The sequence below is a fragment of the Leisingera sp. ANG1 genome (assembly GCF_000203975.2).
Lineage (GTDB): Bacteria > Pseudomonadota > Alphaproteobacteria > Rhodobacterales > Rhodobacteraceae > Leisingera.
Genome location: NZ_AFCF02000009.1, coordinates 299,730 through 354,659 on the forward strand (window position 1 = coordinate 299,730; position 54,930 = coordinate 354,659).

A 54,930-nucleotide genomic window follows, 5' to 3' on the forward strand; every position below is an offset into this window, starting at 1 on the left:
GGTCATAGCCCGGCAGGGACAGCCAGCCGGTCGGCCCGTCGGCATCCGCCAGCGGCGCGCGCAGATCATCCGCCAGCGCTGCGCCCAAAGCCTTCTCATACCCCGGCGAAACAGTCAGCTCATCCAGAACCTGGCCGCCTTCGGCGGTGTCGCGCTCCACCAGCTTGGCCAGCGCCGTCACCTCAGCCCGCAGCGCGCCCAGCTCTCCCTCTGCCTCAGAGCGCTGCGAGCGTGCCTCGGCCTCGCGGGCCTGAGTTTCGGTGCGCGCCTCGTCCGCCGCTTCCAGCGCCTCCTCTGCCATCTCAGAGGCTTCACGCGCCTCTTCCTCAGCCGAGACAGCCGCCTCATACTTCTCCACCGCCAGCTTCAGCGCCTCCTGCGCCTCGCCTTGGGCAGCGCGGGCCTTCTCTGCCTCGCCCTCGGAACGGCCCAAGGCGCGCTGGCAGTCCTCGACCGCACGCCGCGCTGACTGGTGCCGCGCCGCCAGACGGGCCACATCCTCTGTCACCTGCGTCAGATGGTCCTCGCGCGCCTGCAGAATCGAGCCTGCATCGCGCGCCAGCTCCGCGGCCTCGGCCAGCTTGCCGTCATGGCCGTCGCCAGCCTTGGACAGCTCCCGCTGCTCCCATTCCAGCCGCTCGATGGTTTCGCCAGCGTCCTTGTTCAGGCCCGCCTCACGCTCGATGTCGTTGCCCAGCTGCACGATCCGGCTGCTGAGCCGTTCGATGGTCTGGCGCGCCTGCGCCTCCTGATCGCCCAGCGAGTCGCGCTGCACCACCAGCCGCTGCAGGATAGCGGCCGCAATAGCCTCTTCCTCGCGCAGGGGGGGCAGTTTTTCCTCAAACGTGCCGCGCTGAGCGGCAGCGGCACGCACCAGCGCCTCCGCCTTGGCAGCCTGCTCGACGCGCACCCTCAGCTCATCCTCTGAGGCCAGCCGCAACTCATCCGCCTCGCGCCAGCGGCGGTAGAGCAGCATGCCCTCGGCCAGCCGCAGCTTCTCGCCGATCTCGCGATAGCGCTGCGCCTGCCGCGCCTGTTTGGCCAGCTGCGCCAGCTGTGCCGCCAACTGCTCGATCACGTCATCGACGCGCAGCAGGTTGGCCTCGGTGTTCTTCAGCTTCAGCTCGGCCTCGTGGCGCCGCTGATAGAGACCAGAGATCCCGGCTGCCTCTTCCAGAATGCGGCGGCGCGCCTTGGGCTTCGCGTTGATCAGCTCGGCAATCTGTCCCTGCCGCACCAGCGCCGGCGAATGCGCGCCGGTAGACGCATCGGCAAACAGCATCTGCACATCGCGCGCCCGCACGTCCTTGCCGTTGGATTTATAGGCGCTGCCCACATCGCGGGTGATGCGGCGCACGATCTCCAGACCGTCGGCATCATTGAACCCCGACGGCGCCAGCCGCTCCGAGTTGTCGATGTTCAGGCTCACCTCGGCAAAGTTGCGCGCAGGCCGCGACGAGGTGCCGGCAAAGATCACGTCCTCCATGCCGCCGCCGCGCATCGCCTTGGCGCGGGTTTCCCCCATCACCCAGCGCAATGCCTCCAGAAGATTGGATTTGCCGCAACCGTTTGGACCCACAACCCCTGTCAGCCCATCGGCAATGACCAGTTCGGTAGGATCGACAAAGCTTTTGAAGCCGTTCAGCCTGAGCTTGGAAAACCGCAAAGCTGCCCCTTCGTGATTCCGTATCGAGAAAGTTCAGCGGTTCCTACCCGCTGAGTCAACGCTCCGCACCCCCAAATCGGGGCGAATTCTGCTCAAAACACACCATATCTTGTGGATAACCCGCAGGATCCGGCGGTGTTTTGCCAAGCAGCAGCCTGTCAGGCCTCAAAGGGACCGCAACAACCGCCCCAGCCGGGCAATGCCTTCCTCGATGGCTGTATGGTTGGAATTGGAGAAGCTCAACCGGATCGTGTTCTGGCCGCTGCCATCGGCAAAAAACGCCTGGCCGGGGACAAAGGCCACCCGTTCCGTCTCCAGCGAACGCGCCAGCAGGTCTGCGCCGCTCATGCCATCCGGCAGGGTCACCCAGATGAACATCCCGCCCTCAGGCCGGGTCCACTCCACGCCCTCCGGCATATGTGCCGCCATGGCCGCCAGCATCACGTCGCGGCGGCGCTGATAAACCGCGCGCAGCTGCTCAACATGTTCGCCGAAACAGGCCTCTGCAACGCCATGCACCGCCATCTGGTTGATCGATGAGGTATGCAGATCCGCCGCCTGTTTCAGCAGCACCATCTGCGCGATCACCGGCTTGGCCGCCACCGCCCAGCCGATCCGCACGCCCGGTGCCAGCGTCTTGCTGAAGGTGCCGCAGTAAATCGTCCGGCAGTCCTCGATCGAGCCCTTCTGTTCAATCTCCAGCGCCAGCACCGGCGGCACCGGCTCCCCGTCATAGCGCAGCGACTGATAGGCCGCGTCTTCGATGATGGCACAGTCCAGCGTGCCCGCGATGTCCAACAGCCGCAGCCGCCCGGCGTGGTCCAGTGTCTCGCCGGTCGGATTGGCAAAGTCCGGCGACAGATAGGCGAATTTCACCGCGCTGCCGGCCTCCGCCGCGCCTTCGGCATAGCTTTCCGCGGTGCGGTTTCCATTCAGCGACAGCCGGTCATAGCGCGGCTCATAAGCGTTGAAGGCCGCCAGCGCCCCCAGGTAGGTCGGCCAGCCGACCAGAGCAGTGTCACCCGGCGACAGGAACAGCTTGCCCAGGTAATCCAGCGCCTGCTGCGAGCCGGAGGTGATCAGCACGTTCTCAGCCTCGCAGACAATCCCGATCTTCGCCATCTCCGCCACGATCCACTGGCGCAGCGGCAGGTAGCCTTCGCTCACGGAATACTGCAGCGCCTGCACCTGCCGCTCCGGCGTCAGCGCGGTCTTGAAGGCTTCGGCGAACTCATCCGCCGGGAACAACGCCGGATCGGGGATACCGCCGGCAAAGGAGATGATGTCCGGCTGGTCCAGCAGTTTCAGCAATTCACGGATTTCGGACGCCTTCATCCGGCTGTTGCGGGTGGCAAAGATCTGGTCCAGCTGCATGGCTCTCTCCTCGCTGAGCTTCCATGATCACGGTAGGAGGCTCCAAAATAAAGTCAATAATGCTGACCTATTGTTACAGCCTTCGTGATGCGTTGCTCTTGCAGCCACCCGCCCCGCGTGGTCATATAAATTGACCAATCCGCCAGAGCGACCAGATGCCCTTCCAGAAAGTCCAGCCCGAGAAACTCTCCGCCTCCGTCGTCAAGCAGATCGAGCAGCTGATCCTGCGCGGCATCCTGTCGCCCGGTGAACGGCTGCCTGCCGAACGGGAACTGGCCGAACGGCTCGGCGTTTCCCGCCCCTCCTTGCGCGATGCCATCGGTGAGTTGCAAGACCGCGGCCTGCTGGCGTCCAAGGCCGGCTCCGGCGTGTTTGTGGCCGATGTTCTGGGTTCCGCCTTCTCCCCTGCCCTGATCCAGCTTTTCGCCACCCATGATGAGGCGGTGTTCGACTACCTCTCCTTCCGCCGCGACATGGAAGGGCTCGCTGCCGAGCGCGCAGCCCGGTTCGGGTCGGACTACGACCTGCAGGTGATCCAGGCGATCTTCGACAAGATGGAAGCAGCCGGCAATCCCGCCGTGTCCGAGGAAGCGGCCAAGCTCGACGCCCAGTTCCACTCCGCCATCATGGACGCCAGCCACAACGTGATCATGCTGCACATGATGCGCTCAATGTTCGATCTGCTGCGTGAGGGCGTGTTCTACAACCGCCGCATCATGTTCCAGCAGCACACCACCTATGAGGCGCTTCTGGAGCAGCACCGCGCCATCAACGCCGCTTTGCAGGCCCGCGACCCGCAAGCCGCCCGCACCGCGGTCGAGGCGCATCTGGATTATGTCAAACAGGCCCTCACCGACCACCAACGGGCTGAGCGCAACGCCGAGGTGGCAAAGCAGCGGCTGGAGCATGAGACGGGGAAGGGGTAACCGTCAGCGTTGCAGTTGCCGGATAGCATCTTCTATGGACTGAATACGGGCCGCTGAGTTCGGATGCGATGACATCCACTCCGGTGGCTCGGCCATTTCGGACTGCACGGTTTCAAAGAAGGTTATCAGCCCTTCGGGCGCATACCCCGCACGCGCGGCCAGCTGAACGCCGAATTCATCCGCCAAAGCCTCCTGCTCCCGGCCGTACTGCAGCGACAGCAGTACATTGCCTTCAAGCAGAATGTCCTCAAGCAAGGGCCCGGTGTCCCCGGCCACAAATGCTACAACCGCATACAGGCCGAGTGAGCGGTAAACCTGGCGAAGTCCGTGCTGCTCTACCACATGACCGATTTCGTGCCCGAGGACCCCGGCCAGAACGTCCTCGCCAGGAAAACGGTCCATGAACGCGTCGGACACCATAACGGTGCCGCCAGGCAAGGCGACAGCATTGGGTCCCATTCCAGGCATCTCGCGGAACAGCAATTGAAAACTGACACCATTCGGGGTGTCCTGCAGATGTTCCAGAAGCGTCTGGAATACCCTTCTGGCGCGTTCCTTTTCATCTGCACCAAGTTCGGAGGGCTCCATCAGAGCAAAATCCACAGCTTCAATGGTGCCCCGGTCCATCTGCTGCAGCACGACAGGAGGGGTCATCGCCGCAGCTGCCGACGCCAGCACGTCCAGGCCGTATTTCCAGACCAGGAATGCGGACAGGACCGCCAGGGCCGTAAATGCGGCAAGACGCGGCCGGAATTGCTCAAGCGCATGCAACCAATCGCCGCCGGCGCCGCCGCTCAGCGTCAGGACGGCATCGTGGTCATCCGTTTCAAACATCGTGCCATCCGGCAGCGTCAGCCGGCGCGGCTGGCGCCCCAGCGGCGGATCCAGCGAGACGTCCGCCCAGGCGGAACTGCCAAGCGTCTCCCCATCACGGGTGACGATATCCACCTGCCTCACGGCCGTGCCTTGAGGCTCAAGGTGCAACAGCAAGTCTGCCTGCATCAAGCGGGACGAAAGGCGCGCATAGGCGCGCCCTTCGATCTTTACCGGCAAAGGATAGTTTGCTCCCATTTAGACCGGGAGCCCCACGTCAATGCCTTCGAAATCGGTATAGGCATCGCCCACAGCAGAGGTCCGGCGGCCCTGCACGTCAACAAAGCTGTCCAGAGACGATCCCAGCACCACCCCGGTATGGGCGGTCAGATACCGGACCATGCGGACCTGAGCCCACGGCAAAAGCAAACCCAGGCTGCAGACCACGGCAACCATGTTGGTCACAGCGAGCCACATAAGGGTGCCTGCGGAGATATCGGACCTGAACTGATGTCCCCCTTCCAACGCGGTGTTGTTGTACACGGCGTTCCGGGTCATCGCGTGATACAGCAGGACAGCCGGCAGGAACGCGAGGAAAAAGATCCCGTAGAAGCCGGCCATGAAGAGCAGCACCGCGGTTGGGTCCGGATTCGGCGATGCAAAGGAGTCCTGGAAGGAAGTCATGACCGTTGTGCCCAGCGGTGCAAAAACCGCGGCCCCGACGATCACCACCCATGCCAGAGCGGCAAAGAAGGCTTTGTAGAATGGCCCCAAAGGCGCCTCGAAATGAAACGCTGCGGTGCCCAGGCTGTGGTTGTCAATGCTGAAGCGTTTGACTGCCCGGTCCAGCAGCGGGAAGGTCAGATAGGCGGTGAGCGCAGTAAGGATGGGATAGATCAAGTAGACGAGAAAGGCCTTTCCGTACCCCGCCGAGAAACCGAAGCGGACGTTGGAAAAGCTTGTCATCCGCGCATTGAACATCATCGCCCGGATGATCAGCCAGGGAAAGACGAAAACCAATGCCAGCAGCAGAACCGGAGCCAGCATGGGTACCATCGTCAGAATAATGTTGTAGATCACAAAGGCCCCGAAAACGATCAGCCGCCCGACAAGAATCTGGCCTCCGGTTGCGTGATAGTCGAAGTTGCGGCCTTCGACATAAGTGTTGTTGTAGAAATACTTGTGACGGCGGACTTTAGCCCAAGCCGAATAGATGCCCAGCGTCAGGATGCTGAGCAAAAGATTTACAATCCAGATCCCAAACCATTCTTTCGCATTGCCGCGAAACTCAAATCCGCTGATGTTTGCGCTCATTTGCCAATGTCTCCAATAATGCCGCAGGCCGCTTTTCCGTAATCCGGCCATGCCCAAAAAACATGCGGGTTGCCTACCTGCATAGGAAGAACATTTCCAGACTGGACAACTTTAAATGCAGTCCTGTTGCCCAAAGGCGCGCCTCATGCCGGGAAAGGTTGCACTTGCAAGTCAAAACGCCAGCGTTGCCTGCCGCCAGTAAAAAACCCGGCCACTCGGACCGGGTTCTTTTAACTTGTCTGTATCAGCCAGCGCTTAGTGCAGCTTGGCGTCCACATCCGCGATGGCGGCGTCGATCAGCTTGTTGGCCTCGGCGGCGGTCATCTGCTTGGAGATCACCTGATCCGCAGCGGCAACAGCGATGGAGATCGCCTGGTCGCGCACTTCTTTCACAGCCGAAGCCTCTGCCGAAGCGATCTGCTCCTCGGCAGCCGCCAGACGGCGGGCGATGGAGGTTTGCAGATCGGCCTTGGCCTGTTCAGCTGCACGGGCAGCTTCGTCACGGGCGGCAGCCACGATCTGATCGGCCTGGGCCTGAACTTCCTGCTGCTTGCGCTCATAAGACGCCAGAACGGTCTGGGCCTCTTCACGCAGGGCGCGGGCTTCGTCCAGTTCCTTCTGGATGCCTTCGGCGCGGTTGTCGAGCTGGCCAGCCAGCAGCGACGGCACCTTGGCAAACAGCAGGATGCCGATGAACAGGATGAACGCCAGCGCAACAACCAGGTTGGTGTTGGACAGGTCCATGCCGCCGCCGGCCGCAAACGCGGGCGAAGCCGCGCCAAGGGTCAGGGCAAGAGCGAGAATATTGCGCATGTCCTTATCCTTTCGTCCGCTCGGCAACTGCCGCGGCAACTGCGTCTTTGTCTGCCGAACCGCCCAGAGCAGAAACCAGCGCTTCTGCAGTATCGGTGGCCACGGCCTTCACGCTTTCCAGCGCGCCAGCCTTGATTTCGGCGATAGCCTTCTCGGATTCGGCAGCCTTGGCAGCGATCTGTTCGTCTGCTTTGGCGATGGCCTCATCCAGCCCGGCCTGAATTTCTGTGCGGGTCTCGGCAGCGATGCGCTGCGCTTCCGCACGGGCATCCGCCAGAGCTTTGTTATATGCGTTTTCGGCCTCGACAGCCTTGGCTTTCAGGTCTTCAGCCGCGGCGAGGTCGTTGGTGATGGTCCCCTGACGCTCGGCCAGCACCGCAGCAATGCGGGGCAGCGCGACGCGCGACAGGATGAGGTAGATCACGACCAGGGCGACCACGAGCCAGAAGATCTGGTTCCCGAAGGTCGAGAAGTCCAGCTGCGGCATTGCGGAACCGCCGCCGTGTGCTGCCTCTTGCGTATTTGATGCCATGTCGTCCTCCCAGGAACTTGCCGTTACACCGGGCAGCGCAGGATCTGCACTGCCCGGCCGTAAGGAAATAGGTTCCTAAGGTCTTAGACGGCGAACATCAGCAGCAGAGCGACCAGGAACGAGAAGATGCCCAGTGCTTCTGCAAACGCGATGCCGATGAACAGGGTTGCGGTCTGGCCGGCAGCTGCCGACGGGTTACGCAGAGCGCCTGCCAGGAAGTTGCCAGCCACGTGGCCCACACCGATTGCGGCTGCGCCGGAACCGATTGCTGCCAGGCCTGCGCCGACGAACTGACCGAGTTGTGCGATATCGCCTTCCATGATTTCTCTCCTTACGATGGAATGTGGTGATTTCTAGGGTGGGCGGGACCGCTCAGGGCGCCGCCCGGTAAGCTTTCAGATCCTGGCCTTAGTGGCTCGGGTGCAGTGCGTCCTTCAGGTACACGCAGGTCAGGATGGTGAACACGTAGGCCTGAATGAAGGCCACCAGAACTTCGAGTGCGTAAACCGCGGTGATGGCAAAGATCGGCAGGAAGCTGAACATGCCCAGTGCCGCGGCGAAGCCTGCGAACACTTTCAGAACCGCGTGGCCGGCCATCACGTTACCGGCAAGACGGATGGAGTGGCTGACCGGGCGCACGAAGTAGGAAATCAGTTCGATGATGGCCAGGACCGGGCGGAGCGCCAGCGGCGCGCTCGACACCCAGAATAGGCCCAGGAAGCCGACACCGTTCTTGACGAAGCCAACCACGGTCACGGTCACGAACACCAGCGCCGCCAGAACCGCGGTCACCGCGATATGCGAGGTGGTGGTGAAGGAGCCGGGGATCAGGCCCAGGAAGTTGGCCATCACGATGAACATGAACAGGGTCATGATGTAGGGGAAGAACTTGACGCCGTCCTTGCCGGCCACGTCCTCAACCATTTTGTAGATGAAGCCATAGGCCAGTTCCGCAACCGACTGGGCGCGGCCCGGCACGATGGCGCGGCGCGAGGAGCCCAGAACCAGCAGCGCGAACACGGCGGCAACAGCCAGCGCCATCCACAGGGTCACGTTGGTCGGGGTGTACCAGGAGATGTGATCGCCGAACAGCGCGCTCACCTGGAACTGATCCATCGGATGGATCGCCAGCTTTGCTTCCGCCGGAGCGAAAATCAGACCCGACACAACTACCAGTGCCAGAGCTGCGAAAAAGAAAATTTTGCCCATCGGTCCGCTTCTCCTGTCGCCGGTCGCCGATCCCGTCGGATCAATCCCGGTCTTGCGCATTTTTGTCGGCCTCTTCGGCCAGTTTCTCTTTCTGGATTTCCTGCGCGGTGCGAAGCATCGTCTTCACCCCAGCCGCCAGGCCCAGCATTATGAACAGCACCATGAAGATGGGCAGGGTTCCAAACAGATGGTCCAGCCCGTATCCGATGCCAAAGCCGATCCCGAGACCGGCCACCAATTCGATCACCATCCGCCAGGCCTGATTGGCCAGGGAATAATGCTCATCCGCGCGCGGCTTGGGCTCCTGGGCCTTACGCGCCGCCGCCAATTTCTCCTCCAGCTGCGCCATGCGCTGCTTTTGGTCGTCATCGGTCACGGGCGCCATCCTCACGCGAATTTCTAGTGAGGGTGCTAAGGCCACAGGGCCTAGGAGTCAATTACAAGGATTGAAGATTCAAAATATGCATACCCCATTGTTTATGCGCAATATTTCGCCAACCCCTATGCGCCGCGCCGCTCTGCCGCAGCCGCCGTTAGCGCCAAACTGCGCCGGAATCCATATTCAACCAAAAGGTTGATTTTAGCCGGCGGGCGGTTTCGGCAGCCGCCAGCGCACAATCCGCCCATCGATCAGCAGCAGCCCTGCCAAGATTGCTGCCATGCCCCACAGGTGCTCTGCCAGCAGCGTCTCGCCCAGAATGTAAGTCCCCAGAAACAGCGCCGACACCGGCGCAATCAGCGTCGGCATGGTGATATTGGTCGGCCCCACCTTGGGCAGCACCCAGTAGAACGCGATGAAGGCCGCCGAGGTCAGCACAAAGCCGATCACCAGCAGCGACGCCCAGGTTTCCATACGCGTGATCACCGGCAGCCCCTCGCTCCACAACGCCAGCGGCGCAATTGCCGCGGTCGACCCGGTCAGCGCGATCGCCACCAGCACCACCGGCTCCATATCCCTGAAGCTGCGCGCGAAATTGACGGAGAAGGCATAACACAGCGGCGCGCACAGGGTGATCAGCACCGCCCAGGCTTCCGAGGACTGGCCGCCCTCCAGGATCGGCAGCGAGAGCAGCACGATCCCGAGGAACCCGCAGATCACTCCCAGCGATTTCAGCATCGTGGCCCGCTCGCCGCCGGGCCAGAAATGCGACACCACCACCGCCAGCGCAGGTGTGGTCGCATTGACGATCCCCGCCACGCCGCTGGCGATATGCTGCTGGCCCAGCGCGTAGAATGCAAAGGGCCCGGCATAGCTGAGCACGCCGAACCCGAACAGCGCCAGCCAGCGCCCGGCGCCAGCGGGCACCTTTTTGCGCGCTGCCAGAACATAGATCCAGCAGCCCAGCGCTCCAAAGCCCACACGGCCCATAGAGACCGACAGCGGCCCCAGCTCGCGCAACAGGATGGCGTTGAACATGAAGGACATGCCCCAGCCGATGCCCAGAATGAAGATCACCGCCCAATAGCGCAACGCCATGCCAACTGCTCCCTCGAAATGCCTTGCACCGATCCATCGCAGTTTTTGCAGGATTGTCGACCCGCTTCTTGCCCTTTAGGAGTATCAGGCATGAGCGACACCCTCGACACCGTCTTTGCAGCCTTGGCCGACCCGACCCGCAGGGCGATCCTGACCATGCTGCTGGAGGACGACATGGCCGTGACCGACGTGGCAGAGCCGTTCGAGATGTCACTGGCGGCCATTTCCAAGCACCTGACCATCCTCACCCGCGCCGGCCTCATCGCGCAGGAAAAGCGCGGCCGGGTCAAATGGTGCAAGCTGCAGCCCGACGCCATGCGCGCCGCCTCTGTCTGGATGCAGGGCTTCGGCCAGTTCGAGCCGGTGAACCTGGATGCCTTCGAGCGCTTCCTGGAGGCAGAGCACCTGTCAGAGGACAGCCAGACCGGCAGTTAGGGCCACTGGCCCCTAGCGGACGACAAACACCGAAATTTCGGAATGCAGCACCAGATGGCTGGCGTGGGACGAGAACACATAGTCCAGGATGCCGGGCATATGTGTTGCGATCACGATCAGGTCCACCTCCAGCTCCTTGGCGGTCCGGGCCAGGATAGAGTCCATCTCCGACCCCACATCCACGGAATGCACTGGCAGCGCCTCAACCCTTGCGCCACTGCTTTCGGCCATCTTGCTGGCCAGTGCAGCCAATTCATCCCCGGACGGCCCCAGGGTGTGTGCGCCTTCAATCTGCTCGCCCGTCACATGGACCAGCGTCACGCGTGAGCCATGATTGGCGGCAAAATCCGCGGCCACGTTCAAGGCCTTCTTGACCGCCGGGGGCATGTGCAGGTCGACGGGCACCATGATATGTCTGAACATCTTTCCCTCCTTCTCCTGACGTGTCCCTCGGGACCAGTATACAGGAAAACAGGGGGCTTGCGTTGACCTGCCGCAAGCGCGCCCAGCAGGAAGTGCTCAGGCGGGCAGCGTTCAGGCGCGCACCGGCTTGGCGTCGCCTTCCAGCAGCATCACCAGTGCGGCCACCGACATCACCACCCCGATCAGCACCATGCCCGGCGGCGCGCCGCGGCCCAGCGCAATCTCCCACAGGATCACCCAGCTGGGGGTCAGATAGGTGTATGCCATCACTTTGGCCGAGGGCAGTCGCAGGGTTGCGTATTGCAGCAGCACAAAGGTGGCCGCGCTGGCAAAGAGTGCCAGATAGAACAACCCGATCCAGACAATGCCCGGCAGCTGCATCCAATCGGTCGCCAGAATGTCCTGCCAGCCGAACGCCGCCAGCAGCCCGCCGCCCGCCAGCAGCATGCCGAAGGTGAAGACCACCGCAGGCTCCCCGCGGTTCAGCTTGCGCACCATCGGCGTGTAGATCGCGTGCAGCACGCAGCCCCAGAAATAGATGATCTCGCCCTGTCCGATCTGAAATGCCGCCAGCGCTCCTAGGTCGCCGCGCACGATCACCCAGACCGCGCCCGCGGCCCCGATCGACAGCGCCAGCGCCATCCAGCGGGTGGTGACCTGCCGCAACAGCAGCCAGCCGAACCCCGCGCTCATCACCGGCACCAGCGTGAACACCGCCGCCGCGCTGACCGGCGCCGCGGTCTGCAGCCCGTAGAACATCAGCACGAAGTAGCCGCCGAACAGCCCGCCCAGAACCGCAAACCGCCACGGCGCCTGAAAATGCACCCGCCGCATTCCGGTGGTCGCCATGGCGGCAACGCCAATGACCACCGCAGCAATGCCGAACCGCGCCGCGTTCAGCGCCGCCGGCGCAATCTCATTCGCCACCATCACGCCCAGCGAGAACGACCCCGCCACCAGCGCCGAGAACAGCAGCATCGCCAGATGCCCGCGCAGCGCCTCGCTCACAGCTGCCATTCCTTGGCCTGTTCCTTGAGGAACTTCAAAAACGCCTGCACCTTGGTGGTGCGGTGCAGGTCCACATGGGTCACCAGCCAAAGGGTGCCCTCCCATTCTTCCTGCGGCGCCATCATTTCCACCAGGTTCGGGTTCTGCCGGGCCTCCCAGGCTGCCATGAACCCAATGCCCGCGCCGCTGTGCACCGCGTTCTGCATGGTGAACCCGTTGGAGCAGCGGAACGAGATCGCGTCAGCCGGCGCATGGGTCCGCAGCCAGCGCGAAAACGGCGCGCGGCTGTTTTCATCGTCATTGCCGATGAAGCGGTGATTGGCCATGTCCTCGACACCCTGCAGCACGCCGTATTTTTCGGCATAGGCCTTGGAGGCATAAAGCCCGACCTGCTGCTTGATGAAGGGCTGCACCACATTGTCCGGCTGATCCGGGGCGTTGCCCGCCCGCACCGCCACATGCGCCTCGCCGTATTCCAGCCGGAACAGGCGGTCGCCGGTCAGATAGCGGATGATCAGCCCCGGGTGCATGTCCTGGAATTCCTTCAGCGCCGGCACCAGCATAGGTGCAAAAGACGCCAGCGACGTCACCACCAGCTCACCGGAGACATCATCACCCTGCCCCTTCAGCCGACCGACCAGCTGGCTGAACTGGTCATCGGTTGCCTGCGCCACTCGCAAAAGGTCCTGCCCAGCCTCCGTCGGCGTGTAACCGCGGGCGTGGCGCTGGAACAGCTTCACCCCCAGCCGTGCCTCGATGGCGTCGATATGGCGGATCACCGTGGCATGGTGCACGCCCAGCACTTCGGCGGCACCGCTGACCGTGCCCATCCGGGCGACCTGATAGGCGGTGCGCACCTCATCCCAATTGTCCATGGCTGCCTCCTTGCCAATCCGCGCGACATGCGCACACGCGCACACTCGATGTTACTTTTGCGGCGTTGCGTTCGCAAATGCAATAACCCAAATCTCCGTCAGCAACAAGCACAGGAACCCAAAATGACCCGCACCGTTCTGCACCTCGACTCCTCCGCCCGCACCGAAGGCTCGGTGACCCGGGACCTCTCCGCACAGATCGTCAGCCGCCTGGACGCGGACACTGTGATCCGCCGCGACCTCGCCGCGCCGCTGCCGCTGCTGGACGGCGCCTGGATCGGCGCCAACTTCACCCCGGCCGACCAGCGCAGCGAGGCAGACAAGCAGCTGCTCGCCCTCTCCGATGCGCTGGTCGCGGAACTGAAACAGGCCGACACCATCGTGATCGGCGCGCCGATCTACAATTTCTCGGTGCCCTCCACGCTCAAGGCCTGGATTGACCTGGTGGCCCGCGTCGGCGTCACCTTCCGCTACGAGGAAACCGGCCCCATCGGCCTGCTGGAAGGCAAGCGCGCCATTATTGCCGTGGCCTCCGGCGGCACCCAGGCCGGATCCGACATTGACTTTGCCACCACCTACCTGCGCCATGTGCTGGGTTTCATCGGCATCACCGAGGTTGAGATCGTGGCCGCCGACGCCATGTCCATCGACGCCGAGGGCGCCCTGGCCAAAGCGAAAAACCAAATCGAAGCGCTGGCGGCCTGATCCCCGCACTGCCCCGCGCTCCTGCCGCCAGCCACCCCCGGCTGGCGGCCTTTTTGCGTTTGGCAGCGCGGCGGGGCCTGTGCCACTCTGCCCGCATCCGCATTTCAAACCACAGGCATTCCCATGAAGAAGATCGGCATTCTCGGCGGCGTCGGCTGGGCCTCCACCCTCGATTACTACCGCGCCATCTGCGAGGGCGCCGGGCGGTTCTTTGCGGACCGCGGCGCGGGCTCGCCGCTACCGGTGCCGCCGATCACCATCGAATCCGTAGTGCAGGCCCAGACCCGCGCCTTGCGCGGCCGCCCGGGGGATGAGGCCAGCTGGGCCGCTTTTGATGCCGTCTTCCGCGAGGCGATGCTGACGCTGGAACGCGCCGGCTGCGACTTTGCCCTCATCGCCTCCAACACCCCGCACGCCCGCCTGCACGCGATCCGCGAGGGCGTGGTGATGCCGATCCTCAGCATCTTCGACGCCACCGCAGAAGCCACCGCCGCAACCGGCGCCACACGCGCGCTTGTGCTGGGCACCGCCGTCACCATGCAGGCCCGCAACTATGCCAGCGTGCTTGCCGCACACGGAGTCGGTGCGAACGATACCCTTCCAGAGGCTGAAATCGCCGAGATGCAGGCAATGATCGACGAGGATTTCTACGGCGGCGCTTCCGCCACCGCACAGGACCGCCTGCTGCGGTTTTGCAGCAAACACGCGCAGCCCGGCACCGCCATCCTGCTGGCCTGCACCGAACTGCCGCTGGCCTTCCCCGATCATATCGACGACGTCAGCTTCGAGGCAGGCGGCTTCCTGTTCGTGAACCCCTCCGCCGCCCATGTTACCGCCGCGCTGGATCTGGCGCTGGCGGACGAAAAGGCCGGTTAGACCCAGCGCACCTCAACGCCGATGCGCTCAAAGAACGCCATCACATCATCGCGCTTCATCGCCACCGTGCGGTCGTTGACCAGCGGGTGCATATAGATCACGTCAGCTTCCTGCGCCTGTGCATCCATATAGAAGGTGACGCCTTTCTCCGCGCCGGTGATCATTGCCAGCGGGCTGACCGCGCCGGGACGGATGCCGAGGTTCTCCAGCAGCCGGTCGGCTGAGCCGAAGGACAGGTTTCCGATGCCCAGCTCAGCGCCCAGCGCCTTCAGGTCGATCTCGCGGTCCTGCTGCAGCGTCACCAGATAATTCCGCTTCTTCTTGTCCCGCAGGTACAGGTTCTTCAGCCGCAGCGCGTTTTCGCCCGGCACCATGAACTGCTCCTCGACGCCCTTGGCGTCCTCCACCGTGCGCAGCGGCACATGGGTATGCAGCTGATAAGCAATACCCCAGTCGTCCAGCTGCTTCAGCAGCGCATCCGAGGAGATGGGCAGGCTATCCTGATAGGCCGATGACGCATCCATGATCTTACTCCGCAAGCCGTTCCGGTTTGCAGCGCAGATCACAAAAAACGGCCACGGGACGCAAGAGGTGTTCCGCCCCCTGCGCCCCGTTTTGCGCCATCTCTGTGAAGGGCGGGCGCGACCGCCCGCCGCCTGGCCAGATCACGCCTCGGCGAAATCCGCCCGCCGCGCCTCTTCGTAGTGGTCGAAATCGGTGCTGAACCAGCCGGTGCCGCGGGTGGCGCTGGCCAGGGTACTGCACAGATCATCCTGCGCCGACATCGGCAGCAGCGTCTCAAACACGTCCCAGCCCGCGACGCCGTCTTCGGCCTCGAAGCCCAGGATCTGGCCTTTCATGCCGCTCACCACCGGCACCAGCCCGCCGGTGAACACCGACGGCACATGGATATGCACCCGCATGATCGGCTGCAGCAGCACCGCGCCGGCCTCCGCCAGCGCCTCCTTCACCGCGTTCTTGCCCGCGGTGCGGAACGCATAGTCGGAGCTGTCGACCGAATGGTGCTTGCCATCTTTCAGCGTCACGCAGACATCCACCACCGGATGGCCATTGAGGCCCAGCGCCAGCGCCTCGCGCGCGCCCGCCTCGACCGAGGGGATGTAGTTCTTGGGCACCGCGCCGCCCTTCACCGTTTCCTCGAACACAAACCCGCTGCCGCGCGGCAAGGGCTTCACCTCGATCACCACATCGGCGAACTGGCCCGCACCGCCCGACTGCTTGCGGTGCCGGTGATGCACCTGCACGGATTTCTTGATGGTTTCGCGCAGGGCCGGCGGCACCGCCCCTTCTTCCACCTCGACGCCGAACTCGTCCTTCAGCGCCTGCTTGATCCGGCGCATGTGCAGCGGCCCCTGCAGGTTCAAGAGCACATGGCCGCTGGCCTCGTCCTGGCCCAGCACCAGCGCCGGGTCGATTTCCGCCAGCCGTTCCAGCGCGGTGGACAGGCGCGCATCGTCGCGCTCATTCACCGGGGTGATCACCCGCCGGAAGGTCGAGGGCCGCGGCTGCGCCCACTCCGGCAGCGGCGATGCTCCGTCCGGCCCATAGGCAAAGCCCAGGTTCAGATGGTCAGACTTCACCGCCTGCCCCATGTCGCCCGGCGTCAGGCTGGTATTGGCTGCCGATCCCATGCCGGTCAGCGATCCCAACGCCGCACCGCCAACCGGCACGCCGTTGCCGACACTGCCGTCCAGCGCCCGCACCATCACCGTCTTGCCCAGATGCTTGACCAGATCCGCCATACAGCCGACCGCCACCACTTTGCCATCCTGCGACAGCCGCTCCAGCGCCACACCCACATCCGGGGCCTCATGGCGCAGCGACTTCATCAGCCGCATGATCCCGTTCTTGTGCTCTGCCGATCCCATCAGCGCCGGGATCAGGTCGTTGTGCTGCAGCACCTTGGTGGCCACCTCATAGGCCTCCTCCGCCATCACCTGCTGATCCTCGATCAGCTCCTCCAGCAGCGTGTCGTCAAAATCCGCCAGCGCCTCCAAAAGCTCAGTGCGCGCCTCCTGCTCACGCGCGTACATCGCCACCGGCAGCTCGATCAGCGCCGAGGGCTTGCCCTCCTGATACTGCCATGCGCGTTCGGAAATCAGATCCACAGCACCCACAACCTGACCATCCTCGCGGATCGGCACCTGCCGCAGGATGATGTTGTGGCTGCAATAGGCCTGAAGCGCGGCAACGATTTCCGCCACCCGGTCCGCTGCCTGGTCCATACGATTGACAAAAATAAAGGCGGGAACTCCCGCCTCCTCCAGCTTGCGCAAGTAAGGCGCGCTGAGGACCGCAGCGCCGGCATCCGCCGGAACGCAAAGGACAGCAGCATCGCTGGCGGCCAAGGCCGGCCCCGCCTGCGCCAGGTTATCGGCGCCGCCTGCGATGTCGATCGCGGCCCAGTCCTCCCCCATAAATGAAAAAGGCTGCAAAGCGGCGACGCCTGCAACCTCCTGCCTCTTGCCCGCGGCACTGTCCAGATTGGCCAGCGCCGTAGCCAGCGTTGATTTGCCGGACTGCGACGGTCCCAGAATAGTGAAAACGCGCATGTTCTCAGATCCTCCCTTAGCTGATGCGAATGCCCGCCTAGGACCGCAGCCGCCAACGGCGTGCAGCTTGCCTGTGCCAAAGATCTGCCTCGGTGCTCTTCTGAGCGCCCCCTGCCGGTGAGTGGGCAACAAGGGGCCGTTCTCGATGTTGGCCAAGCGTCCGCCCCTGAGTCAAGCGCGCAGAGGGCGTAGCGGCGGCACCCCGCGCACAGTTTTGACGCATCCGCCGCCGATTTCCCCTCTCCACCGGCTTTCCCTTGGGTAAGCTATTCCCATGAAAATCACCCGCAACACGCCCGAACAGCTGATCCTGTCCGATACACCCTGGCTGATCGGCATCATGCTTGTCTTTTTCATCCTGGTCTTTGCCGGCGCCGGCCTCGGCATGCTCAGCCAGGGCGGCGACCTGATCCTGCCAGGCCTCGTCTTTGCCCTGGTGGGCGGCGGCATGGGCGCGCTGGCCTTCTGCCTGTTCGTGCGCCGGGTGCAGGTGATCCTCGACCGCCCCGGCGGCAGCGTGGTGATCCGGCGCCAGTCGGTGTTCGGCTACAGCAAGGTGGAGCACCATCTCGCCGACCTCTCCCACGCCGAGGTGGAAAGCACCACCAGCCGCCGCGAGGGCCGCACCCGCACGCTCCACCGCCCGGTTCTGGTGCTCGACGGCGGCATGAGCGCCGGCCGCCACCCGGTGGTCGAGGCCTACACCAACGGCCGCGGCGCCCAGCACCTGGCGGAGGCGATCAATGCCTGGCTGCCGGCCAGCGAACAAATGCAGGAACACTCTCAGTAACTGACAAGCATCTTCGCCATCCCGTTCCAGGCACGTTTTTTAGTTGAAACCGTCGCTATTGTCAGAGCTACTAACTCCTGCTCGCACAATTTCAGAATTCTCCTGAGCCATTTCCCCTCTGCCAAGCAAGGCATAACTACAGATGCAGATCACCCGTGAAACGCCGGATCAATTGATATTAGAGTATCAAGACTGGCTGGCGCCGGTTGCGCTGAGCATCATCGCACTGGTCCCGGCCTTTTATTCTCTTAGGTGGACTTGGCACGGAGACATCTCAATTGCTGCGGTTCTGGCAGCTATAGCAGTTGTTTTGCTCGGACTGGCCGCATTGAGCCTGGATCGAAGCCAACTGATTTTCGACCGGCAAAGTGATCAAATGACCCATCGCAGAAAGACAGCCCTCCAATTCGATGAACTGAAGGTCCCACTAGCTGCGGTAGAAACCTACACGCTCGACATTGCGGCATCAGAAACGGGCAAGCCGGAATACCAGCCCTCACTGCTGATCAAATCGGATGAAGGCTACTTCTTCCGCCCGCTGATCTCGCGCCCTGGCACTTCCTCTGCACATATTGAAACAGCAAACCGCGTCAACGACTGGCTGGAAGCCGCAAAGGTTGACTCCGGCCCCTAATCCGCGTATCGCCTGCCCAAACATCCGGGAGATCTGAGTCTTCCGGTCCCTGCCCGTGCCAGGGATCGCCCCCCACCAGCGTGTTACGCCCGTGGGGGCAAACTCGTTTGGTTTGCCCCCACGACTGACACCAGGACCGGCGGGCATTTGCGCATGGTTCGCTTGTCCCCTACATACGGGGGCGCCACACGTTGAAACCGGCATTAGGAGGCCGCAGGCATGTTTGAAAATCTATCCGAACGCCTATCCGGCGTCTTTGACCGGCTGACCAAACAGGGTGCCCTGAACGAAGAAGACGTCAAATCCGCCCTGCGCGAGGTTCGCGTGGCCCTGCTGGAGGCCGACGTCTCGCTGCCGGTTGCCCGCGATTTCGTCAAAAAGGTTCAGGAACAGGCCACCGGCCAGGCGGTCACCAAATCCGTGACCCCGGGCCAGCAGGTCGTCAAGATCGTCCACGACGCGCTGGTCGACGTGCTGCGCGGCGACGAAGACCCCGGCAAGCTCAAGGTCGACAACCCGCCCGCCCCCGTTCTGATGGTCGGCCTGCAGGGCTCCGGTAAGACCACCACCACCGGCAAGCTGGCGAAACGGCTGAAGGAGAAAGAGGGCAAGAAGGTCCTGATGGCCTCGCTCGACGTCTACCGCCCGGCGGCGATGGACCAGTTGGCTGTCCTCGGCACCCAGATCGGCGTCGACACCCTGCCCATCGTGCCCGGCCAGAAACCCGTCGACATCGCCAAACGCGCCAAGCAGCAGGCGACCCTGGGCGGCTATGACGTCTACATGCTGGACACCGCCGGCCGCCTGCACATCGACGAGACCCTGATGCAGGAGGTTGAGGACGTCCGCAACGTGGTCTCCCCGCGCGAGACCCTGCTGGTGGTCGACGGCCTGACCGGCCAGGTCGCCGTCGAGGTGGCCGAGGAATTCGACGCCAAGATCGGCATCTCCGGCGTGGTCCTCACCCGGATGGACGGCGACGGCCGCGGCGGTGCGGCGCTGTCGATGCGCGCTGTCACCGGCAAACCGATCCGCTTTGTCGGCCTGGGCGAGAAGATGGACGCGCTGGAGACCTTCGAGGCGGACCGGATCGCCGGCCGCATCCTGGGCATGGGCGACATCGTGGCGCTGGTCGAAAAGGCCCAGGAAACCATCGAGGCCGAACAGGCCGAGAAGATGATGAAGCGCATGATGAAGGGTCAGTTCAACATGAACGACCTGAAGATGCAGCTTGAACAGATGCTCCAGATGGGCGGCATGGAGGGCATGATGCAGATGATGCCCGGCATGGGAAAAATGGCCAAGCAGGTGCAGGACGCGGGCATGGACGACAAGGTGCTGAAGCGCCAGATCGCCATGATCCAGTCGATGACCAAGAAGGAACGCGCCAACCCCGCCCTGCTGCAGGCCTCCCGTAAGAAGCGCATCGCGGCCGGTTCCGGCATGGAAGTCTCCGACCTCAACAAGCTTCTGAAGATGCACCGGCAGATGGCCGATGTGATGAAGAAGATGGGCAAGATGGGCAAAGGCAAGATGCTGAAACAGGCCATGAAGGGCATGTTCGGCAAAGGCGGCATGCCGGATATGGGCGGCATGGACCCCAGCCAGATGGACCCCAAGGCGCTGGAAGCGGCAGCCAAGGCAATGGGCGGCAAAGGCGGCCTGCCCGGCGGCCTCCCCGGTCTTGGCGGCGGCATGGGCCTGCCCGCCGGCCTCAGCGGTTTTGGCAAGAAGAAGTAAGTTGACCACTGCGCCCACCATATCCACTGCGCGCCTGAAGCTGCGCCACCACGTGATGTCGGACTTTGCGCCGCTTCACGATGTGCTGGGCAGTGACCGCGCACGCTATATGGGCGGGCCGTTTTCACTGAAAGACAGCTGGCAGACTGTTGCCGCTGAAGTGGGCAGCTGGTCCCTGCTGGGACATGGCAGCTGGGCCATCGAGCGCGCTGACGACGGCGCACTGGTTGGCCAGGTCGGTATCAATAAACCGGCCCACTACCCCGAGGCGGAGATCGGCTGGACGCTGTGCAGCGGGTTCGAAGGCAATGGCTACATCACCGAAGCCGCCGCTGCCGCCCTTTTGTGGGCCTGGTCCGAAATGGGCGCCAGCAGCCTCGTCAGCTATATCACACCCGGCAACAGCAGGTCGGTCTCTGTCGCCGAAAGGCTCGGCGGCAAACCTGACCTTGCCGCGCCGCTGCCGCTGGGTGAGACCTCGGAAGATACCATCGTTTACCGCCATTTTGCGCCGGATTGCGACGGCGGGATGGAGGCCTACGCATGACCTCCCATCTGTCCCGCACTGCGCAGCCCGGCGCGGCCCGCAACCGTTTAACGGAAAATTACGCAGTCTCATCGATACTCCTTCACCGGATGGGTGAAAAAGACGCCGGGCGGCCTGCCGCCCGGGCAATGGGGTACGATATGAAAGACGCGCAACGGCGGTATCCACGGCTGGTTTCCAAGCGGCTGATGCTGATTTCTCCGGCGGATCCGGAGTTTGACGCCCAGGCTGCCTTCCTGGCGCCGGACGCGCCGCGGTTCATCAATGTCGCGGATGACGCCGATTCTCTGTGGTGGTCGATCGCCACCATCATCGGCCATTGGCACCTGCACGGCTACGGCCTGTTTGCCGTGGTGGAGCGCAGCACCGGCGACACCGTGGGCCTGGTCGGCCCCTGGTTCCCCAAGGGCTGGCCGGAACCGGAACTGTCCTGGCACCTGATGGAGACCGGCGAGGGCAAGGGCTATGCCAGCGAAGCCGTGCAATGCGTGCTGGACTGGCTGTTCAACGCGGCCGGCTGGGACACCATCGTCTCCTACGTGCCGGAAGAAAACACCGCCTCCATCGCCCTGGCCCGCCGCGCCGGCGCCCAGCCGGAACGGCTGGTCTCCTTCCCGCTGCAGCCGGCGCCCGGCCTGCGCTGCTGGCGCCACTCGCCCGCCGCCCGCCGCTCCGGCCCTGAAGCCGCCCGGGGGCTTTTGCACTGATGCGCCTGCGCGGGATCATATCCTGGCGCCGCCGCGCCCTTCCGCTGGAAGGAGCGCGCTGATGCCGTTTGACATCCCGGTGATCGAAACCCGCCGCCTGGTGCTGCGCGGCCCCGAAGCGCAGGATTACCCCGACTTCAAGGCCACCTTCAGCTCCTACCGCTCCCGTTTCATGGGCGGGCCGCTGAACACTTACGAGGCCTGGATGCTCTATGCCGCCGAGATCGGCCACTGGCAGGTGCGCGGCTTCGGCATGTGGATGATCCACGACAAGGCCAGCGGCGAGACTTACGGCATGGCCGGCGGCTGGCAGCCCGCAGGCTGGCCGGAGCGCGAGATCGCCTGGATCATCTGGCCTGATGCCGCAGGCAAGGGCTACGCGCTGGAGGCTACCCATGCCGCCCGGCGGCATTTCTATTCGGAACTGGGCTGGGAGACTGCGGTCAGCTATATCGACCCCAAGAATCTCGACTCGATCCGGCTCGCGGAACGGCTCGGCGCTGCCAAGGACCACGGCGCCGCCACCATCGACGGCAACGACGCCGTCTACCGCCACCCCGCGCCGGACGCCCTGAAGGACAGCCAGATTGCGCATGGGATCGACATGGAAATCAGCCATTACGCCGATCCGCTCTTCAAACCGGAGGGCTGGGCCATTGACTGAACTGCGCGCGATTTCCCGGATGCTGCGCTGCGGCGGTGCACAGGTGGTGCACAGCCGGTGCACGCCTGGCACCCCCTCGACGGCACCCCGCCCTGCTGTATTGCGGAGACCCCGATGACAACAGATATCCAAGATCCCGTTGCCCGCGCAGCCGCGCTGCTGAAGGGCCACCGCGAAAGCATCGACCGTCTGGATGCAATCCTCGTCTATACTCTGGGCGAGCGGTTCAAGCACACCCAGGCGGTGGGCCGGCTCAAGGCCGAACACGACCTTCCCCCGTCCGATCCCACCCGCGAAGCGGCCCAGATCGCGCGGCTCGAAGACCTGGCGGATCAGGCCGATCTGGACCCTGAATTCGCCAAGGCATTCCTGAACTTCATCATTGATGAAGTCATCCGCCACCACAAGAAACACCAAGAATAACAACCAACAACAGGACAACCGGGGCATACCCCGGACAACGCCATCAAAGGAGATGTACCCATGGCAATGAAAATCCGTTTGGCCCGCGGCGGCTCCAAAAAACGCCCCTTCTACCGCATCGTGGCTGCTGACAGCCGCATGCCGCGCGACGGCCGCTTCATCGAGAAGCTGGGCACCTACAACCCGCTGCTGCCGAAAGATTCGGAAGACCGCGTGAAAATGGACCTGGAGCGCGTGCAGCACTGGCTGGACCAGGGCGCGCAGCCGACCGACCGTATCGCCCGTATGCTGGAAGCCGCAGGCGTCCGCGCCAAGGCCGAGCGCAGCAACCCGAAAAAAGGCACCCCGGGCAAGAAAGCCCAGGAGCGCGCAGAAGAGAAAGCTGCAAAGGCTGCTGAAGCCGCCGAAGCAGCTGCAGACGCGGAATAATTCCGTGGAGCTGCGGGGCGCTTTTCCCGAAGAGTTCCGCAGCCAGCTTGATCTGCTGATGCGGCTCCGGCGCGACGTGCGCCGGTTCCGCAGCGATCCGGTGGAGGAGGCAGTGCTGATGCGCTGCCTCTCTGCCATTCAGCTCGCCCCGTCCGTGGGCTTGAGCGAACCCTGGCGCATCCTGCGGGTGGAAAGCGAAACCGCCCGCGCCGCTGCGCTGAAGAATTTTGAGGCCGCCAATGCCCAGGCGCTGACCGGATATTCCGGCGAAAAGGCTGAGCGTTATGCGGAACTGAAACTGTCCGGCATGCGCGATGCTCCGGTGCAGCTGGCCGTCTACTGCGACGATGAGACCACCCAGGGCCACGGCCTGGGCGCCGCCACCATGCCGGAGATGCGCCGCTATTCGGTGGTCACCGCCATCACCCTGTTCTGGCTGGCGCTGCGCGCCGAAGGGCTGGGGTTGGGCTGGGTTTCGGTGCTGGACCCCCAGCTGCTGAACCGCGACCTGAACGCGCCCAAGGGCTGGCAGCTGATCGGCTATTTCTGCATCGGCTACCCGGAGCGGCTGTCGGACACGCCGGAACTGGAAGAAACCGGCTGGGAAAGCCGGATGGCGGACCTGCCGCTTGAAACCCGCTGAGGCCTGTCATGGGACGGTTGATAAGGCTTGTGTTTTTTGTTGCAGTGGCCTTTACCGCGGGCATCTTCTTTGAACGCAACCATCAAAGCGAACTCTGCGAACAATCCGGCGGCCAATGGCTGCGCGCGGGGTTCTGTGCAAAGGACTGACACCATGAGCGATCTGATCTGCGTAGGCGCCATTTCCGGGTCCTTCGGGGTGCGCGGCGAGGTGCGGCTCAAGAGCTTCTGTGCCATTCCGGAAGAGATCGAGGACTACTCGCCGCTCAGCAATGAGGACGGGACCAAGACCTACTCCTTGACCATCACCCGCCCGATCAAGAACGGCTTTGCCGCGTTGCTGGAAGGTGTTGAAACTAAGGAAGAGGCCGACGCCATCAAGGGATTGCGGCTGTTTGCCCGCCGCGATCAGCTGCCGCAGCTGCCGGATGACGAGTTCTACCATACCGACCTGATCGGGCTGGAAGTCTATGACACCGGCGGCACGCTGCTGGGCACGGTGAAATCGGTGCAGAACCACGGCGCCTCCGACCTGCTGGAGATCCACGGCCCCGGCCTCAAGGCAACCGTGCTGCTGCCCTTCACCCTGGAAGCGGTGCCAACCGTGGATCTGACCCAGCGCCGTATTGTCGCCGACCCGCCCGAAGGGCTGTTCTGAAAGGTGCATATGGGACTTTGCCCCCTCTCGCCATTGGCGCTCACCCCCAGGATACTTCCTGCCAGAAGAAGACTGGATCTCTTGTTCATCTGGCCGAAAATATCCCGGAGCGCGAAGCAGAGCCTCGCATAACTCCGCTTTCTTCGCAGCGCGCCATCGCCTATGAGGACGCCATGACAGACACGCCCTCCCGCTCCCATGGCCGCAAGGCCATCCGCCCCACGCTGAAACCGCGCGAGCTGATGACGCCGACGCCGGACCTGGCTGGCGTGTGGAAGGCCAAGATCATCACCCTGTTTCCCGCGGCCTTTCCCGGTGTGCTGGGCGAAAGCCTGACCGGCAAGGCGCTGCAGGAGGGCCTTTGGCAGCTGGAGACCACCGATCTGCGCGAATTCGGCGTTGGCAAGCACCGCAATGTCGATGACACGCCCGCAGGCGGCGGCGCCGGCATGGTGCTGCGCGCCGATGTGCTGGGCGAAGCGATCGAACACACGATGGCGGATACCCGCGGCAACTGGCCCCTGGTCTACCTGACCCCGCGCGGGCGGCCGATGAACCAGCAGATGATGCATAATTTCGCCCAATGCGACGGCATCACCCTGCTCTGCGGGCGGTTCGAAGGTGTCGATGAACGGGTGCTGGAGCATTACGGCATTCAGGAGGTCTCATTGGGGGACTTCGTGATGACTGGCGGCGAACTGGCGGCACAGGCGCTCATTGACGCCACCGTGCGGCTGATTCCGGGGGTTCTGGGCAACCACGCCTCGACCGAGGAGGAGAGCTTTTCCTCGGGCCTTTTGGAACACCCGCAATACACCCGCCCTGCCGAATGGAAGGGCCGGGAAATCCCTGATGTGCTGATGTCCGGCCATCACGGCAAGATCGCAGACTGGCGCCACGGGATGAGCGAAGAGATCACCAAGGCCCGCCGCCCGGACCTGTGGGAGGCCTACATCCGCGCCAAGGACAGCGGCAAGCCATAGCGCAAGTGACGCACCAGCCTGGCTTTTCCCCAATGCAAGCCGTTGCCGCATTGGCGAACCCGTGTTTTACTCCTCCTGCATAAGTTAAATGACAGGAGACAGCAGGGTGGCTGGGAAATTTGAACTCTACACAGACAACGCAGGCGAATTCCGCTTCCGCCTGAAGGCAGGCAATGGCGAAAACATTCTGGCCAGCGAAGGCTACAAGCAGAAGGCCAGCGCCGAGAACGGTATTGAATCGGTCCGCAAGAATGCCGGCGACGACGCGCGCTATGAGCGCAAGGAAACTGCCGCGGGCAAACACATGTTCAACCTCAAGGCCACCAACGGCCAGGTGATCGGCACCTCGCAAAGCTACGCCAGTGCCTCTGGCCGCGATAACGGCATCGAGTCGGTCAAGAAGAACGCGCCAGACGCGGCGCTGGACGACCAGACCGCCTGAAACAGCACCGGGCCCTGTCCGGGCCCGGCCGCAGCCGGCTAGTTCGGCATCTTGTTGTTTTTCCAGACCGTCAGCGTTGTTCCCTGCTTGAAGGTGACATCGCCCTTGGACTGGTTCCGCTCCGTTTCCCAGCCAATATCACTGCTGCCCAGCCGGTCATCCGGGAAGTGGGTCTTGAACTTCCAGTCGCCAGCCGTGGACGAGCGGGTCAGCACAACCAGGCAGTGGGGCACCATCTTCACACCGCCGCCACCGGATTTTTCAACCAGTTTCACGTTCAGGGCCTTGAACATGTCATCCAGGCTGGATTTGCCCTGTTCAAAGTCGGAAACCGCGGATTTGATATCGTTGAGCGAAACGGCAGCCCCGTCACGCTTGAGCGCATAGCCCCAGCCCGGCGCCGAGGCCGGCGGCCCCATCTTCAAGGTCAGCGAGGTCAGTTCGTCCGTCACCTGATTGGCCTGGGTCTTTTTGCCGGTGGCATAATGCGTGAACCCCTTGAACTTTGCGGCAATGGACGTTGCCCGGTCGAAGGCTTCCTTTTCAAGAACCGGGGTTGCCCACATTGAGGCATTGCCGCCGCTGTACTGCTTGCGGTCAAAGCTGGCTGCGATCTGCTTTTCGACTTCCGAACGGTTGGCAATCACCCGTTTCCCGTCCTCCTCGGTATAGGTGATTTTCACCTTATTCCACTTCTCGGTCACCTGCGCGGTGCCGGCGGAATTGCCGCTCTGATCCGGGGTCACCCCGTCCTGCGAAGAGGCCCGCATCGCCTGCCGTTCCATGCCGGTCTGCGCACCGTGGCGGCCGGTGCCGTGGCCTTCGCCGCCGTCCTCTGCCTTGATGCGCTCTTCCTGCCATTGCTGTGCCTCGGCCTGCTTCTTGATCAGCGCCTCGATCTGGCTGCGGGCCTGATCCACCGGCACGCTGTCCAGCATTTCATCCAATGCCGTGATGCGGGACTTGATATTGCCCAAGGCTGTGACAAAGGCTTTTTCCTTCTCCAGCTTCTCGGCCTTCATCTCCTCGACATTTTTCAGCAGCTGGCCGCGGGACTGCTCCAGCACCTGTTTGGCCTTTTCCAGCCGCTCGGCGCTGGCGTCGACCTGCTGCTGCTTCTTGCTGATGTCCTTGGCCTTGGTCAGCCCTGACAGGGTTTCCTGCAAGTCCTTCAGCACCCCGGCTTCGCGGGTCACGGCCGTTTCCAGCTTGCCCAGCTTCGCGATTTCCTCCTTGATCCGGCTGGCCAGCATCTTGGCTGCTTTGCCGCTATCCGACTGCGCGAACTCCTCGCTGCGCTTTTCCGCGTCTTGCTCATCCGACGCCAGCGCCGCCTTCACATATCCGACCATTTCCTTGTCGAGCACCTCCAGCCGGGCATAGGCCTGCTTCCATTCGCCCTTCTCAAAATGATCGGCCACAGCCCCGAAATGCTGGCGAAGCGCCTTGCGCTCGTCATCCATGATCTTGCCCTTGACCTTGTCGAACCGGGCGGTAGTGGCCTTGAGCCGGGTCTTGGCGTTGGTTTCTTCCTTGGAGGCCTCCTTGCCGCCGCCGATCAGCTTGATCAGCTCCTCCATCCGGGTGTTGAGGGCGATCAGGGTCTTGGCCGCTTGTGCCTGGTCCGTGTCCTTCTGCTCCTCGATCTGCCCGAACAGGATGCGCAGCTCCTTGCGCTCGTCATCCGTGATCCTGCCCTTGATTTTGTCAAAGCGGCTTTCCACCGCCTGCAGCCGTTTCAGGAAACGCTTGTCCGGATCAACTTCGCCGCCCGCATCCAGGTCCATGGCCACAAGCTCGTAGCCGAACTGGGTGCCCTTCATCAGCGGCTTCAGCTTCTTTTCAGGCATCCTGCCCTTCACCAGGCTGAGCCGCAGCGTGCCATCCTTGACAGAACACTGCCCCACCGCCCGCTGTTTGGCCTTGGACTTCAGCTCCTTCAGCAGAGGCGGCGCCGCCTCGCCGACAATCAGAATGGACTGGGCTGCGCCGTTCAGCGTGACCTCATCATAGAAGTAGAAATCGCCCGGTGTGGCATCCAGCTTCTTGAGCTCCTTCTTCAATTCTGCCTTGTAGGACTGTTCGCTGTTGAAAATATCCATCTTTTTGAATGGCATGCTGTCTCCCCTCCCTGGTGAGGCGCGCCCGGCCGGCTGCATATGCTGACGCTGCGTAAATAAATGTATTTGAACGGTAACCGCAGATCCGCAGCCGATCAAAAAGAAATCAATGCCTGCGATCCGGGCGCCGCCGCAGAATTCCCTTGAAACATTGGCGCAGCAGGCCTAAAAGCCGCTCGTCTGGTGCCGGGAATCGGCCCCGGGCCGTTGGCTGTTGGATCAGCCCCGGAAATCTTCTTCGGTTTCCTTCAGGATCCAACCCGCCAGCAGCAAGGAACAGACGGCGTGATCTCTGGCGGGCTGCCTTTGGCGGGACCCGGTGAAGACCAGGAGCTCTCATGACGGCACAAACCTCTGCGGAATGAACCGCAGGCAATTTAGGAGAGTTGCGATGGACCTGATCGCACAGCTGGAGGCGGAACAGATCGCCGCCCTGGGGAAAGAGATCCCCGACTTCAAAGCCGGTGACACCATCCGTGTCGGCTACAAGGTGACCGAAGGCTCGCGTTCGCGCGTGCAGATGTACGAAGGCGTTTGCATCAGCCGCAAAAACGGCTCGGGCATTGCCGGTTCGTTCACCGTCCGCAAGATTTCGTTCGGCGAAGGCGTGGAGCGTGTGTTCCCGCTGTTCTCGACCAACATCGACTCGATCGAAGTGGTGCGCCGCGGCCGCGTCCGCCGCGCCAAGCTGTACTACCTGCGTGCCCGCCGCGGTAAGTCGGCCCGTATCGCAGAAGATGCGAACTACAAGCCCAAGAAAGCCTGAGGAGCGGTATCATGAAAAAAGACACCCATCCCGATTACCACTTCATCGACGTCAAAATGACCGACGGCACCATCCTCAAGATGCGCTCCACCTGGGGTGCTGAGGGTGATCAGCTGGCCCTGGACATCGACCCGACCGTGCACCCGGCCTGGACCGGCGGCACCTCGCGCCTGCTGGACGCCGGCGGCCGCGTGTCCAAGTTCAAGAAGAAATACGAAGGCCTGGGCTTCTAAGCCGCCTGCCGTATTTTGCAGAACTCCCGAAGGCTGCCCCGGACGGGCAGCCTTCTTTCTTTTTCTCCTGACGCTGGGGCCGGATGCGCGCTCCGCGGGAAAGACAGCCCCCTCGTGAAACAAGCCCTGGCCAACGCACTGCAAGAGCGCGGATATGAAACCCTGACCCAAGTGCAGGAGGCTGTGACCCAGCCTGACGTGGAAGGGCGCGACCTGCTGGTGTCTGCACAGACCGGATCGGGCAAGACCGTCGGCTTTGGCCTGGCTTTGGCTCAGGACCTGCTGGGTGACGATGAGGCGTTTGGCGAGGCCGCGGCGCCGCTGGCGCTGGTGATTGCGCCGACCCGCGAACTGGCGCTGCAGGTGAAACACGAACTGGGCTGGCTCTACCGCGAGGCAGGCGCACGGATTGCCTCCTGCGTCGGCGGCATGGACATGCGCGATGAGCGCCGGGCCCTGGAACGCGGCGCCCATATCGTGGCGGCCACTCCGGGCCGTCTGCGCGACCATATCGCGCGCGGCTCCATCGACCTCAGCCAGGTACGCGGCGTGGTGCTGGACGAGGCCGACGAGATGCTGGACCTCGGCTTCCGCGAGGATCTGGAGTTCATCCTGGGCGAAGCGCCCGAAGACCGCCGCACCCTGCTGTTCTCCGCCACCGTTCCGCCGGCAATTGCCAGCCTGGCCGAGACCTTCCAGCGCGACGCGATGCGGATCAAGACCGCAGGCGAGACCAAGCAGCACGCGGATATCGAATACCGTCTGATGAGCGTCGCGCAAGCGGACGCGGAAAACGCCATCATCAACGTGCTGCGCTACTATGAGGCGCCCAGCTCCATCGTCTTTGCCAACACCCGCGCAGCGGTGAACCGTCTGGCCGCGCGCCTGACCAACCGCGGCCTGCCGGTGGTGACCCTGTCGGGCGAGCTGTCCCAGACCGAACGCAGCCATGCGCTGCAGGCAATGCGCGACGGGCGTGCCCGGGTTTGCGTGGCCACCGATGTGGCGGCCCGCGGTATCGACCTGCCGGGGCTGGAACTGGTGGTCCATGCGGAGCTGCCCTCGAACCACGAAACCCTGCTGCACCGCTCCGGCCGCACCGGCCGCGCGGGCCGCAAGGGCGTCAGCGCGCTGATCGCTCCGCCGAAAGCGCGCTCCAAGGCCCTGCGCCTGCTGAAATGGGCCAAGCTGACCGCTGAGCATTGCGAAGCGCCCTCTGCCGACGACGTGCTGGCCCGCGACGAAAAGCGGATGCTGGCCGATCCGGTCTGGCAGGAGCCGGTAGCCGAAAACGAACAGGCAGGCGTGCAGACCCTGCTGGACGCGTTTACGCCCGAACAGATTGCCGCAACCTATCTGCGCCTGTTCCGCAGCCGCCACTCGGCGCCTGAGGACCTGCGCCCGGCAGACACGCCGGAGCCGCGCAAGGAGCGTAAGGAACGCAAAGCCTTCGGCCCCTCTGTCTGGTTCTCCCTGTCGGGCGGCCGCGAGGCCGGCGCCGACCCGCGCAAGGTGCTGCCGATGCTGTGCAAGGCCGGTAATATCGACCGCGACGCCATCGGCGCAATCCGGGTGCAGGATAACGAAACCTTTGCCGAAATCAGCAAAGACGCGGTTGAGGGCTTCCTCAAGGCGCTGGACGGCAAGACAGAGCTGGAGCCGGGCGCTGTGCTGACGCAGCTGGCAGAGGCACCCGAACTGGCCCCTGCCCCGCGCCGCGGCCCCGGCGGGCCGAAGGGCGGCTTCAAAGGCGACCGGAAACCGCATCGCGGCAAGGACGATGGCGCCAAGCCCTACCGTGCCAAATCCGATCACCGCGAAGACAGCCGCCCGCCCCGCAAGGAATGGAGCGACAAGCCGGAGCGCAAGGAACGGAGCGACAAGACTGCAGGCAAGGACTGGGGCGGCAAGCCCGCGCGCAAAGACTGGGACAGCAAACCGGCCCGCAAGGAGGACCGCCCCAGCAAGCCCAAGCCGGCTGTGACCGCCAAGCCCAAAGGCGCATCGGATCCCTCCAAGCGGATGACCCGGCCCGGCGCACCCGCGGCCAAGCCGTTCAAGGCCAAAGGCCCCAAGCCGCCGGTCGGCAAGCCCAACAGCAAGAAGAACAAGGCGCGCGCCGCTGCAGCCGTGTCCGCAAAGGGCGGCAAGGGCGGCGACGCCCGCCCCAAGCGCAAGCCTGCGGGTCCTGCAAAACACAGGTGATACACTAAGTTTACCAGACTGCCCGCACCGCTTTTCTTGGCGGAATCCAGAGCCTATACAGGGGCCCAAAGCGAAAGACGTGCACAAAAGCACGAGCGAAGGGACCTGTACATGGCGCATATCATTGTCGTCGGCAACGAGAAGGGCGGCGCGGGCAAATCGACCGTTTCCATGCATGTCGCAACCACCCTGGCCCGTCTGGGCCACAAGGTCGCGGCGCTGGATCTGGATCTGCGGCAGCGCTCGATGGGGCGCTACCTGGAGAACCGCAAGGATTTCTGCGTCAAATCCGGCCTGGACCTGCCAATGGTGGAAATCCATGAGCTGCCGGAGATCGACCCGGCCAGCCTGCAGCCGGGCGAAAACATCTATGACCACCGGCTGTCAGCGGCAGTCTCGGCGCTGGAGCCGGGCCATGACTTCATCCTGATCGACTGCCCCGGCTCGCACACCCGCCTCAGCCAGGTGGCGCATTCGCTGGCCGACACGCTGATCACGCCGCTGAATGACAGCTTTGTCGACTTCGACCTGCTGGCGCATGTGGACCAGAAGGGCGAAACCATCACCGGGCCGTCCGTTTATTCCGAAATGGTCTGGAACGCCCGCCAGCTGCGCGCGCAGGCGGGGCTGAAGCCGATCGACTGGATCGTGATCCGCAACCGCGTCGGCACCCAGCGCATGGTCAACAAGGAAAAGATGGAACGCGCCATCAAGATGCTGTCCAAACGGATCGGCTTCCGCATCGCGCCGGGTTTTTCAGAGCGGGTAATTTTCCGCGAGCTGTTCCCGCGCGGTCTGACGCTGCTGGACCTCAAGGACATCGGCGTCAAGCAGCTGAACATCTCCAATATCGCCGCCCGGCAGGAGCTGCGCGACATGATGAAGGAAGTGAACCTGCCCGGGGTCGAGATCAGCATCTGACCCCGGCTGCGCGGCCGCTTAGCTGTCGCAGCCGCAGTTGCCGCGGTAGATCGTGTAAAGCTCCATCGGCTCTGCCACGCCGCGCAGCATGTAGCGGCCCAGGGACACCAGGTCATGATTGGTGCCCCGGGCCGCGGTTTTCACATCCTCGGACATGATGATGTTCTGGCCGACAGAGCGGTGCATGCCGGCAATCCTGGCGGTCTGGTTCACCGCCTGGCCGATCACGGTGAAATCCAGCCGGTTCTCGGCCCCGATATTGCCATAGAGGATGTCGCCTGCGTGCAGCGCCAGGGTGAAGCCGGCAGTCGGCAATTCCAGCTCCTCACGCTCAGTGTTATAGGCGCGCACCTTGCCGCACAGCTCATTGGCCGCGGCCAGCGCTGCGTGGGCGTCTTCTTCGATGCTGCCAAGATTGAACATCGTCAGCATGCCGTCGCCCATGAATTTGAGGATATTGCCGCCATGCGCCTGGATGGTTTCGACCGCCAGGCCGAAGTACCCGTTCAGCATCTCGATCAGCTCAGTCCCCGGCAGCCGTTCGGCCAGCTGGGTGAACCCTTTGAGGTCGAACAGGCAGATCACCGCGTCGATCTGCTGCGAGGAGCCGCGCTGGATTTCCCCGGACAGCACCCGGCGCCCGGCATCGCGGCCTAAGTAGACCTGCAGCAAGTCGCTGGCCATCTGCCGGTTGGAGGAGGATTTCAGCGCCAGCCCCAGATGCGGCAGGGTGGTGCGGATCAGGTCCAGCTCGCGGCCGGAAAAGCCGCCGGGGCGGTCAGAGGCCCAGGAGACCAGCATCCCTTCGCGCGGGTGGCGCGGATCATTGGGTTCGTCATCGGGCGGCGAGAAGCGAACGCCCTTGGCAAAGTAATCCGTTGCGCCGCGCTCCCGCAGTTCGGGCAGCAGGGGGAACTGTTCCGGCGCATTATCTTCCAGCCGCTCGCGAAACTCTTCCAGATTGTGCTCCAGGATGTGGAAGAATGGACTGCGCAGCCATTCCTCGCGCGGGGATTCGCGGTATTCGTAGTGTTCGTGGCTAATGCCGTCAGCGCGGGTCCAGTTGAAGCCGATGCCGCCGAACTTTGGGTGAAAAGCCCGCTGCGCCAGATGGAACCGCCACAAGGGCACCCCTGCATCAACCAGACGCTGGCAATACCCCTGCAAAAGATCCTGCTGCGGCGCCCCATGCAGGCCCTGCTCCATCAGCCAGGCAATCAGCGGCCCTGAATTGACATCAATCTGTATCATCGCTTCACCTTCAATCCCGCTGCTTTATCTGGGGGCTGGGCCTTGCAATGTCTATGGTTCAATCCCTGCTAAATTGCGCAGCATATACCGCAAAATTGCAACCTCGCCGGTGGTGAAGCGGGCGCAGATCCGTGTGTCGAACTCCAGCGCGTGCTCGCGCAGATCCTTATACGCCGCCTCACCGGCCGGGGTCAGCGCCAGATGTTCGGCCCGCCGGTCGTTTTCATCGCGGGTCCGGGTCACGAACCGCTTCTCCGACAGCTTGGCCACCGCGCGGCTGATCTTGGTCTTGTGGATCTTGGCGCGGCTGCCGATCTCCTTGGCGGTCATCTGGCCGTAGTTGCCCAGATGAAACAGCACCCGCCACTCGGTGCGCAGCATTCCGTAGCGGTTCTTGTAGTGCTTCTGGAACCCCAGCGAGCTTTCCTCGGCAGCGCGGTTCAGCAGGTAGGGCAGGAAATCCTGCAAAGCGAAATCATCTTTTTCGTTCATTTTCGTCCCCTCTCCCTTGTTAGTTACAAAAACAACTAATATCCCGCAAGCAGCAAGAGGAGAAACGCGCGATGAATCGGCCAGCCGATCCCCATGAAATGATCCAGGCCCCCTCTCTTCAGGGGCCGCACGAGGGCTATATGCCTGGCTTTGCAAACGACTTTGAAACCGAGGCGCTGCCCGGTGCGCTGCCGCAGGGCATGAACAGCCCGCAAAAGTGCAACTATGGCCTTTACGGCGAACAGCTGAGCGGCACCGCCTTTACCGCCGATGTGCCGGAGCGGACCTGGTGCTACCGCATCCGCCCGTCGGTCAAGCATTCGCACCGCTATGAGAAAACCGACCTGCCGCATTGGAAGTCTGCACCTTGCGTTGATCCGGACGTGATCTCGCTGGGCCAGTACCGCTGGGACCCGGTGCCGCATTCGGATGAAGGCCTCACCTGGCTCACCGGCATGCGCACCATGACCACCGCGGGCGATGTGAACACCCAGGTCGGCATGGCGAGCCATATCTATCTGGTCACCGAGTCGATGGTGGACAGCTACTTCTTCTCCGCTGATTCCGAGCTGCTGGTAGTGCCGCAGGAAGGCCGGCTGCGCTTTGCAACAGAGCTGGGCATCATCGACCTGGCACCGCAGGAAATCGCCATCATCCCGCGCGGGCTGGTCTACCGGGTCGAGGTTTTGGAAGGCCCCTGCCGCGGCTTTGTCTGCGAGAACTACGGCCAGAAATTCGAGCTGCCGGGCCGCGGCCCGATCGGCGCCAACTGCATGGCCAACCCGCGCGACTTCAAGGCGCCGGTGGCGGCGTTCGAGGACCGCGAGGCGCCCTCCACCGTGACCATCAAGTGGTGCGGCCAGTTCCATGAGACCAAGATCGGCCACTCGCCGCTGGATGTTGTCGCCTGGCACGGCAACTATGCGCCTTATAAGTACGACCTGACCACCTATTGCCCGGTCGGGGCGATCCTGTTCGATCACCCGGACCCGTCGATCTTTACCGTGCTGACTGCACCGTCCGGCGTGCCGGGCACTGCCAACATCGACTTTGTGCTGTTCCGCGAACGCTGGATGGTGGCCGAAAACACCTTCCGCCCGCCGTGGTACCACAAGAACATCATGTCGGAGCTGATGGGCAATATCTACGGCCAGTATGACGCCAAGCCGCAGGGCTTTGTGCCGGGCGGGATGTCCTTGCACAACATGATGCTGCCGCACGGGCCGGACAAGAACGCCTTTGAGGGCGCCTCGAACTCCAACCTCGGCCCGGAAAAGCTGGACAACACCATGTCCTTCATGTTCGAGACCCGCTTCCCGCAGCATCTGACCGCCTTTGCAGCCAAGGACGCGCCGCTGCAGGATGACTATATCGACTGCTGGAGCGACATCGAGAAGAAGTTCGACGGCACGCCCGGCCTGAAATGAAACGGTGAGGGGGCGCTGCCCCCTCTGGGCCGGTCCGGCCCATTCACCCCCGGAGTACTTCCGGAAAGATGAAAAGGATCTTCGGATCCGGAAACTGGAGACACTATGCCTCTGCTGAAATCCTGGGTGGCCTCGGCCAATGATGCGAACCACCCGTTCCCGCTGAACAACCTGCCTTACGGCGTTTTTTGGACACCTGAGAAAATTCAGACGCTCGAATGGGACACCCCTCGCTGTGGTGTGGCCATTGGAGACATGATCCTTGATGTGACCGCTCTCGAAGGCGAGTATTTTGAATATGGCGACCCAGTTTTCGATGCCGGGTGCTGGAACGGTTTCATGGAATTAGGCTCCGACATCTGGGCTGAATTCCGCGATAAACTTACGGAAATGCTCAAAGAAGGGTCAGCTTACCAAGCTGAGATTGAGCCTCACCTGTACCCAATCGCAGATGCCCAGATGGAACTGCCATTTGCGGTCAGCGAATACACCGACTTCTACGCCGGCAAAAACCACGCCTTTAACGTCGGGACCATGTTCCGAGGCCCGGAAAACGCGCTACCGCCAAACTGGCTGCATATCCCGATCGGCTATAACGGGCGCGCGTCGTCTGTTGTCGTCTCCGGCACTGATGTGCGCCGCCCCTGGGGCCAGCTGAAAGGCCCGAACGATGACAAGCCGCGGTGGGCACCCTGCGCGCGTTTCGATATCGAGCTGGAGATGGGCGCCATTGTCGGCACGCCCTCCGACGGACCGATCACCGTGCAGGAAGCGGATGACAACATCTTTGGCTATGTGCTGCTGAACGACTGGTCGGCGCGTGACATCCAGGCCTGGGAATACCAGCCGCTGGGACCGTTCCAGGCCAAGGCCACGGCCAACACGATCTCTCCCTGGATCGTGACCAAGCCGGCGCTGGAACCGTTCCGCTGCGACACGCCGGAACGCGAAGTGGAGCTGCTGGACCACCTGAAGGACTGCGGCCCGATGCTCTATGACATCGACCTCGAAGTGACCCTGGCGCCGGAAGGCAAGGCGGCGACCACCATCGCGCGGACCAACTACAAGGAGATGTACTACTCCGCCGCGCAGCAGCTTGCGCATCACACCACCTCGGGCTGCCCGATGAACGCAGGCGACCTCTTGGGCTCCGGCACCATCTCTGGCCCCGTCAAGGAAAGCCGCGGCTCGCTGCTGGAACTCAGCTGGGGCGGCAAGGAGCCGCTGACGCTGGACACCGGCGAGGAGCGCTCCTTCATCGCTGATGGCGACACGCTGACCCTGAAAGGCGCGGCCAAGGGCGATGGCTACACCATCGGCTTCGGCGACTGCACCGGCACCGTGCTGCCTGCACTCGAAGACCCCTACGCAAGATAAGGAAGACCACCATGGCAAAAGCTTTTGCGTCCCAAGGGGACCTGACCGAAAAGAAGATCACCTTTGATGAGATCGGCGAAGGGCTCTATGCCTTCACCGCCGAGGGCGACCCGAACTCCGGCGTGATCATCGGCGATGACAGCGTCATGATCGTCGAGGCGCAGGCCACCCCGCGGCTGGCGAACAAGGTGATAGAATGCGTGCGTTCGGTCACCGACAAGCCGATCACCCATGTGGTTCTGACCCATTACCACGCTGTGCGGGTGCTGGGCGCCAGCGCGTTCGGCGCGCAGCAAGTGATCATGTCAAATGCCGCATACAACATGGTGCTGGAGCGCGGGCAGGAAGATTGGGACAGCGAGTTCCAGCGTTTCCCGCGCCTGTTTGAAGGCCACGAAAGCATCCCGGGGCTGACCTACCCCACCACAACCTTCACCGATCAGATGACTGTCTTCCTCGGCAACCGCCGGGTCGACATCAAACAGATCGGCCGCGCCCACACTGCCGGCGACGCTGTCATTCATGTGCCGGACCAGAACGTGATGTTCACCGGCGATATCGTCGAATACCACTCGGCCTGCTACTGCGGAGACGGGCATTTCGCCGATTGGGGCCAGACGCTCGACAACATCAAAGCCTATGACGTGGACGCGATTGCCCCGGGCCGCGGCGATGCGCTGGTCGGCAAGGAGATGGTCAATGCCGCCATCGAGAACACCCGCGACTTCGTCGAAAGCACCTACCGCCCGGTTCAGCGCATCGCTGCACGCGGCGGTTCGCTGAAAGAAGCCTGGGATGCTGTGCGCGCGGAATGCGATCCGAAGTTCGCGGATTACGCAATCTACGAGCATTGCCTGCCCTTCAACGTCGCCCGCGCCTATGACGAGGCCCGCGGCATTGCGCATCCCCGCATCTGGACCGCCCAGCGCGATCTGGAGATGTGGGAGGCCCTGCAGGGGTGAGGCCCGTCCTGGAAACTGTCCGGGGGACAGTTTCAGGGCCGAACGGGCGGAGCCCAGGCAAATTTGCAACCGGGGCGGTTTGATCCAGATCGTATCGCCCCGGCAGAACCTGTGAGACGCTAGACCATCCTCCCGGCGTGCCCATGCCGGGAAGCGGTGAAGCTGTGCCTGACGGCACCCGGAAATTGGGAGGAGACCTGATGAACAAGATCTTTGAAGTCCCGTTGTACCCCTACGCGCGCCATGCGGATCAGGATGCTCCTGCGCCCGTGCGCCGCAAGGTAGTGGTGATCGGGGCAGGCCCCATCGGCCTGGCTACCGCCATCGACCTGGCGCAGCAGGGCACCGAAGTGGTGGTGCTGGATGACAACGACAAGGTGAGCTTCGGCTCCCGCGCCATCTGCTTTGCCAAACGGCCCCTGGAAATCCTCGACCGGCTCGGCTGCGGCCAGCCCATGGTGGACAAGGGCGTGCAGTGGAACGTCGGCAAGGTGTTCTTTGACGACCGTCAGGTCTATGACTTCAACCTGCTGCCGGAGGAAGGCCACAAGCGCCCTGCCTTCATCAATCTGCAGCAGTATTATTTCGAAGAATATCTGGTGAACCGGGTCCGCGAACTGCAAGAGCAGGGCGCGCCGATTGAGATCCGCGGCCGCAACAAAGTCTCGGCCATCGGCACCCATCCCAGCCATGTGACGCTGGAAGTCGACACACCCGAAGGCCCCTACAACCTGGAAGCCGACTGGCTGATCGCCTGCGACGGCGCCGGCTCCCCCACCCGGCAGATGCTGGGGTTGGATTTCGTCGGCCGGGTGTTTGAGGACAACTTCCTGATCGCCGATGTGATCATGGAGGCGGACTTCCCGACCGAGCGCTGGTTCTGGTTTGACCCGCCCTTCAACAAGGGCCAGTCGGCCCTGCTGCACAAGCAGCCCGATGGCGTCTGGCGGATCGACCTGCAGCTGGGCTGGGACATTGACAAGGAGCGCGAGAAGCGCCCCGAAAACGTGATCCCGCGTCTGCAAGCCATGCTGGGCGAAGACGTGAAGTTTGAGCTGGAATGGGTCTCGATCTACACCTTCCAGTGCCGCCGGATGGAGCAGTTCCGCCATGGCCGGGTTCTGTTCGCGGGCGATGCCGCGCACCAAGTCTCCCCGTTCGGCGCCCGCGGTGCCAACTCCGGCCTGCAGGACACCGACAACCTGTGCTGGAAGCTGCAGCTGGTGATGGACGGCACCGCACCGGAAAGCCTGCTGGACAGCTATGACATCGAACGCATCCATGGCGCGGATGAGAACATCCTGAACTCCTCGCGCTCCACCGATTTCATCACCCCCAAGTCGGAGATGAGCCGGGTGCTGCGCGACGCAGTTCTGGATCTGTCCGAACAGTATGAATTCGCGCGTCCCTTGGTGAACTCCGGCCGCCTGTCGGTGCCCTGCACCTATGACGGCTCGCCGCTGAACTCAGCCGATGCGCTGAACGGGCCGGAGCGCACCCGCCCCGGCTCCCCCTGCCCCGACGTGCCGCTGGCCGACGGGTTCCTGCTGGACAAGCTGGGAGACAGGTTCACCCTGCTGACCATCGACGCCGACGCCCCAGATGAAATTGAGGAATCCGGCATCAAGGTCACCCGGCTGGCGCTTTCTATCAAGGATGACAAGACGCTGGCGCTGAAGGACCGTTACCTCGGCAGCGCCGAAAGCGGCGTCTACCTGATCCGCCCGGACCAGCATGTGGCCGCCCGCCGCCCCGGCTTCGACGAAAACCAGTTCCGGCACGCGATCCGCCGGGCCATCGGCAAGGAGTGATCAAGATGACCGAAGACCAACTGATCCTGACCGCCAACCTCGAGCGCGCCGACGACTTCTATGCCGACCTGCTGGCCGCGCATGAGGATCTAAGCAAAGACGAGAGCGATGCGCTGAACGCGCGTTTGGTGCTGGTGCTGGCAAATCACATCGGGAAACGCGCGATCCTGAAACAGGCGCTGGCCGCTGCCGCGCTGAAAACCGGGGAGGACTCCGCTTGAAAATCGAACAGATCCACCACGTCGCCTACCGCTGCAAGGACGCCAAGCAGACGGTGGAGTGGTACAACAAGATGCTGAACATGGACTTTGTCCTGGCCATTGCCGAGGACCATGTTCCTTCCACCCACGAACCCGATCCCTACATGCATATCTTCATGGATGCAGGCAACGGCAACGTCCTGGCCTTCTTCGAACTGCCGACCAAGCCGGAGATGGACCGCGACCGCAACACACCGGTCTGGGTGCAGCACATCGCCTTCAAGGTGAAGGACCGCGAAACCCTGATCCAGTTCAAAGAGCATCTGGAGGCCAACGGCGTCGAGGTGCTGGGCGTCACCGACCACTCGATCTTCCACTCGATCTATTTCTTCGATCCGAACGGCCACCGGGTGGAGCTGGCCTGCCCCGACCCGGAGGAAGAGGCGCTGCTGCAAAAGCTCGACTCGGTGAAATGGGAAATGCTGGAGGAATGGTCCAAGACCAAGAAGGCACCCAAACATGCCGAATGGCTGCACGCCAAGGAATTGAACAAGGCCTGATAGACTCAAGCAGCCAAGGCAGCCCGGCGGGCTGCCTTCTCAGCACGGGAGACCGCCGATGGGCAGCACGATCCTTTATGACTACTGGCGCTCATCAGCCAGCTACCGGCTGCGCATCGCGCTGAACATGGCCGGGATCAGCTACACTTCGGTGCCGGTTGACCTGGTCAAGGGCGAACACAAGAGCCCGGAACATCTGGCCCGCAATCCGCAAGGGTTCGTGCCAGTGCTGGAGATCGACGGGCTGCGCCTCACTCAGTCGCTGGCGATCCTTGACTACCTGGATGAGACCCGCAGCCTTGGCCTGCTGCCCGCAGACCCCGGCCAGCGTGCCAGGGCACGGGCACTGGCGCATTCCGTCGCGGTGGATGTGCATCCGGTCTGCAACCTGCAGGTTGCGAAACACGCCACAGCCCTCAGCAGCGGCGCGGACGACATGCCCAAGGCCTGGATGCAGCAGTTCATCCGCCCCGGTCTGCAGGCGTTTGAAACCCTGCTGGAGGGCTTCAGCCAAGCGCCTTACTGCACCGGCGATGCTCCGGGGCTGGCCGACATCTGCCTGATGCCGCAGCTTTACAACGCCCGCCGCTGGGAAGCTGATTTCTCGGACCTGCCGCGGATCTGCGCAGTGGAGGCGGCCTGCGCCGCCCACCCTGCCTTTGCTGCAGCCAGCCCGGCCCCGCCAAGCTGACCGGGCCAGGCGTTCTGCCGCATCACAAGGAACGCAGCAGCACCTTGCTGGAATTCAGCGCCTGGGCGATCCGCTGGTAATGCAGCGCCACATCGCTGTTGCCCTCTGCCGAACGCAGCAGAACGGTTGTGGTGTCTTCCAGAATGGCCAGCGCCTTGGCGTTGGTTTCAGCCACACTTTCCTGCTTCACTGCCGCAACCGGGCGGCGCTTGGTCTCGCTGTCTGATGGCACAGTGATCTGCAGCCGGGGCTGTCTGTAGTCACGGTTCTGCCGGGACAGTTTGGCCAGTTCGTCGGAGGCCGTGACGAGCGCCTCACGTGCGGCCGCGTACTCACCCTGAGCAGGCAGATTTTTGACCAGCGCCTTCAGTTCCTTGGCCAAACAGTCCGTCCGGTAGGCGGTGCCAACAGCCTCGCAGGCTGCCGATGCAGTGCTGATCTGGGCAACAACAGCAGTGGTGACAGAGTTTGTCACCGAGGCCGGGCCAACCGGGGCCGCGGTGCTGGTACTGGTGCTTGAGCTTCTGACGCCATCCGCTTCCGCTGCATCGCCGCCGGCTTCCGCATCGCCGCCAAACTGGGAAGGCGACGGGGAGCCACGCACCTGTGCCTTGTGCACGTACACCGCAGCCTTTTCCTGCAATGCTGTCCGGCCAGTCACTGCGGCGGCTTCCGCCAGTGCCGGCGCAAGCAAAAGTGCGGCCGCCAGTGGCAATGTACAAACCGCCTTGTTTTTACTGCTGTTCATTGAACCCTCTTAACTTTGCCCTGCAGATGCAGGGTTTCTTGCCGGTGTGCGCCCTCTGACAGAGAACCCAGCCCGAACCTTTTCGCACTACATCCCCAAGGGACCGCCGGTAATTCCGATAATGTGATCCGAGGTCAACCCTGTAGCGTCGAGCAGAAGGATCTCGAAATCCAGCTCTGTTTCACTGCTGTCAATTGCGCCGATGTAAAGGCCGTCCGGGTGCTCATCAATGAACAGAGTGATGTCAAAGAACATGGCGCCATTGGCTGGTGTCAGTTCAAAATCGCCATCGTCGAGGGATATGCCGATATAGGCATCCCCTGAGGTGAGAGAGCTGAAGTCGATCTGATCCTGCGTATCGTCGAAGTCTGTGATCACGTCCAGGAAGTCGTCCCCGGCACTGGCGTCATCGAAACTGCTGAAGACAAACACATCAGCATCCGCACCGCCGCTGAGGATATCGGTTCCCACTCCGCCGGTCAGTGTATCGGCGCCGTCGCCCCCGGCCAGCACGTCATCGCCCGCGCCGCCATCAAGCTGATCCGCCCCGTCGCCGCCATCCAGCAGATCGCTGTCATCGCCGCCCTCCAGCGTGTCCTGGCCGGACTCGCCGGTCAGGATGTCCTGGCCTCCGCCGCCGCTCAGGCTGTCTGCTCCGGTTCCGCCGAACAGATCATCGTCCCCGTCATCCCCGAACAGCTGGTCATCGTCGCCGCTGCCATACAGGGTATCGTTTCCAGCCTTGCCGTACAGCATGTCATCGCCGTCGTCGCCGCGCAGCACGTCATTGCCGAAACCGCCCCGCAGCACGTCCTCGCCAAACCCGCCTTTCAGCGTGTCATCCCCCAAGTTGCCCCGCAGCGTGTCATCACCCTCGCCGCCTCTCAGCAGGTCGTTCCCGCCGCCACCGGCCAGTTCGTCGGCTTCTGCGTCGCCATCCAAGATGTCACTGCCGTCACCGCCTTCCAGCGTGTCCGCCCCGTCACCGCCCCCCAGCACATCGGCATCCTCACCGCCGTCAAGCGCGTCGTTACCCGCGCCGCCGCTCAGCGTGTCTGCGCCTTCGCCGCCTTCCAGCGTGTCAGCACCGTCATTGCCCTCCAGCACGTCGGCATCGTCACCGCCATCAAGCGCGTCGTTTCCTGCGCCACCGCTCAGCGTGTCTTCATCTTCTCCGCCCTCCAGCGTGTCAGCACCGTCGCCGCCCTCCAGCACGTCGTCGTCATCACCGCCATCAAGCGCGTCGTTGCCCGTACCGCCGCTCAGCGTGTCCTCACCTTCGCCGCCTCTGAGCAAATCATTCCCGCCGCCGCCGCTGAGGCTGTCGTCGCCGTCGTCACCGCTGAGGGTATCGGCGCTGCCGCCGCCAAACAGATCATCGCTGTCCCGCCCCCCGAAGAGGGTGTCGCTGCCGCTGCCGCCAGCCAGGGTGTCGGTGCCAAACCCTCCGTACAGGAGGTCCGCCCCGGATTCGCCGAAGACCGCATCAGCACCGTCATTGCCGGAAAGAGTGTCATCCGACAGGCCGCCCTTCAGGGTGTCATCGCCAGTGCCGCCGCCAGCCACATCGGCGTCCTCACCGCCCCACAAGGCATCCGCACCGTCACCGCCTGCCAGCGTGTCGGACGCATCACCGCCAAACAGCTGATCGCTGCCGGTTCCCCCGGTCAGGGAGTCAGCGCCGGTTCCGCCTGCCAGAGTGTCCGCACCTGAACCGCCGTTCAGCGTGTCTGCACCGCTGCCGCCGTACAGCTCATCACTGCCCGCGCCGCCATGCAATGTATCCGCACCGCTATTGCCATTCAGCAGGTCATGGCCGCTGTTGCCCCAAAGCAGATCCGCACCGGTCAGACCGTTGAGAGTATCGTTCCCGTCGGATCCGTTGAATGTGTCGTTCCCGCCGTAAAACAGCGCAAGGAACTCGTCCGTGGTAATGTCAGGGTCTGAAACAACGCTGCTGGCTTCCAGTTCCAGACCTGTCACCTCATACACCAGTTCCGTGGTGCTGCCGGTCTGATACTGGTGGTAGGATTCGATTGTGCCGGTAACCGTGAAACTGTTGTCCGAGCCGACAATCATCTGGAATTCTGCACCCTGCGCCGACCTGTACTCTGCACGAAAGCCGTCCTCCCCGGTAAACAGGATGGTCTCGCCCGTGACAAAGAATTCGGCTTCGATTTCGGTGCCGATAGCAAAGGGTTCGTAAAATGTAATCGTCGCCATCGCGGCCTCATCAAGAAAAATGCAGATGTTTCGCTTGTGCCCGGGTCAAATTCCCGGCTCACCGGGGCTTTGCCTTTAAAAGGAATCTGACGGCAGGTCTCCAACCGCTCCGGGAAAATTTATCTCAGTTCTCCAGCGCTCTCCAGACCGCCTCGCCAGCTGAAGCCTTCCTGCAAGCATTAGATACAAAAATGGCACGCGGGGCCAGAGGCTCCGCCGCGCGTCCTGTTTCCCGCATGGCCTGCCGCAAACACCGGATGCGCTGCAAAAGGCAGCCTGGTGGCACGTCCAGGGATCAGCAAGACCGGCAGAACGCTCCGCGCCCGAAGCCCAATGAACGGCACAGATCCCGGCAGATTCGGCGGCTCGCAACTTTGCAGCAGCAGCTTCCTGCGCATTCCGGATACTGCAGGCCGCCAGTTCAATGGCTCTGTATTCAATAAAAACGGCGGGCGCCCGGAGAGAGCGCCCGCCGCAGTATTCGGGAGATCAGCTCACAGCAGCCAGGTTTTCACCAGCGCGCCATCGTACATCATGCCGCCGCCCGGATCGTTCTCCCAGCCGCCGACCTGTTCGCTGACGCCATCGATGAAGTCGTTGAACATCGGGATGATGGCGCCGCCCTCGTCGCGCACCATAAGGCCCATCTCGCGGTAGAGCGCGGTGCGCTTGGCAGTGTCGAGCTCGCCCTTGGCCTGCAGCAGCAGCGCGTCGAAATCCTCCCTCTTGAACCGGGTGTCGTTCCAGTCGGCATCGGATTTGTAGGCGGTGGAGAACATCTGGTCCTGCACCGGGCGCCCTCCCCAGTAGGAGGCGCAGAAGGGGTCCTTGTTCCAGACCTCGGACCAGTAGCCGTCGCTGGGCACGCGCTCGATCTGCAGCGGGATGCCGGCCTTGGCCGCGCTTTGCTGAAACAGCGCGGCGGCATCCACTGCACCGGGGAAGGCGTTGTCGGACACTTTCAGGACAACCGGGCCGTCATGGCCGGACTTCTGATAGTAGTGGCGGGCCTGATCCGGGTCATAGCTGCGCTGTTCGATATCGCCGGAGAACAGCGGATAGGCGGCGTTGATCGGCATGTCGTTGCCCACGCTGCCATAGCCGCGCAGCACCTTGTCGACCATCTCCTGCCGGTCCACCGCAAGTTTCAGCGCCATCCGCAGGTCGTTGGAGGCAAAGGGCGCGGTGTCGCAATGCATGAGAAAGCAGTAGTGGCCGCGGCCCGAAATGCTCTCGATCCGCAGGCCGGGTGCGCGGCCCAGAAGATTGGCGATTTTTGGCGACACCCGGTTGATGAAATGCACCTGACCGCTTTGCAGTGCGGCGGTGCGGGCGGTGTCGTCGTTCAGCACCAGGATCTCGATCTCATCGGCGTGGCCGCGGTCCGCGTCCCAGTAGTTCGCGAATTTCTTGAAGGCATGGCGGGCGCCAGGCTCGTTGACCTCAACCGTGTAGGGGCCTGTGCCAATGCCCGCAGCGGGCGCATCCATACCGCCACCCGGCTGCACCACCAGGTGATAATCCGCCATCAGATAGGGCAGGTCGGCGTTCGGCGTTTCCAGGGTGACGCTGAAGTAATCGCCATCCGCCTTCATCGACTCGATGCCGCGCATGATGCCCAGGGCGCCGGACTGGCTGTCCTCGTTGGAGTGGCGCTGCATGGTCTTCAGCACGTCCTCCGGTGTCAGTGTCTTGCCGTTGTGGAACTCCACCCCTTGGCGGATCTTGAATGTCCAGGTCTTGGCGTCGGCGCTGGCCTCAACCGTTTCCGCCAGGCGCGGCACGATTTCGCCCTGCGGGCTGACTTCGACCAAAAGATCGCCATAGGCGGTCAGCACGTTGTTGGCGACCGAACTGGCTGCCAGGGCCGGGTCCAGGCTGTCGGTGCTGGCGCCGCCCTGCAGGCCGGACCGGATCAGCCCGCCTTTCTTCGGGCCTTCGGCCCGAGCGGCAGAGGCCAGCAGGCTGTTGGCGCTGGCGGCGGCAACCCCCAGCGCGCCGAGGCGGCCGATGAATTCGCGGCGGGTCATGAAGCCTTTGACCGCCCGTTCCACGTAGTGGCTGATGATGTCGGACATATTGTTTCCCTGCTGGCTGCACCACGCCCCGGACAGGGCAATACAGCCTGTTGCTGTTCAAACGCCCCGTCTGGGGCAGGCCAGGATGTGGTGGCAGAAAATGGTTTTGCCCGCTACGTCCATTTTGGTTAAATGATGCAAACCAATTTAGGAGGCCGCCGGTGCCGGAGCAGACCAAGCATTTTGCCCCGCTGCCGTTTTTGCAGCTGGACCGCACATCGGCCACGCCGCTTTATCTGCAACTGGTCCAGCAGTTGCGGCGGATGATCCGGGACGGCGGCATCAAACCCGGACAGAAACTGCCGTCGACCCGCTGGCTGAAAGAGCATCACGGCATTGCCCGCAGCACCCTGGTTGCTGCTTTCGAACAGCTGGCCAGTGAAGGTTACCTGCAAAGCCGCACCGGGTCCGGCACTTTCGTGAACCCGGAATTTCCCGGCCTGCATCCCGGCAGCGGTATTGCTGCGGAAGCGCCGCAACCGCCGCGGCTGTCGCAGCGCGGCAGGGCGGCTGCGGAGGGGCTGGATCCCTCCTATTTCGATCCGGTCCGGGTGCGCCCGTTCCTCGCTAATATTCCGGCCATCGACCTGTTTCCGCACAAGGTCTGGGGCCGCATCGAAAACCGCATCCGCAACCGGCTGGACAGCAGCATGATGGCCTATGGCCAGCCAGGCGGCTATGGGCCGCTGCGCGAGGCGATCTGCGACCATGTGCTGAACCGGCGCGGCCTGAAATGCAGCCCCGCTCAGGTGATTGTCACCAACGGCTCGCAGCAGTCCTTGAACCTGATTGCCGCGCTGCTGCTCGACCCCGGCGGCAGGGTGCTGATGGAGGATCCCTCCAGCCCGGTGGTGCGGCTGAGCTTTCAGGCCCAAGGCGGAACCGTCGTGCCGGTCCGGGTAACGGAAACCGGCGCCGCAGTTCCGCAGGACGGCCCGCAGACCGATGGCGCGCGGCTGGCCTATCTGACCCCCTCCTGCCAGTACCCGCTGGGTGCGGTGATGCCGATTGCGCAGCGGCTGGAGTGGATGGACTGGGCCCGCCGCAAGGATGCCTGGCTGATCGAGGACGATCTGGACAATGAGTTCATGTTCGGCGGCCGGCCCGATCCGGCGATCTATTGCGACGACCATCAGGGCCGCACGATCTATGTCTCCAGCTTCAACAACGCGCTGTTCCCGTCGCTGCGGCTGGGATTCATCATCGCGCCCCCGGCGCTGGCCCGGCCGCTGATGGCGCTGAGCGCGATCACCGACCGCGGCCCCAATACCTGGCTGCAGGCGGTGCTGGCAGAGTTCATCAGCCAGGGCCACCTGAGCACCCACATGCGCCGCATGCACAGCGCCTATGTCCGCCGCCGCAGGGCGATGATCAGCAGTTTTGACCGCATCGCCAGCCCGCATGTGTCGCTGCGCCAGAACACCAGCGGCCTGCGGGTGATTGCCGATCTGCCGCCGGGCACCCGGGACATGGATGTTCTGGACAGGCTGGACGCAGCCGGGCTGTCTGCCTATGCGCTGTCCTATTACTGCATGCAGCGGCAGGACTTGAACGGGCTGCTGCTTGGGTTCGGCTGCACCCACGAAGATGGCATTCCTGCAGCCGTTGAGAAACTTTGCTCCCTGTTTGATCCGGGGGATTGATGACGCGATCCTTCCGCATGAATGGAAGGCGGCGCTATCCTGATCCTCACGGAAAGCAGATCACCCGTCGAGGCCGGGCATGCCCCAGGTCTCTGCCATACTGCGCCAGTCCAGATACAGCAAAGGCGCCCGCTGGGCGCCTTTCATGCAGTTCCTGGCGGGAACGGGTGAATGATTTACAGCCTCAGTGGGTCCAGGGGCTGCGGCGGTTGGTGGCGAAATTGTCGCCGTAGCCGCCCGGGCGGATATTGGCCTTGCGCTCCTTCGGCTCGACAACAACCGCGTCGATGCCATGATCCTCGGCGTATTCCACCGCGGCTTCCTTGCTGTCGAACCGCAGTTTCACCTGCGCCTGGGTATCAGCGGAGGACGTCCAGCCCATCAGCGGGTCCACTTCACGGGCCGAGGCAGGCGCAAACTCCAGCACCCATTTCCGCGTCTTGGCCATGCCGGATGTCATGGCGTTGCGTGCCGGCCGGTAAATCCGCGCTTGCATGGGCTGTCTCCCGCTCCTGAGTCTCAAATCCAGCGCTTTTATGCGCCGGATGCGGGCCTGCGGCAAGGTGGCATTTTGAACAGGGTTATCCGGGCTTTGCAGCGCTGCCACAGGCCTACCGCGCAAGCATCCCCAGATACGATTGCCGCGCGGCCAGAAACGCCATCAGCCGCGCCGGGTAGCCCTCTGGCGGCGCCTCGCTCACCGACGGCCGGGCCGCAATCGCCGCACGCCAGTCCGCCATCCGGCCCTGTGCCGGCATCAGCCCAAAGTCCCCAATCGCATCGAAGGTATCAAAGTAACGGAAAATGGTGCCCCAGACCCCGTCCACCATGTGGAAACTGTCCCCGGCAAAATACGGCCCCGCCACCTCCGGCGCGATCCGCTCCAGCCGTTCGCGCAGGGTCTCCGCCGCCTCAGCAAACGCCGCCTCATCCGGTGCATTATAGAGCTTCCCGATGGCCGCCAGCGTGTCCGAGCCGTATTCAATCCAAGCCCGGTGCCGCGCCCGCTCCAGTGCGTCGGCAGGATGCAAGGAGCCGGGTGTCGTCTCATCCAGATATTCCGCAATCACCTGGCTTTCAAACAGCACCCTCCCGCCGGTCTCCAGCAGCGGCACCCGGCCGGTCGGCGACAGCGCCCGGAACCAGTCCGGTTTGCCTGCCAGGTCGATATAGGTGCGCCGGTGCGGAATGGATTTCTCGCTCAGCACAATCACCGCCCGCTGCACATAAGGGCACAGGTGGTGGCTGATCAGATGCAGGTCGCTCATGGGCTTCTCCAGTTATATGCAGTTGCATGTATATCAGATGGGCAGACACTCTTGAATGTCAATGCATCTGCATCTAAATTCCCGCCATGACGACATCCGCCCCCGATCCCTTTGCCGTCTGGCTGCCGCTGGCACGCGCGCACAAGACCATCCTCACCGCGGTGGAGACCGCATTGAAGCAGGCGGGCCTGCCCGGCCTCGACTGGTACGATCTGCTGTGGGAGCTGGAATGCGCAGGCGATGCGGGCCTGCGCCCCTATGAGCTGCAGGAAAAGCTGCTGCTGCCGCAATACGGCGTCTCACGGCTGGCGGAGCGGCTGGCCAAGGCTGGATATCTCACCCGGCAGGACTGCAGCGGCGATGGCCGCGGCCAGGTGCTGCTGATCACCGCCGAAGGCGCCGAAACCCGCGCGCAGATGTGGGCGGTTTACTCGGACACCATGCAGCAGGCCGTTACCCCGCATTTCAGCCCGGGCGAGGCGCGGCGGCTGTCAGAGCTGCTCGGAAAGCTCCTGCGCCCCGTGCCTGCTGACAAAATCTGACACCATATCCCGGATTGCGGCCTCCGCCCCCTTGCACAGGAACAAAAACAGACCAAAATCGGCGCCGTTCTAAGGAGTCGCCTGATGCCCTACGCCCATTCCGACAAAACCATGCCGATGATGACTCAGCGCGCGCCGCAGCAGCGGCCCAAGCTGGAGGGCGGCAAGCGGTTTGTCATGAACACCACTTTCGACCCCGCAGGCGACCAGCCCACCGCGATCAAGGAACTGTCCGAGGGCGTGCTGGACGGCGAGCGCAACCAGGTGCTGTTGGGCGCCACCGGCACCGGCAAGACCTTCACCATGGCCAAGGTGATCGAGGAAACCCAGCGCCCGGCCATCATCCTTGCCCCCAACAAGACGCTGGCGGCGCAATTGTACGGCGAATTCAAGGGCTTCTTCCCGGAGAACTCGGTCGAATACTTCGTCTCCTTCTACGACTACTACCAGCCGGAGGCCTATGTCCCGCGCTCTGACACCTATATTGAGAAGGAAAGCCAGATCAACGAGCAGATCGACCGGATGCGCCACTCGGCTACCCGTGCCCTCTTGGAACGCGACGACGTGATCATCATCGCGTCTGTCAGCTGCATCTACGGCATCGGCTCGGTCGAAACCTACTCCGCCATGACCCAGGACCTGAAAGCAGGCGAGATGTACGACCAGCGCCAGATCATGGGTGATCTGGTCGCCCAGCAGTACAAGCGCAACGACCAGGCCTTCCAGCGCGGCTCCTTCCGGGTGCGAGGCGACACTCTGGAAATCTTCCCCGCCCACCTGGAGGACCGCGCCTGGAAGCTCTCCTTCTTCGGCGAGGAGCTGGAGCAGATCACTGAGTTTGACCCGCTCACCGGCGAAAAGACCGGCACCTTCGACCAGATCCGCGTCTATGCGAACTCCCACTATGTGACGCCCAAGCCGACCCTCAACCAGGCCATCATCTCCATCAAGCAGGAGCTGAAGATGCGGCTGGCCCAGCTGGAGGGCGACGGCAAACTCTTGGAAGCGCAGCGGCTGGAACAGCGCTGCAACTTCGACCTCGAAATGCTGGAGGCCACCGGCCACTGCAACGGCATCGAGAACTACTCCCGCTACCTTACGGGCCGCGCCCCGGGCGAGCCGCCCCCGACCCTGTTCGAATTCATCCCCGACAACGCCATCGTCTTTGCCGACGAAAGCCACGTCTCCGTCCCGCAGATCGGCGGCATGTACAAGGGCGACCACCGGCGCAAGTTCACCTTGGCGGAACACGGCTTCCGCCTGCCGTCGTGCATGGACAACCGCCCGCTGAAGTTCGAGGAATGGGACGCCATGCGCCCGCAGTCGGTTTTTGTCTCCGCCACCCCGGCGGCCTGGGAGATTGAGCAATCCGGCGGCGTCTTTGCCGAACAGGTGATCCGTCCCACCGGCCTCCTGGACCCGGAGGTCGAAATCCGCCCCGTGGACATGCAGGTGGACGATCTGCTGGACGAGGTGCGCAAAGTCACCGCAAACGGCTTCCGCACCCTGGTCACCACGCTGACCAAACGCATGGCCGAGGACCTGACCGAATACCTGCATGAACAGGGTATCAAGGTCCGCTACATGCACTCCGACATCGACACGCTGGAACGGATCGAGATCCTGCGCGACCTGCGCCTCGGCGCTTTTGACGTGCTCATTGGCATCAACCTCCTGCGCGAGGGGCTGGATATTCCCGAATGCGGCCTCGTCGCCATTCTGGACGCTGACAAGGAAGGCTTCCTGCGCTCCGAGACCTCGCTGATCCAGACCATCGGCCGCGCCGCGCGGAACGCCGACGGCCGCGTCATCATGTATGCCGACAAGATCACCGGCTCGATGGAGCGCGCCCTGGGCGAGACCAACCGCCGCCGCGAAAAGCAGATCGCCTACAACCTCGAGCACGGCATCACGCCGGAAACCGTCAAGAAAAACGTCGAGGATGTGCTGGCCGGTCTTTACGAGGGCGATGTGGACATGAACCGCGTCACCGCCCAGATTGATAAACCGATGCACGGCGCCAACCTGGAGGCGCATCTGAACGGCCTGCGCGACCAGATGCGCAAGGCAGCCGAGAACCTGGAGTTCGAAGAAGCCGCCCGCCTGCGCGACGAGGTCAAACGGCTGGAGGCGGTCGACCTCGCCATCTCCGACGACCCGCTGGCGCGGCAATCGGCGGTGGAGGCGGCGTCCGAGGCCGCCGTCAAATCGCGGGGGCGGTCAACCGCGGGCAAGGCCGGGACGCGGGCGTACCGGGGCAAGTCGCAGAAGAAGTTTTCGTGAGGTTGGCCGAACACCCATCAGCTTTAACCCTCCATTAAACTTTGTTACTTGCTTGTTTAAAGGCAGTTCGCTCGACACACCCGACCGCAACATCCGTTGAACCCTGGTATTCTACTGGTAGACACCAGAAAGGTTCATTGAAATGCTAACGCAAGATTCTTCAACTTGGAAACAGCTTAATGCCCGACCGTTCAGGGAAACTCACCCCAGACGACAAGTCCAAAATCGTATCATGGTTAGACAACCGTGGGGCAAATCACAGCTGCCCTGTATGCCAGCAAAACAACTGGTCGGTAGGGGATCACCTGCTGCACAACATGGCATTCAGTGGGGGGAACTTGGTCGTAGGCGGGCCAGTTTACCCCACAGTATTTCTCGTTTGTCTCAATTGCGCATACATGCGGCAATTCGCAGCGGTTCCAATGGGTGTCGTAACCGACCAACCCGAAGAAAAAAAATAGCCAGCCATGTCTTCAAAAATCAACATCGGCCAGCCTACATCGCCTGCACCAGCTATAAGGACTACGCTGCCAGATCATATTCTTCGGCACAGTATCTCTGATGAGGAGTTGGAGATGCTGTGTGAAACGCGAACCGATATGGTTTTGGAGATTCTCCTAATTGCTGTGGGCGCCGTCATAGGTACAATTCCCGCGGCCATCGCAACTATCTACAAGTACTTTACGGCAACGCCCGAAGCCGTTCACAAGCTGCAGTTCGGTGACTTTTTGCAGGTCTTGATTTTCGCTTCCGGTCTTTCTGTTTCGATTTGTGTCGGGCTTGTATACCGGCGACGAGCAAAAAGGTCCCAATCGCTGCAGGAGCAGATCAGGAGCAGAACAAGCACGTAAGGTAAAGCCCGAGCTCCCGCCGATTTCCAGTGCAATCTGATCCGTACGTCTAATTCCTAACATTTTGGCGTTGGACCTGTGTAAGCGGGTCGGGCGCGATGCTCAGCTCCATCGCACACTCACTTCCGCAAAACCACCGAAAACCCATTAACCATATATAAATAAACAAGGTTTCGCAGCGAAACCCCTTTTCATTTACACCCGCGTCGCACCGCCGCGCCCCCGCCCCAAGCCACAAAAAACCCCTCCGGAAACTCCGGAGGGGGACCACTCGTCACCACACAGCCTAAATCAGTTGTCGGCGGCGGTCTCGGTGCCGGCATCTTCCGGCGGGGTCACCTCGATGCCGGGCACGGTGATCTCGGCGTCCTTCATCTCCACGTCGACATCCGGCACCTTCACGGTGGCGGTTTCCCCGGTCAGCTCGACCGATCCGACCTCGGCATCGAATTCCGGCAGGTTGCCGCCCTCGACGCTCACATCCACATCCGGCAGGCGGGCCTCTTCAGTCTGGTCGACGTCGATCATGTAGAACGCGGCGGCAATGGCGATAACGGCGGCCACTCCGATGGCAACGGCAGATCCGGTCTTCATGGGTTTTCCCTCTCGATTACCTGGCACCACAACGGTGCGTCGCAGGGATAACGGCCCGGGGGCGCAAAGGGTTCCCAAGAGATTTCCGCCGGTTCCGCCCCAGCCATGCCGCCCCCCTTGCCCGACTCACCCCATCGGGCGCAGACTGTCAGGCACCAGAAACCTGCGCGCCCCGGCTTGCCGCTTGCCGCGCCCGGATCTGATGCCGCCGCCCGATCAGTGAGCCAGCAGGCTCCCGCGGCGCCCATGACCTGCGCCACCAGCGGCCGGGGTCCCGCCCCAGACAGGAGGACCCTTCGATGATTGCCTCACGCCTGAAACATCATCTGGAAGCACAGGGCCTGCCCTTTGCCACCGTCCGCCACCCCTATACCGCCACCGCGTCCGAATGCGCCGAAGCCGCCCATGTGCCGGGCGGCCATCTGGCCAAATCGGTGCTCATTCACATGGAGGAAGGCCCCTTCCTGGCGGTGATCCCCTCTGACCAAAAGGTCGATCTGCACAAGCTGCAGTCGATGGTCGACCGCCGCCTGGGCCTGGCGCCGGAAATTGAACTGGATCAGGTCTTTGACGATTGCGACCCGGGCGCGGCGCCTTGCGTCGGTGCCGCTTATATGGTGCCCACGGTGATCGACGACAGCCTCACCGGGCTGGACAAGGTCTGGTTCGAGGCCGGAGATCACAAGACGCTGGTGGAGATGAAGGGCGCCGATTTCGACACCCTGATGAAGGACGCCAAACACGGCTCCTTCTGCACAGTGCACTGATTGGGCACGAACCGGGCACTGACACCCCGGCCCGCCGCCCCAAGCAACGGGGCGGCCCGGCTGGCGGCGGTCAGAAGTCGAACAGATCTTCCAGGAAGTTCTTCGATTTCTTCTTGAAGGACTTCTTTTCGTACTTCTTGTCATACTTCCGGCCATCTTCCCGGCCGTACTCCCGGCTGCGGTCGTCATAGCGCTGCGGCTGCGGCACTGGCTGAACGGGCTGGGCAGAGCGTTCGATGATCTTGTCCAATTCGCCCCGGTCCAGCCACACCCCGCGGCAGCGCGGGCAATAGTCGATCTCGACCCCGGCGCGGTCGGACATGACAAGTTCGGTTCCGTCAATCGGGCACTGCATTCGCGTCTCCTTGCACAACTCCAGCCTTTCACGTGGGAACCGCTCAGCCGCGGCGCAAGACAACAGGGGCGTAAAAACCCGCAATTTGCGGCTTTCCGCCCGTTTCCAGATAGCTGACGCATGGTAAGCTGCCCCAAACCACGGAGGCTTACATGAGCAGCAAAACCATCCTCGCCGGGCTATTGGCCCTGATCCTCTCCTGCGTGCCGGCCTTGGCGGACGGCGGCGGCGGCGGCGGCAGCCGGGACGGGATGGACAGCGGCGGCGGCCAGCGCAGCGGCCTCAGTTCCAAGGCCACCCAGGCAGTTGTGAAAACCCTGACCAGCGGCTTTGAGCGCTGCGGCACCCTGCCACAGGTCTACAAATTCGACTGCTACCGCCACACCTACAAGCTGGCAGCGCAGCGGCTGAACGGCAATCAGGCCTATGCCGAGGCCTACAAGGCGCTGGTGCTGGTCGAGGAAACCCTGACCACAGCCGTCAAGCAGAATCTGGACCCGGCCCAGAAGCCCAAGCGCAAGGGTCTGAACCTCTACCGCGCGGTCAAGCCGGCGGCGGTGCCGCAGATCAAGCGGCAGGCGGAGTCGGCGATGAAAAAGGCCGAAACCATCCTGCTGCGCTCGCCTTCGAACAAGCAGGAACACTACACCCGCATCGCCCAGGCGGTGAACTCGAACAAGGTGCTCTTGCGCTCTGCCCTGCTGCCCGGCGGCATGATCCGGCTGGCCTGGAGCCTGCTGAAAACCGCGGTTCCGGCTTAAGGCATACGCGCCTCAGCGCACCACATGCACGGCACAGGCTGCGTGGCGCACCACGTGGCCTGAGGTCGATCCCCAGATCAGGTCCTGCATCGCCGGACGGTGCGAGGCGAGGATGATCAGGTC

Annotated in this window: 58 protein-coding genes (2 of these 58 running past the window's edge); 32 read left to right on the forward strand and 26 right to left on the reverse strand. The window is 63.1% G+C overall.

Going from position 1 to position 54,930, the window contains the following annotated elements; all coding sequences use genetic code 11:
* Positions 1-1,666: the 5' end (the start) of a chromosome segregation SMC family protein gene (locus GC1_RS17645; protein WP_019296629.1), read on the reverse strand. It extends 1,790 nt beyond the left edge of the window; 1,666 of the gene's 3,456 nt are visible here — the first part of the coding sequence; the start codon lies at positions 1,664-1,666; its stop codon lies off the left edge, out of view.
* Between the two features lie 165 nt (positions 1,667-1,831).
* Positions 1,832-3,040: an aminotransferase-like domain-containing protein gene (locus tag GC1_RS17650; RefSeq protein ID WP_019296630.1), complete on the reverse strand. Its 1,209-nt coding sequence runs from the start codon at positions 3,038-3,040 to the stop codon at positions 1,832-1,834.
* 155 nt (positions 3,041-3,195) lie between these two features.
* Between GC1_RS17650 and GC1_RS17655 the strand changes: the two genes are divergently transcribed.
* Positions 3,196-3,966 (forward strand): FadR/GntR family transcriptional regulator, encoded by a 771-nt coding sequence (locus GC1_RS17655; protein WP_019296631.1) that lies wholly within the window; start codon positions 3,196-3,198, stop codon positions 3,964-3,966.
* A gap of 3 nt (positions 3,967-3,969) precedes the next feature.
* On the opposite strand, the gene GC1_RS17660 is transcribed toward GC1_RS17655, so the two are convergent.
* The 8 genes from GC1_RS17660 to GC1_RS17695 form a co-directional block, all read right to left on the reverse strand.
* Positions 3,970-5,037, reverse strand: coding sequence for a M48 family metallopeptidase (locus GC1_RS17660; protein WP_052257602.1), 1,068 nt, complete (start codon positions 5,035-5,037; stop codon positions 3,970-3,972).
* Entirely contained in the window at positions 5,038-6,093 is a 1,056-nt protein-coding gene (locus GC1_RS17665; RefSeq protein ID WP_019296633.1) for a YjgN family protein, read from the reverse strand.
* A 255-nt stretch (positions 6,094-6,348) separates the two neighbouring features.
* The gene (locus GC1_RS17670; protein WP_019296634.1) at positions 6,349-6,906 is read right to left on the reverse strand and encodes a F0F1 ATP synthase subunit B; all 558 of its coding nucleotides are present in this window, start codon (positions 6,904-6,906) and stop codon (positions 6,349-6,351) included.
* Positions 6,907-6,910: 4 nt separating this feature from the next.
* Positions 6,911-7,438: a F0F1 ATP synthase subunit B' gene (locus GC1_RS17675; RefSeq protein WP_019296635.1), complete on the reverse strand. Its 528-nt coding sequence runs from the start codon at positions 7,436-7,438 to the stop codon at positions 6,911-6,913.
* An 83-nt stretch (positions 7,439-7,521) separates the two neighbouring features.
* Complete coding sequence (locus GC1_RS17680) at positions 7,522-7,758, reverse strand: F0F1 ATP synthase subunit C (protein WP_008553903.1); 237 nt, start codon at positions 7,756-7,758, stop codon at positions 7,522-7,524.
* A gap of 88 nt (positions 7,759-7,846) precedes the next feature.
* Positions 7,847-8,647 carry a F0F1 ATP synthase subunit A gene (locus GC1_RS17685; RefSeq protein ID WP_019296636.1) on the reverse strand — a complete coding sequence of 267 codons (801 nt, stop codon included), beginning with the start codon at positions 8,645-8,647 and terminating at the stop codon, positions 7,847-7,849.
* Between the two features lie 40 nt (positions 8,648-8,687).
* On the reverse strand, positions 8,688-9,032 hold the full coding sequence (locus tag GC1_RS17690) for an AtpZ/AtpI family protein (protein ID WP_175392902.1): 345 nt from the start codon (positions 9,030-9,032) through the stop codon (positions 8,688-8,690).
* Positions 9,033-9,227: 195 nt separating this feature from the next.
* Positions 9,228-10,124 (reverse strand): DMT family transporter, encoded by an 897-nt coding sequence (locus GC1_RS17695; RefSeq protein ID WP_019296638.1) that lies wholly within the window; start codon positions 10,122-10,124, stop codon positions 9,228-9,230.
* Positions 10,125-10,214: 90 nt separating this feature from the next.
* Here GC1_RS17695 and GC1_RS17700 point away from each other — a divergent pair, with 90 nt between their 5' ends.
* Positions 10,215-10,559, forward strand: coding sequence for an ArsR/SmtB family transcription factor (locus GC1_RS17700; protein WP_019296639.1), 345 nt, complete (start codon positions 10,215-10,217; stop codon positions 10,557-10,559).
* 12 nt (positions 10,560-10,571) lie between these two features.
* On the opposite strand, the gene GC1_RS17705 is transcribed toward GC1_RS17700, so the two are convergent.
* From GC1_RS17705 to GC1_RS17715, 3 genes are all read right to left on the reverse strand, one after another.
* Positions 10,572-10,982: a universal stress protein gene (locus GC1_RS17705; protein ID WP_019296640.1), complete on the reverse strand. Its 411-nt coding sequence runs from the start codon at positions 10,980-10,982 to the stop codon at positions 10,572-10,574.
* 111 nt (positions 10,983-11,093) lie between these two features.
* Complete coding sequence (locus GC1_RS17710; RefSeq protein WP_019296641.1) at positions 11,094-11,999, reverse strand: EamA family transporter; 906 nt, start codon at positions 11,997-11,999, stop codon at positions 11,094-11,096.
* Entirely contained in the window at positions 11,987-12,865 is an 879-nt protein-coding gene (locus tag GC1_RS17715) for a LysR family transcriptional regulator (protein ID WP_019296642.1), read from the reverse strand. Before GC1_RS17715 ends, GC1_RS17710 begins: the two co-directional genes overlap by 13 nt.
* 123 nt (positions 12,866-12,988) lie before the next feature.
* Between GC1_RS17715 and GC1_RS17720 the strand changes: the two genes are divergently transcribed.
* Entirely contained in the window at positions 12,989-13,570 is a 582-nt protein-coding gene (locus GC1_RS17720) for an FMN-dependent NADH-azoreductase (protein ID WP_019296643.1), read from the forward strand.
* 123 nt (positions 13,571-13,693) lie between these two features.
* Positions 13,694-14,446 carry an aspartate/glutamate racemase family protein gene (locus tag GC1_RS17725; protein WP_019296644.1) on the forward strand — a complete coding sequence of 251 codons (753 nt, stop codon included), beginning with the start codon at positions 13,694-13,696 and terminating at the stop codon, positions 14,444-14,446.
* Here GC1_RS17725 and GC1_RS17730 read toward each other — a convergent pair.
* Positions 14,443-14,970 (reverse strand): prolyl-tRNA synthetase associated domain-containing protein, encoded by a 528-nt coding sequence (locus GC1_RS17730; protein WP_019296645.1) that lies wholly within the window; start codon positions 14,968-14,970, stop codon positions 14,443-14,445. The two genes, GC1_RS17725 and GC1_RS17730, sit on opposite strands and share 4 nt — an antisense overlap.
* Positions 14,971-15,111: 141 nt before the next feature.
* Positions 15,112-17,019 carry an elongation factor G gene (locus GC1_RS17735; protein ID WP_019296646.1) on the reverse strand — a complete coding sequence of 636 codons (1,908 nt, stop codon included), beginning with the start codon at positions 17,017-17,019 and terminating at the stop codon, positions 15,112-15,114.
* A gap of 274 nt (positions 17,020-17,293) precedes the next feature.
* Here GC1_RS17735 and GC1_RS17740 point away from each other — a divergent pair, with 274 nt between their 5' ends.
* The 12 genes from GC1_RS17740 to GC1_RS17795 all read left to right on the forward strand — a co-directional run bounded on the left by GC1_RS17740 (position 17,294) and on the right by GC1_RS17795 (position 25,678).
* Positions 17,294-17,809, forward strand: a complete 516-nt coding sequence (locus tag GC1_RS17740; protein WP_019296647.1) for a hypothetical protein — start codon at positions 17,294-17,296, stop codon at positions 17,807-17,809.
* 142 nt (positions 17,810-17,951) lie between these two features.
* Positions 17,952-18,443, forward strand: a complete 492-nt coding sequence (locus GC1_RS22530; RefSeq protein ID WP_152610497.1) for a hypothetical protein — start codon at positions 17,952-17,954, stop codon at positions 18,441-18,443.
* 219 nt (positions 18,444-18,662) lie between these two features.
* The gene (gene ffh, locus GC1_RS17750) at positions 18,663-20,183 is read left to right on the forward strand and encodes a signal recognition particle protein (RefSeq protein WP_019296649.1); all 1,521 of its coding nucleotides are present in this window, start codon (positions 18,663-18,665) and stop codon (positions 20,181-20,183) included.
* Between the two features lies 1 nt (position 20,184).
* Entirely contained in the window at positions 20,185-20,730 is a 546-nt protein-coding gene (locus GC1_RS17755; RefSeq protein WP_019296650.1) for a GNAT family N-acetyltransferase, read from the forward strand.
* Positions 20,727-21,437 (forward strand): GNAT family N-acetyltransferase, encoded by a 711-nt coding sequence (locus GC1_RS17760; protein ID WP_237754627.1) that lies wholly within the window; start codon positions 20,727-20,729, stop codon positions 21,435-21,437. The genes GC1_RS17755 and GC1_RS17760 overlap by 4 nt, the downstream gene beginning before the upstream one ends.
* A gap of 61 nt (positions 21,438-21,498) precedes the next feature.
* A complete protein-coding gene (locus tag GC1_RS17765) occupies positions 21,499-22,101 on the forward strand; it encodes a GNAT family N-acetyltransferase (protein ID WP_019296652.1) in 603 nt (200 codons plus the stop codon).
* Between the two features lie 114 nt (positions 22,102-22,215).
* A complete protein-coding gene (locus GC1_RS17770) occupies positions 22,216-22,524 on the forward strand; it encodes a chorismate mutase (RefSeq protein ID WP_019296653.1) in 309 nt (102 codons plus the stop codon).
* 60 nt (positions 22,525-22,584) lie between these two features.
* The gene (gene rpsP / locus GC1_RS17775; RefSeq protein WP_019296654.1) at positions 22,585-22,953 is read left to right on the forward strand and encodes a 30S ribosomal protein S16; all 369 of its coding nucleotides are present in this window, start codon (positions 22,585-22,587) and stop codon (positions 22,951-22,953) included.
* 4 nt (positions 22,954-22,957) lie between these two features.
* Positions 22,958-23,596, forward strand: coding sequence for a 5,6-dimethylbenzimidazole synthase (gene bluB / locus GC1_RS17780; RefSeq protein WP_019296655.1), 639 nt, complete (start codon positions 22,958-22,960; stop codon positions 23,594-23,596).
* Positions 23,597-23,749: 153 nt separating this feature from the next.
* Positions 23,750-24,253 (forward strand): ribosome maturation factor RimM, encoded by a 504-nt coding sequence (gene rimM / locus GC1_RS17785; protein ID WP_019296657.1) that lies wholly within the window; start codon positions 23,750-23,752, stop codon positions 24,251-24,253.
* A 173-nt stretch (positions 24,254-24,426) separates the two neighbouring features.
* Positions 24,427-25,236 (forward strand): tRNA (guanosine(37)-N1)-methyltransferase TrmD, encoded by an 810-nt coding sequence (gene trmD / locus GC1_RS17790; RefSeq protein WP_019296658.1) that lies wholly within the window; start codon positions 24,427-24,429, stop codon positions 25,234-25,236.
* Positions 25,237-25,342: 106 nt separating this feature from the next.
* On the forward strand, positions 25,343-25,678 hold the full coding sequence (locus GC1_RS17795; RefSeq protein ID WP_019296659.1) for a YegP family protein: 336 nt from the start codon (positions 25,343-25,345) through the stop codon (positions 25,676-25,678).
* A 38-nt stretch (positions 25,679-25,716) separates the two neighbouring features.
* Here the strand turns inward: GC1_RS17795 and GC1_RS17800 are convergent, their stop codons facing one another.
* Positions 25,717-27,795, reverse strand: a complete 2,079-nt coding sequence (locus GC1_RS17800) for a hypothetical protein (RefSeq protein WP_019296660.1) — start codon at positions 27,793-27,795, stop codon at positions 25,717-25,719.
* A gap of 394 nt (positions 27,796-28,189) precedes the next feature.
* Between GC1_RS17800 and rplS the strand changes: the two genes are divergently transcribed.
* The 4 genes from rplS (at position 28,190) to GC1_RS17820 (ending at position 31,923) form a co-directional block, all read left to right on the forward strand.
* The gene (rplS, locus tag GC1_RS17805) at positions 28,190-28,564 is read left to right on the forward strand and encodes a 50S ribosomal protein L19 (RefSeq protein WP_019296661.1); all 375 of its coding nucleotides are present in this window, start codon (positions 28,190-28,192) and stop codon (positions 28,562-28,564) included.
* A gap of 11 nt (positions 28,565-28,575) precedes the next feature.
* Positions 28,576-28,797 (forward strand): 50S ribosomal protein L31, encoded by a 222-nt coding sequence (gene rpmE, locus GC1_RS17810; protein ID WP_019296662.1) that lies wholly within the window; start codon positions 28,576-28,578, stop codon positions 28,795-28,797.
* A 114-nt stretch (positions 28,798-28,911) separates the two neighbouring features.
* The gene (locus tag GC1_RS17815; RefSeq protein WP_036762122.1) at positions 28,912-31,002 is read left to right on the forward strand and encodes a DEAD/DEAH box helicase; all 2,091 of its coding nucleotides are present in this window, start codon (positions 28,912-28,914) and stop codon (positions 31,000-31,002) included.
* Positions 31,003-31,113: 111 nt separating this feature from the next.
* Positions 31,114-31,923, forward strand: coding sequence for a division plane positioning ATPase MipZ (locus GC1_RS17820; RefSeq protein ID WP_019296664.1), 810 nt, complete (start codon positions 31,114-31,116; stop codon positions 31,921-31,923).
* An 18-nt stretch (positions 31,924-31,941) separates the two neighbouring features.
* Here GC1_RS17820 and GC1_RS17825 read toward each other — a convergent pair whose 3' ends face one another.
* A complete protein-coding gene (locus GC1_RS17825) occupies positions 31,942-33,174 on the reverse strand; it encodes an adenylate/guanylate cyclase domain-containing protein (protein WP_019296665.1) in 1,233 nt (410 codons plus the stop codon).
* Between the two features lie 51 nt (positions 33,175-33,225).
* A complete protein-coding gene (locus GC1_RS17830) occupies positions 33,226-33,666 on the reverse strand; it encodes a MarR family winged helix-turn-helix transcriptional regulator (RefSeq protein ID WP_019296666.1) in 441 nt (146 codons plus the stop codon).
* Positions 33,667-33,737: 71 nt separating this feature from the next.
* Between GC1_RS17830 and hmgA the strand changes: the two genes are divergently transcribed.
* The 7 genes from hmgA (at position 33,738) to maiA (ending at position 40,694) form a co-directional block, all read left to right on the forward strand.
* Entirely contained in the window at positions 33,738-35,093 is a 1,356-nt protein-coding gene (gene hmgA, locus GC1_RS17835) for a homogentisate 1,2-dioxygenase (RefSeq protein ID WP_019296667.1), read from the forward strand.
* A gap of 105 nt (positions 35,094-35,198) precedes the next feature.
* Positions 35,199-36,470: a fumarylacetoacetase gene (fahA, locus tag GC1_RS17840; RefSeq protein WP_019296668.1), complete on the forward strand. Its 1,272-nt coding sequence runs from the start codon at positions 35,199-35,201 to the stop codon at positions 36,468-36,470.
* Positions 36,471-36,481: 11 nt separating this feature from the next.
* Positions 36,482-37,432: an MBL fold metallo-hydrolase gene (locus GC1_RS17845; protein WP_019296669.1), complete on the forward strand. Its 951-nt coding sequence runs from the start codon at positions 36,482-36,484 to the stop codon at positions 37,430-37,432.
* A gap of 200 nt (positions 37,433-37,632) precedes the next feature.
* Positions 37,633-39,243, forward strand: coding sequence for an FAD-dependent oxidoreductase (locus GC1_RS17850; RefSeq protein ID WP_029204851.1), 1,611 nt, complete (start codon positions 37,633-37,635; stop codon positions 39,241-39,243).
* A 5-nt stretch (positions 39,244-39,248) separates the two neighbouring features.
* Entirely contained in the window at positions 39,249-39,464 is a 216-nt protein-coding gene (locus GC1_RS17855; protein ID WP_036762139.1) for a DUF2783 domain-containing protein, read from the forward strand.
* Positions 39,461-40,003: a VOC family protein gene (locus tag GC1_RS17860; RefSeq protein ID WP_019296672.1), complete on the forward strand. Its 543-nt coding sequence runs from the start codon at positions 39,461-39,463 to the stop codon at positions 40,001-40,003. Before GC1_RS17855 ends, GC1_RS17860 begins: the two co-directional genes overlap by 4 nt.
* 58 nt (positions 40,004-40,061) lie before the next feature.
* Complete coding sequence (maiA, locus tag GC1_RS17865; RefSeq protein ID WP_019296673.1) at positions 40,062-40,694, forward strand: maleylacetoacetate isomerase; 633 nt, start codon at positions 40,062-40,064, stop codon at positions 40,692-40,694.
* 22 nt (positions 40,695-40,716) lie between these two features.
* Here the strand turns inward: maiA and GC1_RS22015 are convergent, their stop codons facing one another.
* From GC1_RS22015 to GC1_RS17880, 3 genes are all read right to left on the reverse strand, one after another.
* Positions 40,717-41,442, reverse strand: coding sequence for a hypothetical protein (locus tag GC1_RS22015; RefSeq protein WP_019296674.1), 726 nt, complete (start codon positions 41,440-41,442; stop codon positions 40,717-40,719).
* A gap of 87 nt (positions 41,443-41,529) precedes the next feature.
* Positions 41,530-43,665, reverse strand: a complete 2,136-nt coding sequence (locus tag GC1_RS22980; protein ID WP_019296675.1) for a calcium-binding protein — start codon at positions 43,663-43,665, stop codon at positions 41,530-41,532.
* Between the two features lie 494 nt (positions 43,666-44,159).
* Positions 44,160-45,743, reverse strand: a complete 1,584-nt coding sequence (locus tag GC1_RS17880) for an ABC transporter substrate-binding protein (protein ID WP_019296676.1) — start codon at positions 45,741-45,743, stop codon at positions 44,160-44,162.
* 161 nt (positions 45,744-45,904) lie between these two features.
* Between GC1_RS17880 and pdxR the strand changes: the two genes are divergently transcribed.
* Positions 45,905-47,386: a MocR-like pyridoxine biosynthesis transcription factor PdxR gene (pdxR, locus tag GC1_RS17885; RefSeq protein ID WP_019296677.1), complete on the forward strand. Its 1,482-nt coding sequence runs from the start codon at positions 45,905-45,907 to the stop codon at positions 47,384-47,386.
* Between the two features lie 184 nt (positions 47,387-47,570).
* On the opposite strand, the gene GC1_RS17890 is transcribed toward pdxR, so the two are convergent.
* Both GC1_RS17890 and GC1_RS17895 read right to left on the reverse strand, forming a co-directional pair.
* A complete protein-coding gene (locus GC1_RS17890; RefSeq protein WP_019296678.1) occupies positions 47,571-47,882 on the reverse strand; it encodes an ETC complex I subunit in 312 nt (103 codons plus the stop codon).
* A 115-nt stretch (positions 47,883-47,997) separates the two neighbouring features.
* Positions 47,998-48,654 carry a glutathione S-transferase family protein gene (locus GC1_RS17895; protein WP_019296679.1) on the reverse strand — a complete coding sequence of 219 codons (657 nt, stop codon included), beginning with the start codon at positions 48,652-48,654 and terminating at the stop codon, positions 47,998-48,000.
* Between the two features lie 86 nt (positions 48,655-48,740).
* On the opposite strand from GC1_RS17895, the gene GC1_RS17900 reads away from it, so the two are divergent.
* A complete protein-coding gene (locus GC1_RS17900; RefSeq protein ID WP_019296680.1) occupies positions 48,741-49,196 on the forward strand; it encodes a MarR family winged helix-turn-helix transcriptional regulator in 456 nt (151 codons plus the stop codon).
* An 84-nt stretch (positions 49,197-49,280) separates the two neighbouring features.
* The gene (gene uvrB, locus GC1_RS17905; protein ID WP_019296681.1) at positions 49,281-51,479 is read left to right on the forward strand and encodes an excinuclease ABC subunit UvrB; all 2,199 of its coding nucleotides are present in this window, start codon (positions 49,281-49,283) and stop codon (positions 51,477-51,479) included.
* Between the two features lie 1,142 nt (positions 51,480-52,621).
* Here uvrB and GC1_RS17915 read toward each other — a convergent pair.
* A complete protein-coding gene (locus tag GC1_RS17915; RefSeq protein WP_019296683.1) occupies positions 52,622-52,924 on the reverse strand; it encodes a hypothetical protein in 303 nt (100 codons plus the stop codon).
* A gap of 299 nt (positions 52,925-53,223) precedes the next feature.
* Here GC1_RS17915 and GC1_RS17920 point away from each other — a divergent pair, with 299 nt between their 5' ends.
* The gene (locus GC1_RS17920; RefSeq protein ID WP_019296684.1) at positions 53,224-53,691 is read left to right on the forward strand and encodes an aminoacyl-tRNA deacylase; all 468 of its coding nucleotides are present in this window, start codon (positions 53,224-53,226) and stop codon (positions 53,689-53,691) included.
* A 70-nt stretch (positions 53,692-53,761) separates the two neighbouring features.
* Here GC1_RS17920 and GC1_RS17925 read toward each other — a convergent pair whose 3' ends face one another.
* The gene (locus GC1_RS17925) at positions 53,762-54,046 is read right to left on the reverse strand and encodes a TFIIB-type zinc ribbon-containing protein (RefSeq protein ID WP_019296685.1); all 285 of its coding nucleotides are present in this window, start codon (positions 54,044-54,046) and stop codon (positions 53,762-53,764) included.
* Positions 54,047-54,198: 152 nt separating this feature from the next.
* Between GC1_RS17925 and GC1_RS17930 the strand changes: the two genes are divergently transcribed.
* Positions 54,199-54,807 carry a hypothetical protein gene (locus GC1_RS17930; protein ID WP_019296686.1) on the forward strand — a complete coding sequence of 203 codons (609 nt, stop codon included), beginning with the start codon at positions 54,199-54,201 and terminating at the stop codon, positions 54,805-54,807.
* A 12-nt stretch (positions 54,808-54,819) separates the two neighbouring features.
* Here the strand turns inward: GC1_RS17930 and GC1_RS17935 are convergent, their stop codons facing one another.
* Positions 54,820-54,930 carry the final stretch of a universal stress protein gene (locus tag GC1_RS17935; protein ID WP_019296687.1) on the reverse strand. The gene runs 297 nt beyond the window's last position, so 111 of the gene's 408 nt are visible here — the last part of the coding sequence; its start codon lies beyond the right edge, outside the window; it ends in the stop codon at positions 54,820-54,822.

Bases quoted from the DNA above. Each gene is read 5' to 3' on its own strand.
- GC1_RS17715 (WP_019296642.1), bottom strand. From the start codon at position 12,865: ATGGACAATTGGGATGAGGTGCGCACCGCCTATCAGGTCGCCCGGATG.
- GC1_RS17710 (WP_019296641.1), bottom strand. From the start codon at position 11,999: ATGGCAGCTGTGAGCGAGGCGCTGCGCGGGCATCTGGCGATGCTGCTG.
- GC1_RS17730 (WP_019296645.1), bottom strand. From the start codon at position 14,970: ATGGATGCGTCATCGGCCTATCAGGATAGCCTGCCCATCTCCTCGGAT.
- GC1_RS17920 (WP_019296684.1), top strand. From the start codon at position 53,224: ATGATTGCCTCACGCCTGAAACATCATCTGGAAGCACAGGGCCTGCCC.
- uvrB (WP_019296681.1), top strand. From the start codon at position 49,281: ATGCCCTACGCCCATTCCGACAAAACCATGCCGATGATGACTCAGCGC.
- GC1_RS17740 (WP_019296647.1), top strand. From the start codon at position 17,294: ATGAAAATCACCCGCAACACGCCCGAACAGCTGATCCTGTCCGATACA.
- GC1_RS17915 (WP_019296683.1), bottom strand. From the start codon at position 52,924: ATGAAGACCGGATCTGCCGTTGCCATCGGAGTGGCCGCCGTTATCGCC.
- rimM (WP_019296657.1), top strand. From the start codon at position 23,750: ATGAGCGATCTGATCTGCGTAGGCGCCATTTCCGGGTCCTTCGGGGTG.
- GC1_RS17695 (WP_019296638.1), bottom strand. From the start codon at position 10,124: ATGGCGTTGCGCTATTGGGCGGTGATCTTCATTCTGGGCATCGGCTGG.
- GC1_RS17850 (WP_029204851.1), top strand. From the start codon at position 37,633: ATGAACAAGATCTTTGAAGTCCCGTTGTACCCCTACGCGCGCCATGCG.
- GC1_RS17705 (WP_019296640.1), bottom strand. From the start codon at position 10,982: ATGTTCAGACATATCATGGTGCCCGTCGACCTGCACATGCCCCCGGCG.
- GC1_RS17690 (WP_175392902.1), bottom strand. From the start codon at position 9,032: ATGGCGCCCGTGACCGATGACGACCAAAAGCAGCGCATGGCGCAGCTG.
- rplS (WP_019296661.1), top strand. From the start codon at position 28,190: ATGGACCTGATCGCACAGCTGGAGGCGGAACAGATCGCCGCCCTGGGG.
- GC1_RS17735 (WP_019296646.1), bottom strand. From the start codon at position 17,019: ATGCGCGTTTTCACTATTCTGGGACCGTCGCAGTCCGGCAAATCAACG.
- GC1_RS17720 (WP_019296643.1), top strand. From the start codon at position 12,989: ATGACCCGCACCGTTCTGCACCTCGACTCCTCCGCCCGCACCGAAGGC.
- GC1_RS17670 (WP_019296634.1), bottom strand. From the start codon at position 6,906: ATGCGCAATATTCTCGCTCTTGCCCTGACCCTTGGCGCGGCTTCGCCC.
- rpmE (WP_019296662.1), top strand. From the start codon at position 28,576: ATGAAAAAAGACACCCATCCCGATTACCACTTCATCGACGTCAAAATG.
- GC1_RS17700 (WP_019296639.1), top strand. From the start codon at position 10,215: ATGAGCGACACCCTCGACACCGTCTTTGCAGCCTTGGCCGACCCGACC.
- GC1_RS22530 (WP_152610497.1), top strand. From the start codon at position 17,952: ATGCAGATCACCCGTGAAACGCCGGATCAATTGATATTAGAGTATCAA.
- GC1_RS17855 (WP_036762139.1), top strand. From the start codon at position 39,249: ATGACCGAAGACCAACTGATCCTGACCGCCAACCTCGAGCGCGCCGAC.
- rpsP (WP_019296654.1), top strand. From the start codon at position 22,585: ATGGCAATGAAAATCCGTTTGGCCCGCGGCGGCTCCAAAAAACGCCCC.
- GC1_RS17725 (WP_019296644.1), top strand. From the start codon at position 13,694: ATGAAGAAGATCGGCATTCTCGGCGGCGTCGGCTGGGCCTCCACCCTC.
- GC1_RS17680 (WP_008553903.1), bottom strand. From the start codon at position 7,758: ATGGAAGGCGATATCGCACAACTCGGTCAGTTCGTCGGCGCAGGCCTG.
- GC1_RS17830 (WP_019296666.1), bottom strand. From the start codon at position 33,666: ATGAACGAAAAAGATGATTTCGCTTTGCAGGATTTCCTGCCCTACCTG.
- ffh (WP_019296649.1), top strand. From the start codon at position 18,663: ATGTTTGAAAATCTATCCGAACGCCTATCCGGCGTCTTTGACCGGCTG.
- GC1_RS22980 (WP_019296675.1), bottom strand. From the start codon at position 43,665: ATGGCGACGATTACATTTTACGAACCCTTTGCTATCGGCACCGAAATC.
- GC1_RS17825 (WP_019296665.1), bottom strand. From the start codon at position 33,174: ATGATACAGATTGATGTCAATTCAGGGCCGCTGATTGCCTGGCTGATG.
- GC1_RS17930 (WP_019296686.1), top strand. From the start codon at position 54,199: ATGAGCAGCAAAACCATCCTCGCCGGGCTATTGGCCCTGATCCTCTCC.
- GC1_RS17760 (WP_237754627.1), top strand. From the start codon at position 20,727: ATGACCTCCCATCTGTCCCGCACTGCGCAGCCCGGCGCGGCCCGCAAC.
- GC1_RS17665 (WP_019296633.1), bottom strand. From the start codon at position 6,093: ATGAGCGCAAACATCAGCGGATTTGAGTTTCGCGGCAATGCGAAAGAA.
- GC1_RS17925 (WP_019296685.1), bottom strand. From the start codon at position 54,046: ATGCAGTGCCCGATTGACGGAACCGAACTTGTCATGTCCGACCGCGCC.
- GC1_RS22015 (WP_019296674.1), bottom strand. From the start codon at position 41,442: ATGAACAGCAGTAAAAACAAGGCGGTTTGTACATTGCCACTGGCGGCC.
- GC1_RS17770 (WP_019296653.1), top strand. From the start codon at position 22,216: ATGACAACAGATATCCAAGATCCCGTTGCCCGCGCAGCCGCGCTGCTG.
- GC1_RS17675 (WP_019296635.1), bottom strand. From the start codon at position 7,438: ATGGCATCAAATACGCAAGAGGCAGCACACGGCGGCGGTTCCGCAATG.
- GC1_RS17660 (WP_052257602.1), bottom strand. From the start codon at position 5,037: ATGGGAGCAAACTATCCTTTGCCGGTAAAGATCGAAGGGCGCGCCTAT.
- GC1_RS17820 (WP_019296664.1), top strand. From the start codon at position 31,114: ATGGCGCATATCATTGTCGTCGGCAACGAGAAGGGCGGCGCGGGCAAA.
- GC1_RS17895 (WP_019296679.1), bottom strand. From the start codon at position 48,654: ATGAGCGACCTGCATCTGATCAGCCACCACCTGTGCCCTTATGTGCAG.
- GC1_RS17890 (WP_019296678.1), bottom strand. From the start codon at position 47,882: ATGCAAGCGCGGATTTACCGGCCGGCACGCAACGCCATGACATCCGGC.
- maiA (WP_019296673.1), top strand. From the start codon at position 40,062: ATGGGCAGCACGATCCTTTATGACTACTGGCGCTCATCAGCCAGCTAC.
- GC1_RS17880 (WP_019296676.1), bottom strand. From the start codon at position 45,743: ATGTCCGACATCATCAGCCACTACGTGGAACGGGCGGTCAAAGGCTTC.
- GC1_RS17765 (WP_019296652.1), top strand. From the start codon at position 21,499: ATGCCGTTTGACATCCCGGTGATCGAAACCCGCCGCCTGGTGCTGCGC.
- GC1_RS17685 (WP_019296636.1), bottom strand. From the start codon at position 8,647: ATGGGCAAAATTTTCTTTTTCGCAGCTCTGGCACTGGTAGTTGTGTCG.
- GC1_RS17900 (WP_019296680.1), top strand. From the start codon at position 48,741: ATGACGACATCCGCCCCCGATCCCTTTGCCGTCTGGCTGCCGCTGGCA.
- hmgA (WP_019296667.1), top strand. From the start codon at position 33,738: ATGAATCGGCCAGCCGATCCCCATGAAATGATCCAGGCCCCCTCTCTT.
- GC1_RS17655 (WP_019296631.1), top strand. From the start codon at position 3,196: ATGCCCTTCCAGAAAGTCCAGCCCGAGAAACTCTCCGCCTCCGTCGTC.
- trmD (WP_019296658.1), top strand. From the start codon at position 24,427: ATGACAGACACGCCCTCCCGCTCCCATGGCCGCAAGGCCATCCGCCCC.
- GC1_RS17650 (WP_019296630.1), bottom strand. From the start codon at position 3,040: ATGCAGCTGGACCAGATCTTTGCCACCCGCAACAGCCGGATGAAGGCG.
- fahA (WP_019296668.1), top strand. From the start codon at position 35,199: ATGCCTCTGCTGAAATCCTGGGTGGCCTCGGCCAATGATGCGAACCAC.
- GC1_RS17800 (WP_019296660.1), bottom strand. From the start codon at position 27,795: ATGCCATTCAAAAAGATGGATATTTTCAACAGCGAACAGTCCTACAAG.
- GC1_RS17845 (WP_019296669.1), top strand. From the start codon at position 36,482: ATGGCAAAAGCTTTTGCGTCCCAAGGGGACCTGACCGAAAAGAAGATC.